69 protein-coding genes and 1 pseudogene (1 of these 70 cut by a window edge) are annotated in these 52,486 nt (G+C 70.1%); 56 read left to right on the top strand and 14 right to left on the bottom strand.

Going from position 1 to position 52,486, the window contains the following annotated elements; genetic code table 11:
- The 3 genes in view from ACFU3E_RS17095 to ACFU3E_RS17085 are tightly spaced (at most 24 nt apart) and all read left to right on the top strand, a layout consistent with a single transcriptional unit that may run on beyond the window.
- A protein-coding gene (locus ACFU3E_RS17095; RefSeq protein ID WP_384158025.1) for a hypothetical protein crosses the window boundary here: on the top strand, positions 1-113 show its 3' portion. Its footprint begins 43 nt before the window's first position; only the last 113 of its 156 coding nucleotides appear in the window; the start codon falls outside the window, past its left edge; the stop codon is at positions 111-113.
- Between the two features lie 24 nt (positions 114-137).
- Positions 138-803 carry a hypothetical protein gene (locus ACFU3E_RS17090; RefSeq protein ID WP_384158022.1) on the top strand — a complete coding sequence of 222 codons (666 nt, stop codon included), beginning with the start codon at positions 138-140 and terminating at the stop codon, positions 801-803.
- Positions 800-1,018 (top strand): hypothetical protein, encoded by a 219-nt coding sequence (locus ACFU3E_RS17085; RefSeq protein ID WP_384158019.1) that lies wholly within the window; start codon positions 800-802, stop codon positions 1,016-1,018. The genes ACFU3E_RS17090 and ACFU3E_RS17085 overlap by 4 nt, the downstream gene beginning before the upstream one ends.
- A 45-nt stretch (positions 1,019-1,063) precedes the next feature.
- Here ACFU3E_RS17085 and ACFU3E_RS17080 read toward each other — a convergent pair whose 3' ends face one another.
- Both ACFU3E_RS17080 and ACFU3E_RS17075 read right to left on the bottom strand, forming a co-directional pair.
- The gene (locus ACFU3E_RS17080) at positions 1,064-1,360 is read right to left on the bottom strand and encodes a hypothetical protein (RefSeq protein ID WP_384158016.1); all 297 of its coding nucleotides are present in this window, start codon (positions 1,358-1,360) and stop codon (positions 1,064-1,066) included.
- Positions 1,361-1,624: 264 nt separating this feature from the next.
- Positions 1,625-2,107 (bottom strand): GIY-YIG nuclease family protein, encoded by a 483-nt coding sequence (locus ACFU3E_RS17075; RefSeq protein ID WP_384158013.1) that lies wholly within the window; start codon positions 2,105-2,107, stop codon positions 1,625-1,627.
- Between the two features lie 173 nt (positions 2,108-2,280).
- Between ACFU3E_RS17075 and ACFU3E_RS17070 the strand changes: the two genes are divergently transcribed.
- From ACFU3E_RS17070 to ACFU3E_RS16835, 48 genes are all read left to right on the top strand, one after another.
- Positions 2,281-3,033, top strand: coding sequence for a GntR family transcriptional regulator (locus ACFU3E_RS17070; RefSeq protein WP_384158010.1), 753 nt, complete (start codon positions 2,281-2,283; stop codon positions 3,031-3,033).
- 170 nt (positions 3,034-3,203) lie between these two features.
- Positions 3,204-3,443 (top strand): helix-turn-helix transcriptional regulator, encoded by a 240-nt coding sequence (locus tag ACFU3E_RS17065; protein ID WP_384158007.1) that lies wholly within the window; start codon positions 3,204-3,206, stop codon positions 3,441-3,443.
- A complete protein-coding gene (locus ACFU3E_RS17060) occupies positions 3,443-3,736 on the top strand; it encodes a hypothetical protein (protein WP_384158004.1) in 294 nt (97 codons plus the stop codon). Before ACFU3E_RS17065 ends, ACFU3E_RS17060 begins: the two co-directional genes overlap by 1 nt.
- Positions 3,733-3,909 carry a hypothetical protein gene (locus tag ACFU3E_RS17055; RefSeq protein ID WP_384158001.1) on the top strand — a complete coding sequence of 59 codons (177 nt, stop codon included), beginning with the start codon at positions 3,733-3,735 and terminating at the stop codon, positions 3,907-3,909. Before ACFU3E_RS17060 ends, ACFU3E_RS17055 begins: the two co-directional genes overlap by 4 nt.
- A 210-nt stretch (positions 3,910-4,119) precedes the next feature.
- Positions 4,120-4,320, top strand: a complete 201-nt coding sequence (locus ACFU3E_RS17050; protein ID WP_384157998.1) for a hypothetical protein — start codon at positions 4,120-4,122, stop codon at positions 4,318-4,320.
- Between the two features lie 237 nt (positions 4,321-4,557).
- Positions 4,558-4,740 (top strand): hypothetical protein, encoded by a 183-nt coding sequence (locus ACFU3E_RS17045; protein WP_384157995.1) that lies wholly within the window; start codon positions 4,558-4,560, stop codon positions 4,738-4,740.
- Between the two features lie 47 nt (positions 4,741-4,787).
- The gene (locus tag ACFU3E_RS17040; protein ID WP_384157992.1) at positions 4,788-5,891 is read left to right on the top strand and encodes a hypothetical protein; all 1,104 of its coding nucleotides are present in this window, start codon (positions 4,788-4,790) and stop codon (positions 5,889-5,891) included.
- A gap of 192 nt (positions 5,892-6,083) precedes the next feature.
- The gene (locus ACFU3E_RS17035) at positions 6,084-6,317 is read left to right on the top strand and encodes a hypothetical protein (protein ID WP_384157989.1); all 234 of its coding nucleotides are present in this window, start codon (positions 6,084-6,086) and stop codon (positions 6,315-6,317) included.
- Positions 6,318-6,448: 131 nt separating this feature from the next.
- On the top strand, positions 6,449-6,916 hold the full coding sequence (locus ACFU3E_RS17030; protein WP_384157986.1) for a hypothetical protein: 468 nt from the start codon (positions 6,449-6,451) through the stop codon (positions 6,914-6,916).
- Position 6,917: 1 nt separating this feature from the next.
- Positions 6,918-7,736, top strand: a complete 819-nt coding sequence (locus tag ACFU3E_RS17025) for a hypothetical protein (RefSeq protein WP_384157983.1) — start codon at positions 6,918-6,920, stop codon at positions 7,734-7,736.
- Positions 7,737-7,813: 77 nt separating this feature from the next.
- Positions 7,814-9,835 carry a hypothetical protein gene (locus ACFU3E_RS17020; RefSeq protein ID WP_384157980.1) on the top strand — a complete coding sequence of 674 codons (2,022 nt, stop codon included), beginning with the start codon at positions 7,814-7,816 and terminating at the stop codon, positions 9,833-9,835.
- An 8-nt stretch (positions 9,836-9,843) separates the two neighbouring features.
- Positions 9,844-10,299 carry a hypothetical protein gene (locus ACFU3E_RS17015; RefSeq protein WP_384157977.1) on the top strand — a complete coding sequence of 152 codons (456 nt, stop codon included), beginning with the start codon at positions 9,844-9,846 and terminating at the stop codon, positions 10,297-10,299.
- 8 nt (positions 10,300-10,307) lie between these two features.
- Positions 10,308-10,577, top strand: coding sequence for a hypothetical protein (locus ACFU3E_RS17010; RefSeq protein WP_384157974.1), 270 nt, complete (start codon positions 10,308-10,310; stop codon positions 10,575-10,577).
- A gap of 83 nt (positions 10,578-10,660) precedes the next feature.
- Positions 10,661-10,918: a hypothetical protein gene (locus ACFU3E_RS17005; RefSeq protein ID WP_384157971.1), complete on the top strand. Its 258-nt coding sequence runs from the start codon at positions 10,661-10,663 to the stop codon at positions 10,916-10,918.
- A gap of 64 nt (positions 10,919-10,982) precedes the next feature.
- A complete protein-coding gene (locus ACFU3E_RS17000) occupies positions 10,983-11,894 on the top strand; it encodes a hypothetical protein (RefSeq protein WP_384157968.1) in 912 nt (303 codons plus the stop codon).
- A gap of 82 nt (positions 11,895-11,976) precedes the next feature.
- Positions 11,977-12,354: a hypothetical protein gene (locus ACFU3E_RS16995; RefSeq protein ID WP_384157965.1), complete on the top strand. Its 378-nt coding sequence runs from the start codon at positions 11,977-11,979 to the stop codon at positions 12,352-12,354.
- A 67-nt stretch (positions 12,355-12,421) separates the two neighbouring features.
- On the top strand, positions 12,422-12,775 hold the full coding sequence (locus tag ACFU3E_RS16990; protein ID WP_384157962.1) for an HNH endonuclease: 354 nt from the start codon (positions 12,422-12,424) through the stop codon (positions 12,773-12,775).
- A 335-nt stretch (positions 12,776-13,110) separates the two neighbouring features.
- Entirely contained in the window at positions 13,111-13,992 is an 882-nt protein-coding gene (locus ACFU3E_RS16985; RefSeq protein ID WP_384157959.1) for an HNH endonuclease, read from the top strand.
- Positions 13,953-14,423, top strand: a complete 471-nt coding sequence (locus ACFU3E_RS16980; protein WP_384157956.1) for a phage terminase small subunit P27 family — start codon at positions 13,953-13,955, stop codon at positions 14,421-14,423. Before ACFU3E_RS16985 ends, ACFU3E_RS16980 begins: the two co-directional genes overlap by 40 nt.
- 31 nt (positions 14,424-14,454) lie before the next feature.
- A complete protein-coding gene (locus ACFU3E_RS16975) occupies positions 14,455-16,107 on the top strand; it encodes a terminase large subunit (RefSeq protein ID WP_384157952.1) in 1,653 nt (550 codons plus the stop codon).
- Positions 16,108-16,126: 19 nt separating this feature from the next.
- On the top strand, positions 16,127-16,348 hold the full coding sequence (locus ACFU3E_RS16970; RefSeq protein WP_384157949.1) for a hypothetical protein: 222 nt from the start codon (positions 16,127-16,129) through the stop codon (positions 16,346-16,348).
- Positions 16,349-16,380: 32 nt separating this feature from the next.
- On the top strand, positions 16,381-18,282 hold the full coding sequence (locus tag ACFU3E_RS16965; protein WP_384157946.1) for a phage portal protein: 1,902 nt from the start codon (positions 16,381-16,383) through the stop codon (positions 18,280-18,282).
- Between the two features lie 2 nt (positions 18,283-18,284).
- The gene (locus ACFU3E_RS16960; RefSeq protein WP_384157943.1) at positions 18,285-19,124 is read left to right on the top strand and encodes an HK97 family phage prohead protease; all 840 of its coding nucleotides are present in this window, start codon (positions 18,285-18,287) and stop codon (positions 19,122-19,124) included.
- Between the two features lie 7 nt (positions 19,125-19,131).
- Positions 19,132-20,460: a phage major capsid protein gene (locus ACFU3E_RS16955; RefSeq protein WP_384157940.1), complete on the top strand. Its 1,329-nt coding sequence runs from the start codon at positions 19,132-19,134 to the stop codon at positions 20,458-20,460.
- Positions 20,461-20,884: 424 nt separating this feature from the next.
- Positions 20,885-21,247: an HNH endonuclease gene (locus tag ACFU3E_RS16950; protein ID WP_384157937.1), complete on the top strand. Its 363-nt coding sequence runs from the start codon at positions 20,885-20,887 to the stop codon at positions 21,245-21,247.
- 1 nt (position 21,248) lies between these two features.
- Positions 21,249-21,461, top strand: coding sequence for a hypothetical protein (locus ACFU3E_RS16945; RefSeq protein ID WP_384157934.1), 213 nt, complete (start codon positions 21,249-21,251; stop codon positions 21,459-21,461).
- Positions 21,462-21,577: 116 nt separating this feature from the next.
- Positions 21,578-21,808: a hypothetical protein gene (locus tag ACFU3E_RS16940; protein WP_384157932.1), complete on the top strand. Its 231-nt coding sequence runs from the start codon at positions 21,578-21,580 to the stop codon at positions 21,806-21,808.
- 28 nt (positions 21,809-21,836) lie between these two features.
- Entirely contained in the window at positions 21,837-22,349 is a 513-nt protein-coding gene (locus ACFU3E_RS16935; RefSeq protein ID WP_384157929.1) for a mobile element protein, read from the top strand.
- The gene (locus ACFU3E_RS16930; RefSeq protein WP_384157926.1) at positions 22,349-22,696 is read left to right on the top strand and encodes a hypothetical protein; all 348 of its coding nucleotides are present in this window, start codon (positions 22,349-22,351) and stop codon (positions 22,694-22,696) included. Before ACFU3E_RS16935 ends, ACFU3E_RS16930 begins: the two co-directional genes overlap by 1 nt.
- 9 nt (positions 22,697-22,705) lie before the next feature.
- Positions 22,706-22,990: a hypothetical protein gene (locus ACFU3E_RS16925; RefSeq protein ID WP_384157923.1), complete on the top strand. Its 285-nt coding sequence runs from the start codon at positions 22,706-22,708 to the stop codon at positions 22,988-22,990.
- On the top strand, positions 22,987-23,406 hold the full coding sequence (locus ACFU3E_RS16920; RefSeq protein ID WP_384157920.1) for a hypothetical protein: 420 nt from the start codon (positions 22,987-22,989) through the stop codon (positions 23,404-23,406). Before ACFU3E_RS16925 ends, ACFU3E_RS16920 begins: the two co-directional genes overlap by 4 nt.
- A gap of 53 nt (positions 23,407-23,459) precedes the next feature.
- A complete protein-coding gene (locus tag ACFU3E_RS16915) occupies positions 23,460-24,227 on the top strand; it encodes an Ig-like domain-containing protein (protein ID WP_384157917.1) in 768 nt (255 codons plus the stop codon).
- 79 nt (positions 24,228-24,306) lie between these two features.
- Complete coding sequence (locus ACFU3E_RS16910) at positions 24,307-24,645, top strand: hypothetical protein (protein WP_384157914.1); 339 nt, start codon at positions 24,307-24,309, stop codon at positions 24,643-24,645.
- A 5-nt stretch (positions 24,646-24,650) separates the two neighbouring features.
- Positions 24,651-24,995, top strand: a complete 345-nt coding sequence (locus ACFU3E_RS16905) for a hypothetical protein (protein WP_384157911.1) — start codon at positions 24,651-24,653, stop codon at positions 24,993-24,995.
- Between the two features lie 86 nt (positions 24,996-25,081).
- Positions 25,082-25,426: a hypothetical protein gene (locus ACFU3E_RS16900; protein ID WP_384157908.1), complete on the top strand. Its 345-nt coding sequence runs from the start codon at positions 25,082-25,084 to the stop codon at positions 25,424-25,426.
- 23 nt (positions 25,427-25,449) lie between these two features.
- Complete coding sequence (locus tag ACFU3E_RS16895; protein WP_384157905.1) at positions 25,450-29,790, top strand: phage tail tape measure protein; 4,341 nt, start codon at positions 25,450-25,452, stop codon at positions 29,788-29,790.
- A gap of 10 nt (positions 29,791-29,800) precedes the next feature.
- Positions 29,801-30,679, top strand: coding sequence for a hypothetical protein (locus ACFU3E_RS16890; protein ID WP_384157902.1), 879 nt, complete (start codon positions 29,801-29,803; stop codon positions 30,677-30,679).
- Entirely contained in the window at positions 30,679-31,839 is a 1,161-nt protein-coding gene (locus ACFU3E_RS16885) for a phage tail protein (protein WP_384157899.1), read from the top strand. Before ACFU3E_RS16890 ends, ACFU3E_RS16885 begins: the two co-directional genes overlap by 1 nt.
- Positions 31,836-32,762, top strand: a complete 927-nt coding sequence (locus ACFU3E_RS16880) for a hypothetical protein (protein WP_384157896.1) — start codon at positions 31,836-31,838, stop codon at positions 32,760-32,762. Before ACFU3E_RS16885 ends, ACFU3E_RS16880 begins: the two co-directional genes overlap by 4 nt.
- An 8-nt stretch (positions 32,763-32,770) precedes the next feature.
- Positions 32,771-33,400, top strand: coding sequence for a hypothetical protein (locus tag ACFU3E_RS16875; RefSeq protein WP_384157893.1), 630 nt, complete (start codon positions 32,771-32,773; stop codon positions 33,398-33,400).
- Positions 33,401-33,409: 9 nt separating this feature from the next.
- A complete protein-coding gene (locus ACFU3E_RS16870; RefSeq protein ID WP_384157890.1) occupies positions 33,410-35,944 on the top strand; it encodes a right-handed parallel beta-helix repeat-containing protein in 2,535 nt (844 codons plus the stop codon).
- 54 nt (positions 35,945-35,998) lie between these two features.
- Complete coding sequence (locus ACFU3E_RS16865; protein WP_384157887.1) at positions 35,999-36,988, top strand: hypothetical protein; 990 nt, start codon at positions 35,999-36,001, stop codon at positions 36,986-36,988.
- A 3-nt stretch (positions 36,989-36,991) separates the two neighbouring features.
- Positions 36,992-37,354 (top strand): hypothetical protein, encoded by a 363-nt coding sequence (locus tag ACFU3E_RS16860; protein WP_384157884.1) that lies wholly within the window; start codon positions 36,992-36,994, stop codon positions 37,352-37,354.
- Positions 37,354-37,794: a hypothetical protein gene (locus ACFU3E_RS16855; protein ID WP_384157881.1), complete on the top strand. Its 441-nt coding sequence runs from the start codon at positions 37,354-37,356 to the stop codon at positions 37,792-37,794. The genes ACFU3E_RS16860 and ACFU3E_RS16855 overlap by 1 nt, the downstream gene beginning before the upstream one ends.
- On the top strand, positions 37,791-38,153 hold the full coding sequence (locus ACFU3E_RS16850; protein WP_384157878.1) for a hypothetical protein: 363 nt from the start codon (positions 37,791-37,793) through the stop codon (positions 38,151-38,153). The genes ACFU3E_RS16855 and ACFU3E_RS16850 overlap by 4 nt, the downstream gene beginning before the upstream one ends.
- A gap of 434 nt (positions 38,154-38,587) precedes the next feature.
- Positions 38,588-39,163: a recombinase family protein gene (locus ACFU3E_RS16845; protein ID WP_384157875.1), complete on the top strand. Its 576-nt coding sequence runs from the start codon at positions 38,588-38,590 to the stop codon at positions 39,161-39,163.
- Positions 39,160-39,522, top strand: a complete 363-nt coding sequence (locus ACFU3E_RS16840; protein WP_384157872.1) for a hypothetical protein — start codon at positions 39,160-39,162, stop codon at positions 39,520-39,522. Before ACFU3E_RS16845 ends, ACFU3E_RS16840 begins: the two co-directional genes overlap by 4 nt.
- A gap of 401 nt (positions 39,523-39,923) precedes the next feature.
- Positions 39,924-40,310: a DUF6221 family protein gene (locus ACFU3E_RS16835; RefSeq protein WP_384157869.1), complete on the top strand. Its 387-nt coding sequence runs from the start codon at positions 39,924-39,926 to the stop codon at positions 40,308-40,310.
- Between the two features lie 19 nt (positions 40,311-40,329).
- Here the strand turns inward: ACFU3E_RS16835 and ACFU3E_RS16830 are convergent, their stop codons facing one another.
- From ACFU3E_RS16830 to ACFU3E_RS16820, 3 genes are read right to left on the bottom strand one after another with little or no spacing between them, the layout of a single operon-like run.
- Positions 40,330-40,524 carry a hypothetical protein gene (locus ACFU3E_RS16830; RefSeq protein WP_384157866.1) on the bottom strand — a complete coding sequence of 65 codons (195 nt, stop codon included), beginning with the start codon at positions 40,522-40,524 and terminating at the stop codon, positions 40,330-40,332.
- Positions 40,525-40,557: 33 nt separating this feature from the next.
- On the bottom strand, positions 40,558-40,737 hold the full coding sequence (locus ACFU3E_RS16825) for a hypothetical protein (protein WP_384157863.1): 180 nt from the start codon (positions 40,735-40,737) through the stop codon (positions 40,558-40,560).
- A gap of 33 nt (positions 40,738-40,770) precedes the next feature.
- The gene (locus ACFU3E_RS16820; RefSeq protein WP_333930952.1) at positions 40,771-41,016 is read right to left on the bottom strand and encodes a winged helix-turn-helix domain-containing protein; all 246 of its coding nucleotides are present in this window, start codon (positions 41,014-41,016) and stop codon (positions 40,771-40,773) included.
- Positions 41,017-41,179: 163 nt separating this feature from the next.
- Between ACFU3E_RS16820 and ACFU3E_RS16815 the strand changes: the two genes are divergently transcribed.
- Positions 41,180-41,404 carry a hypothetical protein gene (locus tag ACFU3E_RS16815; RefSeq protein ID WP_384157860.1) on the top strand — a complete coding sequence of 75 codons (225 nt, stop codon included), beginning with the start codon at positions 41,180-41,182 and terminating at the stop codon, positions 41,402-41,404.
- A gap of 247 nt (positions 41,405-41,651) precedes the next feature.
- On the opposite strand, the gene ACFU3E_RS16810 is transcribed toward ACFU3E_RS16815, so the two are convergent.
- From ACFU3E_RS16810 to ACFU3E_RS16785, 6 genes and pseudogenes are all read right to left on the bottom strand, one after another.
- Positions 41,652-42,053, bottom strand: coding sequence for a hypothetical protein (locus ACFU3E_RS16810; protein WP_384158269.1), 402 nt, complete (start codon positions 42,051-42,053; stop codon positions 41,652-41,654).
- A 75-nt stretch (positions 42,054-42,128) separates the two neighbouring features.
- Positions 42,129-42,272, bottom strand: a pseudogene (locus tag ACFU3E_RS16805) (GntR family transcriptional regulator); the annotation flags it as partial.
- Positions 42,273-42,916: 644 nt separating this feature from the next.
- Positions 42,917-43,606 carry an HAD family hydrolase gene (locus tag ACFU3E_RS16800; protein WP_384157858.1) on the bottom strand — a complete coding sequence of 230 codons (690 nt, stop codon included), beginning with the start codon at positions 43,604-43,606 and terminating at the stop codon, positions 42,917-42,919.
- A gap of 60 nt (positions 43,607-43,666) precedes the next feature.
- Positions 43,667-44,335, bottom strand: coding sequence for a phosphatase PAP2 family protein (locus tag ACFU3E_RS16795; protein ID WP_384157855.1), 669 nt, complete (start codon positions 44,333-44,335; stop codon positions 43,667-43,669).
- Between the two features lie 111 nt (positions 44,336-44,446).
- Entirely contained in the window at positions 44,447-45,382 is a 936-nt protein-coding gene (locus ACFU3E_RS16790; RefSeq protein ID WP_384157853.1) for a M56 family metallopeptidase, read from the bottom strand.
- A gap of 98 nt (positions 45,383-45,480) precedes the next feature.
- Positions 45,481-46,029 (bottom strand): DUF5134 domain-containing protein, encoded by a 549-nt coding sequence (locus ACFU3E_RS16785; protein WP_384157850.1) that lies wholly within the window; start codon positions 46,027-46,029, stop codon positions 45,481-45,483.
- 148 nt (positions 46,030-46,177) lie between these two features.
- Here ACFU3E_RS16785 and ACFU3E_RS16780 point away from each other — a divergent pair, with 148 nt between their 5' ends.
- Both ACFU3E_RS16780 and ACFU3E_RS16775 read left to right on the top strand, forming a co-directional pair.
- Positions 46,178-47,845 carry an FUSC family protein gene (locus tag ACFU3E_RS16780; RefSeq protein ID WP_384157847.1) on the top strand — a complete coding sequence of 556 codons (1,668 nt, stop codon included), beginning with the start codon at positions 46,178-46,180 and terminating at the stop codon, positions 47,843-47,845.
- Positions 47,846-48,306: 461 nt separating this feature from the next.
- Entirely contained in the window at positions 48,307-48,855 is a 549-nt protein-coding gene (locus ACFU3E_RS16775; protein ID WP_384158263.1) for a MarR family winged helix-turn-helix transcriptional regulator, read from the top strand.
- 38 nt (positions 48,856-48,893) lie between these two features.
- Here the strand turns inward: ACFU3E_RS16775 and ACFU3E_RS16770 are convergent, their stop codons facing one another.
- The gene (locus ACFU3E_RS16770; RefSeq protein WP_384157844.1) at positions 48,894-49,103 is read right to left on the bottom strand and encodes a hypothetical protein; all 210 of its coding nucleotides are present in this window, start codon (positions 49,101-49,103) and stop codon (positions 48,894-48,896) included.
- Between the two features lie 296 nt (positions 49,104-49,399).
- Positions 49,400-50,161 carry a VOC family protein gene (locus ACFU3E_RS16765; RefSeq protein WP_384157841.1) on the bottom strand — a complete coding sequence of 254 codons (762 nt, stop codon included), beginning with the start codon at positions 50,159-50,161 and terminating at the stop codon, positions 49,400-49,402.
- A gap of 186 nt (positions 50,162-50,347) precedes the next feature.
- On the opposite strand from ACFU3E_RS16765, the gene ACFU3E_RS16760 reads away from it, so the two are divergent.
- A complete protein-coding gene (locus ACFU3E_RS16760) occupies positions 50,348-51,283 on the top strand; it encodes a GNAT family N-acetyltransferase (RefSeq protein WP_384157839.1) in 936 nt (311 codons plus the stop codon).
- Here the strand turns inward: ACFU3E_RS16760 and ACFU3E_RS16755 are convergent.
- Positions 51,265-51,657, bottom strand: a complete 393-nt coding sequence (locus ACFU3E_RS16755) for a VOC family protein (protein ID WP_384157836.1) — start codon at positions 51,655-51,657, stop codon at positions 51,265-51,267. The two genes, ACFU3E_RS16760 and ACFU3E_RS16755, sit on opposite strands and share 19 nt — an antisense overlap.
- Positions 51,658-51,836: 179 nt before the next feature.
- Between ACFU3E_RS16755 and ACFU3E_RS16750 the strand changes: the two genes are divergently transcribed.
- On the top strand, positions 51,837-52,385 hold the full coding sequence (locus ACFU3E_RS16750; RefSeq protein WP_384157833.1) for a GNAT family N-acetyltransferase: 549 nt from the start codon (positions 51,837-51,839) through the stop codon (positions 52,383-52,385).
- The last annotated feature ends 101 nt before the right edge of the window (positions 52,386-52,486 follow it).

Below are 52,486 nucleotides of genomic sequence, written 5' to 3'. Positions count from 1 at the left end.
GAGGCATCACCTACGGCCTCACCAGCGACGGCCAACTCGCCGCGATCGTCGGCGCCATCGCTGCCGTCCTCACCTGGCTCGGCATCGCCAGCCTGATCCTCGCCGACGACTGACCCACCCGCACGACAGGAGCCGCCATGACCGCCGTCTGCATCCTCTCGACCTGCCTCCGCTCCCTCCGCGACTGGGAGCTGGAAGCCGCGATGGTCATCTGCCAGCCCGACCTCAACCGCATGCGCGCACAGCTGACCGCGATCCCCGCCGCGCTCATCGTCCTCCGCGAAGGCAGCATGCAGCGGGAACGCACCGGGGAGACCGGGCGGACCGGCACCAGGGAGGCGCCCCTGCCCGGGAGGCTGGACACGCTGAACCTCGTCGGGCCGGCGTCCACCGGGGACGTGCACGACCCCTACGGCGACCAGGTCGGCGGCAGGCCCCTCGTCGGAGTCCTCGGTGACTGGACCAGGCTGGTGCTGGAGGAGCGCCCCGGCATCCCTCAGCCCCGAGCCTGGAACGAGACCAGCCTCTCCCGGTTCCTCATTGGGCAGCTCGGGTGGATCAGCCAGCAGGAATTCGCCGGGGAGGTGGCGGCGGAACTCTGGGATGTGACCATGGCCATCCGCCGTATCGCCAGCGTCGAGGTGCGGACGCGAGCCATCTCGAGGCCCTGCCCCCGGGAGTCGTGCGGGCTCCTCGCACTCCAGCAGACCGACTGGGATCGCTACGTGCGGTGCACGGCCTGCGGCGGATGCTGGACACCCGACGAACTCAACGCCGACGCCGAACGGCGGGCCGCGGCATGAGCGCCCGTCACGCCGCCGACAAGCTGCCCGTCTACAGCGGCAGCGACGGACGCGCCTACCTCGCCTGCGACGACGTCGTAGCCCTCATGCGCGCCATCGCCGAGAGCTGCCGCAACCTCGCCGACGACCCCGACTGTGACCTCCACGGCGCCGGAGCGGCCGTCGACATCGAAGCCGACGCACTCGCCTGCCGTGCCATCGAACGCACCACATGACGAAGGGCCCCGCATCCACCCGGATGCGGGGCCCTTCACGCATGCTCAGACGCGCGACACCTCGAGCGGCGCCGGCACCGGCGGGGCGTCGAGCCCGAACCTCTCCGCGAGGAGCATCCGCGCCGCCGTGTCCCGCTCGAACGCCGACCGGCCGGGCGGCATCGACAGCAACCGGGAGCCGTCACGGCGTTCCACCAGGGCGCCGAAGAACGTGGCGTCCGTGATGCTGCTGTCGACCAGCTCCACGTCGAAGGCGTTCAGCAGGTCGGCGAGCGGCGCGTCAAGCAGGTCGACGGGCGGGGTCTTCCGCTGGGTGGGCATGGCGCAGGTAGACTTCGACATGCGTAGTCCTTTCTTGACGGGACGGACTTGCGGGGCAGCGAGGTGATGACTCGCTGTTCGAACTGGCCGGGCGGGTGATGACCGCCCGGCCGTTCGCGTTCTTGACGCTAGCCAGGCTCGGCGAACGATGCTCCAGCACTCTGCAATTCGCGGAGTCTTAGGGCTCGCGAATCCCCAGGTTGAAGCAGTAGGCGCACTTGCTGGAATAGCGAATGACGTGACCGACAGCACACTTCTTCGGCGTGTCGAGATGCAGCGACGAGATCAGGCGGCAGCCGCGCTGTTGTGGTGGACGTTGTAGCGAGGCTGCTCGGCGCGAATGGCTATCGCCTCGGCCGCGACGGCGTGGTTTCGAGTGGGGAACCACTCGACAGACCGGGCGGCCACCTCCGTCCACCAGGGTTTGTCCTTCGCGTGATCTTTGTAGCGCCGCTCCAGGTTGTCCGTTATGCCGACGTAAAGCAGGACGTCGGCGTCGTCCCGGAGGCGGTAGAGCGCGGTCGGCACGGGCGTCTGCGGTTCGCCCCACTCGACGGAGCGCACCAGAGTGGTGCCTCCGTCGCACTCGAAGTCCCAGTCGCCGTAGGTGATACCCGGGCCCCCGTTGGGGCAACTGCCAGCGTCGCCCAAGTGATGGAACACGGAGAGGAACTTGGGATAGAGCTCGTCCAAGAAGAGTGGAAGGCCCTCGGGCTGCCGCGTGGTGTAGAGGCGGTGGAGCACGGTGCTTTCCGTGGACTTGGGCATGCGACCTCCGTGCCCTGGGGTCTTAACCCAGAGTGTTGGTGCGTGTTCGGTGACGCATTCACCGTGCCGTAGCTCCTTCGAAGGAGTCAAGCGGTTGTGCAGAATTCGCCCAGCTCGCAGGTGCTCTAGAGCAACGACTAGCATCTTCGAAGAAGTCGTTCTGAGGAGGACCATTGGCACCACGCAAGGGGGAGCCGGGGCGGTTCCTTTACAGGGAGCTCGCCGCCGAGTTCCGTGCCCAGATCCAGTCGGGCGCGCTGGCCCCTGGCGCGCTGCTGCCCAGCGAGGCCAACCTCATGGAGGGGCGCGGATTCGCCCGATCGACCGTCCGGCAGGCCTTCGACCTCCTGAAGGCGGAAGGCCTTGCCGCCAGTAAGCAGGGCAAGGGTGTCTACGTCCTCGACCCGAAGAAGCTCGTGCGGAACGCCCAGAAGCGGTTGTCGCGAGAGGTGTGGGAGGCCGGCCGCTCGATCTGGAGCGTCGACCTTGAGGGCCGAGAGCCCGAAGTCGAGGTCGAGGTCACCTCCGACGAGGTGGCCCCCGACAGTGTCGCCGCAGTCCTGGGCGCCGACCGGGTATGTCGCCGCCGCCGGGTGTTTTCCCTGGATGGGCGCCCCCTGCAGCTCGCCACGTCCTACCTCCCGGCTGACCTTGCCGCCGAGGCTGGTGTCGACCAGGAGAACACGGGCCCGGGCGGCTCGTATGCGCGGCTGACGGAAGTCGGTCGGCGGCCCGTCGAGGCGACCGAGCGCCTTCGTGCGCGGATCGCGATGCCCGACGAAGCCGAAGCTCTCCAGCTTGGTGCTGGCGCATCGGTGATCCTCATCGAGCGCATCGTTCGGGACGAGGACGGCCGGGCGCTGGAGGTCAACGAGATGACGCTGGATGCCGCCAAGTACATCGTGGAGTACGACTTCCCCCTCTGAGCTGCTTGTCTTCCAGCCCCCGCAGGTGATGCCTGCGGGGGCTTTTTCGTGCGCTCACGACACTGCGAACTCAGTTCACTCGGCGAGCTTGACGACTCCTTCGAAGGAGTGTCATGGTTGCCCATGTCGGAACTCCTTCGAAGGAGTCGCCTAACGCCGTAGGAGTGCGCATGCAGACCGAGACCCCCAGCACCAGAGGAGCGGACCGGCTCCTGAACGCCAAGCAGGTCGCCGAGCGCCTGCAGGTGCACGTCGCCACCGTCTACCGCCTGGCCGAGAGCGGCCGACTCAAGGCCCTGCGCCTCGGCTCCGGCCAGCAGCGTCGGCGGGGCTTCCGCTGCTGGGCGTCGTCCGTCGACGCGTACCTCGGCGAATCCGAGATCACCCCGACCGCCACGGAGGTGGCCTGATGACCAGCACAACCATCACCCCGGCGCCCGAGCGCGCCGAGCACACGGGCTTCACCGCCCCGCTCCCTCCGGCTGCCGCCGCTGCGCTGGCACACGCCGAGGAGACCCTGGCCGACATGCTGGCCTCCAGCTACGCGTCGACCGCGCAGACCTACCGCGGCCTGTCCGAGTCGACGGACTGGATGGCGCCCGGCGAGTTCGACCGGCTGGCGGACGTGCAGGACGAGCTGGCCATGCGCCGCACCCGTCTCGCCGACGCCGGCCGCCTGGACCTGATCGAGGGTGCGGCGTGAGCGCCCGCGAGATCCTCGCCGAGTCCCCGGCCTCGCATCCGCGCGGCAGCTGGCCGGCGGAGGAGAAGGCCGCCGAGTTCCGCCCCCAGGGCCAGCCCGCGACGGTCGTGATGGATCTGTCGTCGGACCGGTTCCTCGTCGTCGCCCCCGCTGAGGGCGGTGGAGGCCGGTGAGCCAGTGCGACCGCTGCGGCGGCTGGTTCGGCCTCTCTTGGACTTGCAGCGCGTGCCAGGCGCTCGCCAGCTACCTGGCCGACCGCCTGCGGAACGCGACCCGCTAACCCCCTGACCGCCGCGCTGGCGGGGATGACGTTCCCCCGCGGCCTCCGTCAGCGCGGCTTCCCAACCCCTTCCTACCCACCTGACCAGTGAGGATCCACAGTCATGCCCACGCTCACCTTGATCACGTCCGCGCCGTCGTCGGATGCGGCGTACCGCACCGATCTGATCCGCCGCTACCTGGCCGCCGGTGACGAGTTCACCGAGCTGGCGCTGCTCGCCGAGGCGGCCCGCTACGACAAGGCCAACCCGGGCGAGTCCCTGGTCGACGAGCTGTACGGGGCCGCCCTCGGGGACGTCGCGTGATGGCGGGCCTTCTGCTGGCGATCGTCGTCGTCGGGATCGCGTTCATCTGGACAGGCCGCGCCCGCAAGGCGGCGCTGCAGGCGAAGGCTGGGGTCGCTGCTCGCCCGTGCCACGCCTGTGCCCCGTGCCAGCGCGCCTGTCAGCGGCACCCCTGATCCGCCGGGCTGGGTCCATCCCCCTGCCGCGCCCGGCACCCAATCCCACCCATTCAAGATCCATTGATCCGAGAGGACACCCATGTCTGACGCGATGAAGAACCAGGCCGAGAAGAACCGTGAAGCGGCGAAGGGGCTGCGCAGGCGCGGCAAGGACGCCGCTGCGAAGGAGCTGGAGGACCGGGCCACCGAGCTGGAGTCGGGGCGGGTCACGGACGTCACCGAGGGCGTGATCGGCCTCTTCCGCTGGGCCCGCGGCAGCTGACCAGCCGCCAGGCCCATCCCCTACTCGACCCCTTGCAAGGAGGGATCATGAGTTTCACGAGTCGAATGAAGTCCGCGGGTCGCCGTCTGGACGTGTTCGCGGTGATCGAGAAGCTGCTCACTCTGGCCGCCCTGGTGCTGGTCGCTGTGACCGTTGGCGGGCAGCTGGGCCAGATTCTCGGCCTGCACGGCACGGTCGGCCTGATCGCCGGCTGGTCGATCGCCGTCGTGTACGACGCGCTGTGGATCGGCGCGCTGCGCATGTCGGAGGTGGCGATCCGGCAGCGGTCCACGGTCGGTATCGCCGTGATGCTGGGCCTGTCGGTTGTCGCGGTGGGCACGTCGACGGCGACGCTGCTGATCCTCGGGCACGCCCAGGTGTTCGCGTTCGTGCCGGTGGCGGCTGCTCTGTTCATGGGGCTGCGGCTGTTCGCCGGGAACGTCCTGGCGGATGCCGAGACCGCGGCCGTCATTGCCGAGCAGTCGGCGGCGGACCGCAACGCCCGGGCCCTGGCCGCGGCCGACGCCCGGCATCTGCGGTCGGAGGCCACCACGGACGTCCTCACCGAGACCGCCGGCCACCTCGGGGAGATGCAGCGGCAGAGCGCCCGGGCCGACGTTCTCACCCGCGCCCAGGCCGAGATCAACAAGGCCCGGTCGGAGGCCGAGAAGCGACTGCAGAAGTCGGAGAAGGATCACGGCGTGGCGGCCCTCGCGTTCACCGAGCGGGACCTGGCGCTGACCGTGTCACGCCCCGCCGTCACGGCCGGGCCCGTCACGACCGTGACAGACCGTGGTGTCACGGGTGTCACGCAGGCCAAGGCGGAAATCGAGGCCGTGACACCGCCCCCCGTGACCGTGAGCGAAACGGACACCGTCGAGGGCGTCGCGCAGGCTCCCGTCGAGGGCGCCATGACGCTGCAGGACCTCGCCGACATCGCCGGCGTCGACCTGCCCGTCCCGGGTGTGACGCTCACCGACGAGCAGCTCGAAGTCGTCCTGCGCTGGCTGCGCTACGCCATGGAGCCGCCCCGCTCCTACCGGCAGGCGCAGAAGGAGTTCCGCCGTCACCGCTTCATCGGCGGGGAGCACCGGGTGCGCCGCATCTGGGGCGAGATCGAAACCCGCGAGGCCAGCACCCCCGTCGCCTGACGCCAGTCCGGCATAGCCAGTGAGGCCCAGCACCCCGCGGTTCTGGTCCTTGCTGAGACTGCCGGAAGCAGTCGAACCAGCAAAATCCCAGGTCAACCCCGGTGAGTAACCCGGTGAGCGGCGCATTCGCAGACCCGGCAAGCAGACCCGGACCACCGCAGAAGATCCCGACCGAGCGAAGGAGGCAATCCGATGGCGACCGCCGACCGCCCGTCCCGCAAGGCCCTGCGACAGGCACGGTCCGCCCAGTTCCTGGGAGACCGCCGAAAGCAGGCCGAGACGAAGGGACCGTCCGCGGTCCTGGCGGTCGCTATCGATCAGCTCCGGTCGGCGATCTCCCAACTGCCCGACGCCTGGCAGGCCGACGCCGCCGAGAAGGCGACCCAGACGCTCGACCAGCTCCGCCAGACCCTCACCGAAAGCTAACGGTCCGTAATGGCTCAACGGATGGCTCAAGCCGTCCCGGGCCGATCCAACGGACCCCAACGCGCCCGCTCGCGTGCACGCGCACGCGAGGAAACCACTAACTCACCGTAACCGCAAGGGGGTACCCCGAAATGTCCGCCATCGACGCAGGGATCTCCGCCGCAACCGGCGGAACCTGCCTGGGAGCGGCCGGCGTGCTGTACGTCGCCGACCGACTCCCGTGGATCAACCGGCTCGCCGCGAAGATCAAGAGTCCGCAGATTCAGACCCTGCTCGTCCTCACCGCGTCCATCGGCCTCGTCTCCACCCCGGCCGGGCAGCTCATCAACCAGGCCACCACCGCCGTGGACGGCTTCGTCGACGGCCTGGCGGGGGAGTGGACCGGCTTCGGCATCATGTTCGCCGTCGCCATGGCCGCCCTCATCTGGCTCGTCAGCGACTTCATGAGCGGCGTACAGACCCGAACCCTGATCCTCGCCGCGCTCGTCCCGCCGCTGACCGTGATGATCCCCGGCACGCTCGGCGACATCGCCGCCTCAGCGCTCGGCTTCATCGCCACCCAGGTCGGATCCCTCGTCATGTGGCTGATGGGGGGCTGACGTGCTCGGTCTCATCCTGCTGCTGGCCATCGCCTATGCCTGCGCCTGCGGCATCGAGAACGCCATCGGCGAAGTGTCGAAGAAGCACAAGAAGCGGATCAAGAAGGTGTCGGCAAAGAAGGGTCGCCGCACCGGAGCCAAGCTCGCCGCCTGGGCCGCCACCGGCGCCACCGCAGCCGGCCCGTTCTGCAAGGGCTTCGTGCGCGGATGGAAGCGCGAGTGGCCCAAGGCGAAGAAGCGGGCCGCCGAGAAGCTACGCCGCGCCGAACCCGCCCCCGTCGAGGAGACCAGGCCGGAGCCCGTACCGGCCGCCCCGGCCCCCGAACTCCCCACCCAGCCCGAGGCCGGCCCCACCGGCAGCGGCTTCAAGCCCGTCCTGATCAAGAACGACAACCGACCCGACACCACCACAGGAGAACCCATGGCCCTCGCCAACATCCCCGAGATCACCGGCGTCAACACCCTGAAGGACGCCGTCGCCAGGACCGCCGCCGAAGCCACCACCACCTCCGAAGAGGCCGGATCGATCGCCCAGCGGGCCGCCTCCGAGATGGCCGCCATCGAAGCCATGATCGAGCAGGCATCCGGCCTTGAGTTCGGCGACGACGGCGGCACCCTCGCCGAGCTGGCCTCCCTGCGCGACATGTGCGCCACGGCGCTCGTCGCCGCCCAGGAACTGCAGAAGGCCATGGCCGACAAGGCCGCCCTCGCCGCTCAGTCCTCCAAGAACATCCACACCCGCCACGGCGGCATCCAGGAGTCCGTGGCCGCCACCGGCGGGCGCATGGCCTCCAAGCAGGCCTACACCGCCGACGTCTGACCCGCCCCGCGGTCCCGGCCGCCACGCCGGGGCCGCCCCACCTCTGAGACTTCCAACCCGCAGGAGTAGCAGCCGCCATGCCGAAGACCATCACCGTCGAGAAGCTCCCCGCCGACGAGCAGACCCGCCCGGCGGCCGGCACGCGCGGCTCCTCCCGTAAGAGCAACAAGGCCGCCCGGCGCGCGCTGCGTGTCGCCTACCGCACCCGCCGCGGCATGGCCCCCCTCTACGCCACTGCCCTGCAGGCCGCCGCCGGCAGCGCCCTCTCGATGCCCGACGACGGATGGAAGACCGCGCTCGCCGCCACCGCGGCTGGAGCCGTCACCACCGTCGCCTGGGGCCGCTGGGACGCCCGCCTCGGCAAGAAGCGCCTCCGCAAGCGACTCCCGCGCCGCGCCGACTTCCTTGCCGCCGCATCCGCTGTCACCACCGGCGGCGGCCTCGTCACCGCCATGGCCGCCACCGGTGGACTCCAGCCCGGCGACAGCGCCTACCCGGCGCTCGTCATCGCCTGGGGACTCGGCCACGGCATCTACTGGTGGCGCCGCGGCAAGAAGACCGCAGCACCCGCGCCCGCGCTCAGCCAGCAGCTGCAGGACTGGCAGGACAACGTCGCCTGCACAGACGGCCCCCTCCCCGGCTCCCGCCTCGTTGACGTCGTCACCACCGACTACGGCTGGACCGCCGTCCTCGTTCTGAAGAACGGCACCTGGCGGAAGGCCGTCACCGCCACCGGAGACATTGCCGGCGCCCTCGACCTGCCCGAAGAGATGGTGCAGATCGAGAAAGCCGCCGGGCAGTCCGCCCGCCGCGCCATCATCGCCGTCTTCAACCGCAACCCCCTCCAGGACGGAACCACCCACCCCGGCCCGCAGATCCTCAACAAGACCACCGGGCAGGCCGAAGTCGGCATCTTCTACGACGGCAAGCCCGCCCGATACGCCTTCTGGAAGCCGTCCGGCCCCGTCCACAGCGTCGTCTACGGCGCCACCGACGGCGGCAAGAGTCGATTCCTCGACATGCTCCTCGGCACCGAACGCCACAACGGCATCGTGTCGTGGGTGTGCGACCCGCAGGGCGGTCAGTCCCTGCCCCGCTGGCGGGAAGCCGTCGACTGGTACGAGGACACCGCCCAGGGCGGCCTCGCCATGCTGTACGACGTCCGCAACGTCATGTACGAGCGGTCCGCCCGCTACTCCCTCATGGAGTGGACCGACCACAAGGGCCGAGTCCTGCGCGGCCGGGACCACTTCGTTGTGGACGACCCCGACCCGCTGATCTCCGTCACCATCGACGAAGCCCACCGCGTCCTCGCCCTCCCGGGCGCCGTCGCACTCGTCCTGGAGATCGTGCTGATGGCCCGCAAGTGCGGCATCAAGCTCCGACTCGTCTTCCAGGGCCCCAAGGCCAACATGTTCGGCGCCGGCCCCGAGTCCACCGATATTCGCGAGCAGCTCCAGTCCGGCAACACCGTCATGTTCCGCACCGCCTCCGCGCTCACCGACTCCATCGGCCTGCCCGGCTGGGAAGTCAACCCCAGCCAGCTGCCCATGTACTGGCCCGACGGCACGTCCACCGCCGGTCTCGGCTTCATCAAGGGCCCCGACAACCGGCAAGCCCAGTTCCGGGCGCACTTCGACCGCGACCCCGCCCACTGGGCCACCACGGGAGAGACACCCACCGTCGAGAAGTCGGCCGGCAACGTCTGCAGCAAGGCCTACAGCGAGCGCCTCGATCGGCTCGCCGCCCGCCTGCGCGGCGAAACCCCGGTCCTGCCCGACGACGCGTTCACCACGGCCGCCGACGCGACGCAACTCGTCCCGTCCAGCGACCCCATCGCCCAGGCCGCAGCCGCCATCGAAGCCGAAGCACCCGCCGGCACCGACGAGCGCGTCGCGGCGTTCCTCGCCGAACGCGGGCGGCCCGTCGGTCGCGTGACCATCGCGCAGGAGACCGGACTCACGATCAGCGCCGTCAAGAACGCCCTCACCCGCCTCAAGAACAAGGGCCTCGCCGTCGCCGTCGACCGCGGCATCTGGGCCCACCCCGACCATGCCGAAGCCCCCGCCGAACCCACCGACATCGCCGAAGCCGCCTAGGAGCCCCCGTGAACGAGCCCCTCATCCCCGCCAGCGAGGAGGTCAACGCGAAGGAGCGCGCGGACCGCCTCATCGCCACCGCATTCCGCGACGACACCCCGCTGCCCCCGTTCGGTCCGACGCCGCCCGTCGCCCAGCCCGGCATTCCCCCGCAGAGCAAGGCGGCCGTCGACTACGCCGTGCGCGTCCTGTCCACCGGAGTCTCCACCGCGCTCTGCAGCGGAGGCGTCGCCCTCGTCATGGCGGCATCCCAGGTCGCCGACCCCGTCGTGTGCGGCATCGTCTTCGGCGCCCCCATCGGTCTGGCCGTCCCTATCGCCGCCCTCAGTGCCTTCGTCAAGCGCACCAAGCAGGTTGCACCCGCTCCGACCGTCAACAACTACAGCGGGACCGTCTACCAGGACCAGCGCAACGTCCACAGCAGCACCCGCGGCGTGTGGGCCAAGACCACCAACCAGCAGTAGGAGGAGACATGTCGACACCCGTCTGGTGGCCGCAGATCGTGCGGGCGGCTGATCGTCGCCGTCATGTGACCGGCCTGCTCCTCGCCCACGCCACCCCAAGCGTCGACGGCGGCGTGCTGCGGCTGCAGTTCGACGACCCGGGCATGGCTCGGGCATGGGAGGACAGCGGGGCACAGGTGGCGCTCGAAGCCGCACTCCGGCAGTACGGAATCGACGTGCAGGTGGACGTGGCCATACCGCAACCCGCGCTCATGGACAAGATCCGGGCCACGCTGTAACGTCGATCGCGGCAGATACACCCTGCCCAAAAACCACTTAGGCCCCCGCTATGCGGGGGCCTTTGCCGTGGACGGAGGGCCCCGTGTTCATCAACCCGCCGCTCCACGAGATCGACCCCGCCGACCTGATGACCGCACGCGAAGCCGCCGTATGGCTGCAGATCAAGCCCGGCACCATCCGCGTCTGGGAACACCGCGGCAAGCTCGAAGCCGTCGACGCCGGCGACAACGGGCCCAAGCTCTACCACCGCTTGGCTCTCGCCCACGCCGAGAAAGAAGCCTGGGACAACGGAGCCAACCGGCCGCTGCGCGGCGGACGCAAGACCACCCGAGCCGCCTGATCGTCCCGCCGTTCGAGCCGGTCCCGCGGACGGCGGGGCCCCTTAAACGTCCGGGAGGTTTCCAGTGGCACTGCCTCCCGGACTCAGTACCGTCACGGTCACCGGCACCTACAAGCACCCCGACGGCACCCCGTACTCCGGCCGGATCATCTTCCGACCCGAGCCGGACACCCTCACTTCCGCGGTGCACGACACGCTGATCGTGGGCGGCGCCGAGGTGGTCCTCGACAACAACGGCGCGTTCAGCATCAGCCTGCTGGCGACGGACGACCCCGATGTGACGCCGAGCGGCTGGACGTACCGGGTGACCGAGCGCTGGTACGACGCGCCGGGCCGCTCCTACCCACTGTCCCTCCCGGCCGCCACGCCGGCCGTAGACCTGGCCGATGTGGCGCCGACCGCACCCGCCGAGGGCGAGTACGTCGTCGTCACCGGGCCCGCCGGACCGGCCGGACCCCAGGGGCCGAAGGGCGATCCGGGGGACCCGGCGACGAACCTCGTGCAGTCCGTGAACGGCGAGCAAGGCGCGGTGTCGCTCAGCGCCGCCGACGTCGACGCCGACCCGGCCGGGACCGCCGCGGCTGCCGTGTCCGTGCATGTGGCGGCCACCGACCCGCACGGCGACCGGGCCTACGCCACGGCGACGTTCGCCACGATCGTCACCGTCCAAGCCATCGACGGATTCGTGGGCGACCTGCTCACCCGCGTCCAGAACATCGAGACCGGCGAAGCATTCCTGGCTGGCGCGAACTTCACCGCTCCCGTCCTCGTGCACAACTCCCGCGTTGAGGTGCGCGACGGCAGCGGCACCCCACTCCACCGCCTCGACGGGGCGACCAACCAGGCAGGCTTCTTCGGCGCGGCCCCGGTCAGCCGACCGACGGTGACTGGCTCGTGGTCGGACGGCACTGCGGCCCAATCTCTTGCCGCGGCGCTCGCCGACCTCGGCCTGATCGACGATCAGACCACGGCCTGATCCGAATTCAGCGACACCCCTGACACGCGGCAGCACAGCAGCCACCATGGGCTGTTCAGAACCGCGATCAAAGGGGGCCGCCGTGTTCGGCAGCAAGAAGACCGACGAGGAGAAGGCTGCAGCCAAGCGCATGCGGCAGATCACCGCCACAGCAGCCTCGGCAGGCCTCACCGTTATGGGGGGACAGTTCAGGGCCCCCAACCAGGATCCTGTGCCTGTTGAGGGCGCACGTATCACCATTGAGCGTGAGGAAGAGGCCGGGAAGCGTGTCACGGCCACGCGCGTACTACTCACTGGGCTGTTCGCCCTGGCGTTGAAGAAGGACATGAACCAGCTGTTCATCACCATCGAGAACGGCGACAAGGTCATGCTCTGCCCCGTGCCCGCACGCAAGGAAGCCCAGGCCCGCATCCTCGCCACCATGGTCAACGGGGAAGCGACAGGCGTCGACAAGCAGTAGCCCACGATCCCCAGCCCTGGCCGACTTCACCCTCGGGCCAGGGCTGGCCCATGCTCGGGAGGTCGGCATGCCCGTTGCTCCTCCCTCCCGATGCGCTGACCCTGAGTGCCAAGAGCTGACCACTGAGGGGCGCTGCGAGGCGCACAGGCGAAAGGCGTGGGCCAACAGGTCCAAGGCTTGGGGCTCGGGCAGCACACGCAAGTGGCGTGAGGCGCGCAAGCGGCAGTTGGACCACGAGCCGGACTGTCGGCGATGCGGGGCGAAGGCCACCCAGGTCGACCACATCCTGCCCCTGTCCGAGGGCGGCTCGAAGTGGGACCCGGCGAACTGGCAGAGCCTCTGCGGGGACTGTCACGACGTCAAGAGCGCCGAGGATCAGCGTCGGCGGACACGAATCGAGGGCTCTAGGCTCACGTCGTAGGGCTGTGACCTGCGGTTTTGTCGATTTCGAGGTCTCGGAGCTGCTAAAATCAGCCTCTGACCTGCACTTTTGGCGTCTGTGAGGGTAGAATTGCTCGCGCAGGCGATGATTTTCCGAGTGATCAACGGCCAGGATCCTTCCCCAGTCTGAGGGGGTAGGGGAGTCGAAATCACGGCGGAAGATCGTCTGGACAGCGCCGCGGTCAATCCGGAAGGCGCGCATTCAAGCTGCAGACCCCCCTTCGTCACATTGCGTCACCAGTCAACTAGAGACGCCTGCGGTTGATCACCGCAGGGAGGAAGCCCCGATGACCTCCCAGGTATCGGGGCTTCCGTATGCCTGGGGGAGGCGAGATGGCATCGCACACCAAGGCTGAAGCCGAACTGGCTGAGCTCCTTTCCGCCGCCGAACACTACGAGAAGCACACGGCGCCGGGCCATGATTGCTCGGGTGGCAACTGCTTCTTCATCGCCCTTGCTCCCATACTCGGATTCAGGAGCGGTACCTGCGAAGAATGCGGTTACGAGTTCTGGGCCGAGCCGCGCGGCAGATTGCCGAGGCGGTGCCCGGCGCACAGCGATGGCTACAAGCGCTGCTCGTCATGCGGCAAGCGGTGCCGTCCGAGGCAGGGCAATGACCGGTGCGCCGCCTGCTTGACGGATGCGTGCGGGGAATGCGGTTCAGCCATCAGGTGGCCGCAGAAGTCCTTCTGCTCCGAGGAGTGCAAGTTGGCGAGTAGGCGCCGCACCCTCATCCAATGCAAGGGGTGCGGCGTTGACATCCGGGACCCAGCTGGGGCGCAGTCCTACTGCACAGTCGCCTGCAGGCGGCGCACCTATCGACGCTTGAAGCCCGACGTCGCCAATGGGCCGCGTAAGCCCCGGCCGTGGGATGAGAAGAGGAAAGCCAGTTCCAAGCGTCGCAGGGCGCAGATCTACACAACGCAGGTAGATGAGATCGAGCCGGGCAAGGTCTTCGATCGGGACGGGTGGACGTGCTACCTCTGTGGCGAGGACGTCGATCGATTGCTCCGCTACCCGGATCCGATGAGCGCAAGCCTGGATCACGTTGTGGCTCTAAGTCGAGGCGGCACCCATACCTGGGACAACGTGGCCTGCTCGCACCTGAGATGCAACTTGCAGAAGGGTGATCGACCGCTGCCGGAGGGAGCTGCGAGATGCCTTCACCGAAGCGGAAGCCTGCAGGCCTCAAGCTGATTGAAGGCGTTCGTCCTGGCCGGGACTCGGGAGGCCGGAAGGTCGCTGAGGCGCCGGCCTTCAGGCGCGTTCCGCCTGAGCCGCCGGAGTGGCTGCCGGAGGAGGCGCGCGCCGAGTGGGAGCGCGTGGTCCCGGAGCTCGCGCGGCTGGACCTGTTGAAGCCGGTGGACCGGTCTGCCCTGACCGCGTACTGCCTGTGCTGGGACCGACTGGTGCAGGCGCAGCGGCAGATGCAGGAAGACGGCTCGGTCCTTGCCAGGAACAGCCAAGGACAGGTGCGGCATCCCGCCGTGGCGGTGATCGAGGCGGCGTCGAAGGAGCTGCGGGCGTGGGCGGGTGAGTTCGGACTGACGCCGTCGGCCGAGGGCAAGGTGGGCCGGCAGGAGGCGGACGATGGGGACGAAGCGAACCCGTTCGCCGGATCCGGCTGAGCTGGGCATCAGCCCCGAGGTCGCCTGGTACATGAAGCAGCGGGGTATTCCGCTGCCGGACTGCCGGCCGAAGGTGCAGACGCCGAGCCCGCGGGAGGCGCCGGGCGCGATGTTCGACCCGGAGCGGGTGGACCGGGTGCTGACTGCGTTCCATCTGCTGCGGCACACGCAGGGCAAGTGGGCGGGCAAACCACTGGATCCGGACCCGTGGCAGGTGGCCTACATCATCGCCCCGGTGTTCGGCTACGTCCGCTGGGACGACGAGGCCGAGGGCTACGTGCGGATCGTCCGCAAGCTCTATGTGGATGTGCCGCGCCGTAACGGCAAGACGACACTGTCGGGCGGCATCGCGGTGTATCTGATGGCGGCGGACGGCGAGCCGGGCGCGCAGGTGTATGCGGCGGCCACGTCAGAGAAGCAGGCCCGCTACACGTTCGACCCGATCAAGACGATCGCCGAGCGGGCGCCCGCGCTGAAGGGTAACGTCAAGGCCTTCACCAAGAAGATCACGCACCCGGCGTCCGGCTCGTACTTCACGGTCGTCTCGTCGGTGGCGGAGGCGCTGCACGGCGCGAACGTGCACGGCGGGATCATCGACGAGCTGCATGTGCACAAGTCGCCGGACTTGGTGGAGACGATCGAGACGGGCACCGGTTCGCGTCGGCAGCCGCTCGTCGTCATCATCACCACCGCGGACGAGGGTAAGCAGGAGTCGATCTATGACCGTCGCCGCCAGTATGTGGAGCAGCTGGCACGCGGGGCGCTGCACGACCCGGACACCTACGGCGTGGTGTGGGGCGCGGACGAGGGTGATGATCCGTTCTCGGTGGAGACGCAGCGGAAGGCGAACCCTGGCTACGGGGTGAGTCCGTCCGCGGCGTACCTGAAGGGCGCGGCGGCCGAGGCGCAGCAGAGCCCGGCCGACCTGGCGAAGTACCTGCGCCTGCACTTGGGGATCCGCACCAAGCAGAGCACCCGGTTCCTGCGCCTGGAGGACTGGGACAAGAACGCTGGCCTGGTGGACGAGGCAGTGTTCAAGGGGCGGGAGGCGTATGGCGGCCTGGACTTGGCGAGCACGTCCGACCTGTGCGCGCTGTGCTGGCTGTTCCCCGACGACCGGACGGGCACCCTGGATGCGGTGTTCCGGTTCTGGACTCCTGAGGGCAATCTCAGGTCGCTGGACAAGCGGACGGCTGGGGCGGCTTCCCGTTGGGTGCGTGAGGGCTTCCTGGTGGCGACGCCGGGGAACGTCGCGGACTACGACTTCATCAAGGAGCAGATCCGCCGGGACCGCGACTTCTTCAAGGTCAAGTCGATCGGCTATGACCCGTGGAACGCGAGCCAGCTGACGAACGACCTGGTGTCCGAGCGGGCGCCGATGGTGAAGGTCAGGCAGGGTTTCGCAACCATGTCGCCGGTCCTGAAGGAGATCCAGCGGCTCACGCTGCAGGGCACGCCTGAGGCGCCGGCTCTGCGGCACGGCGGGCATCCGGTGGCCCGCTGGTGTGTCGACAATCTGGCGGTCGCGATGGACCCGGCGGGCAACGTGAAGCCGGATAAGGCCAACAGCGGCGACAAGATCGATGCGGTGTCGGCGCTGGCTACGGCCATGGCTGAGGTCGTGGCCCGGCCACCGCGGCGGAAGTCCCGCTATGCGGACGAGGACGAAATCATGGTCGTGTAGCGGCCGGGGGAGGTCGCTGATGTTCGCGTGGCGCCGTACAGCGGTTCGCAAGCGGGTCGTCGTGAACCTGGCGGACAAGGCTTTCAGCGGGATCCTCTGGGCGAGGCGTGGCCCGCTGCTGGTGCTGCGCGATGTCGAACTGCTGGAGGCCGGGCGCGCCCCGCAGCCGGTGGACGGCGAGGTCGTCATCGAGCGGGCGAAGGTCGAGTTCACTCAGGTGCTCGCCAGCGGGGGTGGCTGATGGCGTTCGTAGTCTCCTCCGGCGAGCTCGCGGTGACCGGGGCCGGGGTGACGCCCGGGTATGCGGCGATGCCGCTGCCTGCGGCGCCCTGGGAGTACGAGACGATCTGGCGTACCCAGCCGCAGGTGCGGACGGTCATCGGCTTTCTGGCCCGGAACATCGCCCAGCTCGGCATCCATACGTTCCGTCGGCTCAGTGACACGGACCGGCAACGGCTGACGGATCACCCGCTGCCGCGGCTGCTGGCGGAGCCGATGCCGGGGATGACGCAGTACCGGTTCGTCGAGCGGATCGTCTCCGATGTCGCCCTGTACGACGACTGGTTCGGGATCAAGCTGAGGCTGAACGGGCAGCTGCGGATCCTGCCGGTGCCTCCGTCTCTGATCCGCCCTTACGGCGGGAACTGGATCAGGCCCGAGTACTACGAGACGGCGGGCGGCCGGGACTTCGCGGTGGATGAGGTCATCCATATCCACGGGTACGCGCCCGACAACCTGACGGTCGGTTCGTCGCCGATCGAGTCGTTGCGCGAGTTGCTGCTGGAGTCGTCGGAGGCGGCCAAGCAGCGGGCGCAGATGTGGAAGGGCGGCGCCCGTCTGACGGGCGTCATCGTCCGGCCGGACACCGCGCCGGACTGGGACGCCAAGGACAAGGCGCGCTTCCGGGAGATGTGGCGGACGTTCTCCTCTGGCGGCGGCGCCGAGGGCGGCACGCCGATCCTTGAAGACGGCATGGACTACAAGACGGTCGGCTTCAACCCGGAGCAGGCCCAGTACATCGAGGCCCGCAAGCTGACCCGCGAGGAGTGCGCCGCCGCGTACTTCATCCCGCCGCCGCTGATCGGGATCCTCGACCACGCCACGTACAGCAACATCAAAGAGCAGCACGCGCACCTGTACCAGGACACGCTCGGGCCGTGGATGGTGATGCTGCAGCAGGAGATCGCCGCTCAGATTCTGCCGGACCTGCCCGGCAGCAACGCGGACGTGTACTGCGAGTTCAACATCGATTCGAAGCTGCGGGGCTCGTTCGAGGAGCAGGCGGTCGCGGCGTCGACGGCGACGGGCCGCCCGTGGATGACGGTGAACGAGACCCGGGCCCGGAACAACCTGCCGTCCATCGAGGGCGGGGATTCGCTGATCACGCCGATGAACGTCACCGAGGGTGGGCTGGCGTCGCCCCGGGATACGGCTCCGGAGCCGGAGGCGCTCCCAAAAGGGCGTGGCCTGGCGCTGGTCAAGAGCGGCAGGCCGTCTGAGCTCGGCACCGTGCAGGGCCAGCGGGACGCTTTCACTGAGGCGCTGGTGAAGTTCACCGAGCGTGCCGCGTCCCGTCTGCTGACTGCCGCTGGCGCGAAGGCTGACGGCATGCCGGACCTGATTTCCCTGTGGGCTGCCGGCTCAGCTACCCGGGTCGCCCAATTGGAGGCGCTCCTCGCGGATCACGGCTATCAGCTGGCGCAGCTCGGCGCGTGGGAAGTCCTCGAGGTCCACAACCCCGAGGCGGAAAACTGGTCGGCCGAGGTGATGCTCGCCTGGATTCTGGCCGCCGCCCAGACGTATGCGGCGCAGCACGAGGAGGCCGGCCTGAAGGCGGTCACCCGCGTGCAGGAAGAGGGCGGCGAAGGCTGGCGTGAGGCTCTCCAGGGTGCGGCAGCGACGTGGGCGTCGGCGGCGGTCACTCGCGCGGCGACCGCCGCGACCGAGCTGCGCAGCTTCGGGGGCCATGACGCGGCGTCGGCGTCAGGTCTCGTCAGGAAGGTCTGGCGGACCGGTGGCCGCAATCCGCGGCCTTCACACAAGGCGCAGGACGGTGAGGTCGTCGCGCTCGACGACGTGTTCTCGAACGGTCTGCGCTGGCCGGGTGACGGGTCGGGCCGGACTGAAGAGCTCGTGAACTGCAACTGCACTCTCGACTACGCGAGGGGAGACTGATCGTGCAGACGAAGGATGCCCCCGCGCGGGTGAAGGCCGCAGGGGAAGAGGACGGCCTAGGGGCGGGCGAGTTCACCGCCCTCGTCTCCGTCTTCGGCAATGAAGACTCGGTCGGGGATGTGGTCATGCCGGGTGCCTTTGCCGATGACCTGGCCCGCTGGAAGCAGTCCGGTAACCCGATTCCGGTCATCTGGTCCCACGACTGGGGTGATCCGTTCTCCCACATCGGCTCGGTCACCGAGGCGAAAGAGACGACGGCTGGACTAGTCGTGACAGGGCAACTCGACCTGAGCAATCCCAAGGCCGAGCAGGTCTTCCGGCTGCTCAAGAATGGCCGCGTCACTCAGTTCAGTTTCGCCTACGACATCCTCGACGGAGGTTGGGGCGAGCGGGACGGCGGCGAGGTGTACGAACTTCGCAAGCTCAAGATCCACGAGGTTGGCCCTTGCCTTGTTGGGGCGAACCAGGAGACCGAGCTCCTCGCCGTGAAGGCGGCGCGTGTGGCTTCCGGTGCGAAGGCCGGCCGGGTCCTGTCCCAGAAGAACTTCGAGTCCCTCCTCGCCGCACACACGGCGATCGGAGAGGTGCTCGACGCGGCCACGCCCGAGAAGGCGACGGCTGCACCCAGCAAGAACGGTGCCCCCGGCCAGCCGGGTCCCGAGAAGGCCGACGGCGAACAGCCCTCCGCCACGCCCGAGGACACCCCGCCCGCCAAGACGGACACCGGAGAGAAGGACATCGACAGCAGCATCGAGGAAGAGGCCGCCGCCAAGGCCGCCGCCTCTGCCCGTCTGCGCACCGAGCTGCAGCTGAAGGAGCTGGAGCTCTCGCTCACGGAATGAGGATCACATGCCCAGCAAGATCGATGAGCTCAAGGAGCTCATGAAGCACCACCTCCTCGAGGCCCGAGAGATCACGAAGAAGGCCGAGGAGGACGGCGACCGCGACTTCACTCCCGAAGAGGCCGGCCAACTGCGCGAGCACATGGCGAAGGCCACTGAAGCGAAGAGCGAGATCGAGCGTCTCCGCGGCAACGACGAGCTGAAGAAGACGCTCGCCGACCTCGGCGACGACATCGCCCTGAACGCCAAGACCGAGCAGGACGGCACCCGGCGCACCGCGTCCGGCTTCCACCTGCCCGAGCGCGGCAAGTCGCTGGGCGAGCAGTTCACCGAGTCCGCCGAGTACAAGGGGCTGCTGGCGCAGGCCCGCGGCGGCACCTTCGGCGCCAAGCAGCGCGTGCAGTCGGAGATGTTCGGGGTGAAGTCGCTCGTGACGGGCGGCTCGGACACCTCCGCGGGCGCGTTCGTGCAGAACGACTGGCGCGGTCTGCAGGTCGGTCTCGACGTCTTCCAGCGCCCGCTGCGCATGCGGGACGTTGTCACCAACGGCAACACCACCTCCGACACGGTCGAGTACGTGCGCGTCACCTCCGTGACGAACAACGCGGCCCCCGTCGCCGAGGCCACCAGCTCGGCGGCCCCGACCGCGCCCGGCGGGGCGGGAGCCCTCGTCAACGCCACCGGCGGCGGCTATAAGCCGGAGTCCGGGCTGGCCCTCGCGAAGGTCACCACCGCGGTCAAGACGATCGCGCACTGGATGCCCGTCACCAAGCGGGCCCTGTCCGACGCCGCGCAGATCCGCACCCTCATCGACGCGTTCCTCCGCTACGGCCTGGAGGAGGAGCTCGAGGACCAGATGGTCCAGGGCGACGGCACCGGCGAGAACTTCGAGGGGCTGTCGAACGTCAGCGGCATCCAGTCGCAGGCGTGGGACGCCGATGCGCTGACCACCACCCGCAAGGCCAAGACCAAGGTCCGCACGGTGGGCCGGTCGGTCGCCAACGCCTACCTGCTCAACCCCACCGACCTCGAGACCCTGGACCTGCTGCAGGACAACGAGGCCCGCTACTACTTCGGCGGCCCGGCCGGCACCGGCGGCGCGGGCACCCTGTGGGGGCTGCCGGTCATCGAGACTGAGGCGGTTCCGGCGGGCACCGGCTACGTCGGCGACTTCCGCAAGGCCATCCTGTGGGACCGCGAGCAGGCCACCATCCAGATGACCGACAGTCACCTGGACTTCTTCGTCCGGAACCTCGTCGCAATCCTGGCGGAGATGCGCGCAGCCTTCGGGGTGCTCCAGCCCAATGCATTTGTTGAGATCGACCTCACGGCCTGATCTGAACAAATAGCTCTACCGGTGCAAGCCATCCCGATAGAGTGCAGAGAACAAAATCTGCACCTCGGAGGTCGAGATGGCTCGCACTGGCAGGCCGAAGGTCGAGCGCCTTGTCGTGGCCTGCGCTGGCTGCAACAAACAGATGGAGCGTCGCGCTTCAGACCTGGCTCGCCTGAAGACTGGCCGGGCGTTCTGCTCGACCGAGTGCAGGAACAGCGCGGGGTCGAAGCCGCGCCGGGGTGCGACTGTCGCTTGCGCCGAGTGCGGCGCCGAGATCTACCACCCCCTGGGGCGGCAACAGAAGTTCTGCAGCAAGCAGTGTCACGACCAGGGGCAGCGTGCAGACAGAGTGACGACGGTGTGCGCCGCGTGCGGAGATCAGTTCAGTCATCGCCGATCCTCCCTGCGTAAGTACTGCTCCAAGGTGTGTGACGCGAACGGCCGAATGGTTCGTGTACTTGATCGAGAGCACAACGGCCGACCGGCTCGAATCAACGCGGCCGGCTACGTCATGGTCTGGGAGCCGGATCACCCAGCGTGCTACGACGGGTGGCTCCTCGAGCACAGGCTTGTCGCAGAGCGAACCCTGGGTCGGCGCCTCGAAACGGCCGACGAGGTGCACCACATCAATCGCGACAAGGCTGATAACCGTCCCGAGAACCTCGCGGTTCTCTCCGGACCCGACCACTCGTACATCACCGCGCTGGACAACTGGCGGGACCTCAGGGAGCTGAAGCACCAGCTGGCCAGGTACCGCGAGTTGTACGGCGAGCTACCGGAGGAATGACATGGCATACCTCAACCCGGCAGCGGGCGCGGCCCGCGAGGGCAAGCAGGCGGCAGCGGTCGCCGATGCGGCAGCCGCCACGTCGGTCGTCGCCGCCGGAGCCACCCCGACGAAGGCCGAGTACGACGCGCTGCGCGCGGACTACCTGGCGCTGCGCACCAAGGTGAACGGCCTGCTCGCAGCACTGCGCACCGCTGGACTGCTCGCGCCGTGAGCCTGTTCGTCCGGCAGACGGCTGGAGGGCGGTGCCCGTGCGGCGCTGAGCATGCGACGTGCGGCCCGCCCTCCGACGTCACGGCACTCGACATCCCCATCCAGGAGGTGGCCGCTGTGGGCGGTCCGCTGAAGAAGTACCGGTTCACCACCGGCACCGGACACGAGACGATCCTCAAGCTGAGCACAGCCGACGCCGAGCTGCGCGGCCTGAGCGACGATGATCTCGTCGGCGCCGAGCCGGCGGACGGGCAGAAGGCTGCGGTGGCTCCGAACAAGGCCCGCGCCACGTCGTCCAACAAGGCTCGCTCGCCGCGGGGCAAGGGCGGCGAGGGCGGTGGCGACTGAGTTCCTGGCCGATCCCGATGAACTGTCCGTGTGGCTGGGCAAGCCGCCCAACGACCCGAAGCTGCTGGCTGCGCTGAGGGCCGCAACCCGCCGCTTCCGAGGGGCAGTCGGCCACGACGTGGACCTCGTCGTCGATGACGAGGTGACGCTGGACGGCAACGGCCGCGAGTCGCTGTTGCTGCCGGTGTGGCCGACGACCGCAGTGACGTCGGTTGCACTGGACGGCGAGACTCTCGTCGAGGGCACCGACTACTCGTGGTCGGAAGCCGGCCTGCTGCGCCGCCTCGGCGGCCGGTGCTGGCCCGACCGGTTGCGCTGCCTGGACGTGAAGTACAGCCACGGCTGGAACCCGATCCCGGAAGACGTCCAGGAAGTCGTCATCGACCAGGCCCGCACGATGTACAACGTCGTGCCAGGCGTGCAGTCCCGGGCGGTCGGCGGGCAGTCTGTCGCCTTCGGTGTGACTGCTGCGGTCGGTGTCTCGGACCAGTGGTCGAAGGCCGTTGCTCGGCACAAGGTTCGCACGGGGAGCGATGCCTGATGATGTTCAATCAGAGCGCGGTGCGGGTCCGGGCCAGCACCAAGACGGACCGGGGCGGCAACACCGTCCCGGACTGGTCGCCTGGTGCGGTGAACCGGCTGACGGTGACGGACCTGAACATCCAGCCCAACACTCAGGCCGAGACCGACGACGAGCAGCGCAACGCTGTCGTCACCGGCTACCGCGTGCAGTCGGCCGAGGGCACCAGCCCCGACATCAAGGCCACCGACCGCATCGACTGGCGCGGCCAGATCTACGAGGTGGACGGCGAGGTCGCGGCCTGGCCCGAGCTGTCCACCGACGCCGTCCACCACATCGAGTTCGTGATGGTGCGCGCCACCGGATAGGAGGCTGCCGTGCTGGAAAAGTTCGAGCTCGACACTCGCGGGGTGCGTGAGGTGCTCCGCAGCGACGGCGTCCGGCAGATGGTTGACGGGGCGGCCGAGGATATTCGCGCCCGTGTGCGGGCGAAGCTGCCCCCGGGCACACCGGTGCAGATCCGCGCCTACACCACCGACCGTGGCGCGGCCAGCGTGACCATCGCGCACGCGCGCGGCATGGGCTGGCAGGCTCGCGACGGCGTGTTCACCCGCTCGGTGTCCGAGGCCGGGATCGAGTTCAAGGCGTGGGGCGGGCAGTGAAGCGACTGCTCGTCTTCAAGGACTCCCAAGCCGCGGGTGCGGGGGTGCTGCGAACGGCTCTGGCTGGGCGGCCGGAGCCGTTCGCAGCCGACGTGACGGTCGGCACCCGAGTGCCGTCCAGTCGCTCACCGGAGGAACAGTTCCGGTACGTGCTGGTCCGCAAGGACGGCGATGCTCCGCACTCCTCCATGGCGATGTCGCGGGTGCTGCTGCGCGTCACGGCGTGGCACGAGGACGCCGACCAAGCCCACGACCTGGCGATGCTCTGTCAGGGTCTGCTCGTCTGCCACGACGGCAGCGTGCTGTCCGCGGTCCGCCCCAACGGAGGCCCGCTGCCCGGTACCGATCCCGACTCGGGGGTCGACCTGTCGACCTTCACCGTGCGCGTCAACGTGCGCGCGGACGTCCTCGAATAACTCCATAAGCCGAACCGCGACTCCACCCCCTGTACCGAGATGAGGAGGACGCCGTGGCCGGCGACCCGCTGAAGGCAAATCTGTGGACGGACGCGGACGTCTACATCTCCACCAACCTGTCCGCGACCCTGCCCGCGAACGCGGGCACCCCGTTCGGTGTCGACTGGGATCTGGTCGGTCTCCTCGACGGCGACGAGGGTTTCCCGGAGTCCCGCGACGAGGACACCGACGACAAGTTCGCCTGGGGCGGCATCCTCGTCCGCACGTCCCGCAACCACTTCAAGCTGACCAAGAGCTTCACGGCGCTGGAGGACAACGCCACCACGTACAGCCTGCTGTGGCCGGGCTCGTCGGCGACTCAGATCGTCGTGCCCCGCCCAGCGAAGGTGCTGGTCGCGTTCGAGACCCGCGAGGGCGACAAGGTCCGCCGCCTCATCTCGGCGAACTACGCCGAGGTGTCCCTCGACGGCGACCACGGCGAGAACGAAGCGGACCTCGAGTCCATGACGTTCGCCGCCACCATCTACCCCACCGGCGGCGGTGTGCTGTTCACCCGGCAGACCACACCAACCCTGGCCAGCCTGTCGGTGACCCCGTCGACGCTGACCCTGGCGGACGGTGAGATCGGCGCGCTGACAGCGACCGCCACCTACGACGACGCCTCCACCACCGACGTCACCGCCCAGGCGAACTGGGCGTCTTCAGCCCCGGCCGACGCGACGGTGAGCGCCGGCTTCGTGACGGCCGTGGACCCGGGATCGGCGACGATCACCGCCACCTACGAGGGGCAGTCCGACACCTGCGCCGTCACCGTCACCTGATGAGCCGCCGGGGACGCGGAGGTTCGTCGCGGTTCGGCCGCGTCCCCGGTGCATACACCGAACCGCGAGGAGTCACACCATGAAGGTCCAGTTCACCGAACCCGAGATCCGGGCGAAGGCCATCGAGCTCGGGCTCATCAAGGGCAGCGACGAGCTGCCGCGCAGCATGCGCAGCCGGCTCATCGCTGTCCTCATCCAGGAGGCGGCCCCCCGCTTCCGCACCGAAGCCGCCCCGGTCGCCGAGACGGTACGCGTCCAGCCGGGCGGGTCCGTGGACATCGACGGCAAGCCGTTCCCGTGGATGGTCCAGGCCGACCGCATCGAAGTGGCCCTGGAGCCAGACGGCTCCGGGCTGGTCAGGCTCACCCTGCCCGCCCGCAACATCCAGATCACCCAGCCCGCAGACGAGAGCGAGTAACCGCGATGAGCACCACCCGAACCGCGAGCAAGCCGGCCGACAACGAGCCGTTCGACTTCAACCTCGACGCCGTCCAGGCCGAGGTCGACCTGACCCCGTGGCGAGTCCACTGGAACTCCCGCCGCTGGGAGTTCCAGCACTCCGAGGCCCTCGACGTGTGGGAGCTGATGGAGGGGGCGGAGCGCGGTGAGATCGGCGCCACCGTCGGCATCTTCAAGCTGGCCCTCGGCGAGGAGCAGTACACCGAGTTCCGCAAGGTGAAGATGCCGCAGTTTAAGATGAAGGCCCTGTTCGAGGGCTACAAGAAGCACTGCGGCCTGGGGGAATCGCAGGCCTCGTCCGACTCCTGAGGGAGCACGGCGAGGCGGTCCAAGCCGACCTGCGGGACCACTACGGCATCCGCCTGTCCGACCTGTTCCGGCGCGACACCTACGGTGTGCCGCTGCTGACGTGGCGCGAGCTCCGCGGGTACATCCGCCAGCTTCCCCCTGACGCGCGCACCCGCCTAGCGCTCGGCGACGAAGACGGCGTCTGGGGCCTGCAAGAGCACCTGACCGCCGTGGTCATTGACGAGTTGCGCACCGCCAACTGGCAGCGCAGCAACGAGGGCCGCAAGCGCAGCGAGCAGTCACCGAGGCCCAAGCCGTTCCCGCGGCCCGGCGTCGGCGGCAAGAAGCCGCAGCGTGACAAAGCCGGACCGGCCCGCCAGGAGGCAAGGCAGCGGGCCATGCGCCGGGCGGCCGAACGTAAACGCGCCCTGGCCGCGGGCGAGATCACCTGACAACCGCATACCGAGGGGGTGCCATGGCGAACGTCGGCTACGCCACGCTCCAGATCATCCCCTCGGTACGCGGCATCGGGAACGAGATCCGAAGCCAGCTCATCGGCCCCGCCGAGGACGCGGGCGAGCAGGCCGGGCAGGCGGCCGGCGGCAGCCTGAAGGAGAAGCTCCTCATCGGCGCCGCCGCAGCAGGCGCAGCCGCCGGAGCCCTTCTCGTCGCGGGCATCACTGAGGCCATCGACCAGGCGAACATCACCTCACGGCTGCAGGCCCAGCTCGGCGCCACCACCAAGGACGGCGCCCGCTACGGGAAGATCGCCGGGGAGCTGTACGCCAAGGGCATCACCGAGACCGTCGAAGAGGGCGCAGAGGTCATCCGGTCCGTCATCAACGCCGGACTCGTCCCCCCGGACGCCACGAAAAAGCAGCTCAAGGCGATCAGTTCGCAGATGGCGGACGTGGCCAGCACCTTCGGCACCGACATGTCGATGCAGACGCAGGCCGTCTCGGCGATGATGAAGAACCGCCTCGCCCCGGACGCCAAGAGCGCCCTGGACGTCATCACCGTCGGCATGCAGAAGCTCGGGCCGAACGCCGATGACCTCCTGGAGACGTTCCAGGAGTACAGCGTCCAGATGCGCAAGCTCGGCATCGACAGCGAAGAAGCGCTCGGCCTGTTCCGGCAGGGCATCAAGGGCGGCGCCCGCGACACCGACATCATCGCCGACGCGTTCAAAGAATTCTCCATCCTCGCGGTCAACATGAGCGACACCTCGCGCGACGCCTACAAGGCCCTCAGCCTGGACGCCGAGAAGATGGAGAAGCAGATCGGTAAGGGCGGCGACTCCGCGCAGCGGGGCCTGCAAACCGTCCTGGACAAGCTGCGATCGATGAAGGATCCCGTCGCCCGCGAGGCGGCGGCTGTCGGCCTCTTCGGTACCCAGGCCGAGGATTTGGGTGCCGCCTTGTTCAAGTTGGACCCCGGCAAGGCCACGTCCGTGATGGGGGACGTGAAGGGCGCGGCAGCCGACCTCGGCAAGACGCTGCACTCGGGCCCGGGTCACGAGATCGAGGTCTTCACTCGGTCGCTGAAGCAGAACTTCGTCAACGTGATCGGCGGGCAGGTGCTGCCGCTGGTCTCCTCTGTCGCTCGCGGCTTCAACGCGTACCTGCTGCCGCCGCTGAAGGGCGTCAGCTCGGTCGTCATAGGGGTTCTCGTTCCAGCGCTGCGGGGTCTGTGGTCGGCGGGCGTGGCCGTGGTGGGATGGCTGCGGGAAATGGGTACGTGGCTGATCCCGGTCGGGATCGCCGTCGGCGGCCTGACCGCTGCCATCCTCGCTCAGCAGATCGCTACGGCCGCGGTGACGGCCGTGTTCGCCATCTACCGCGGCGCGATCCTCGCCTGGACTGTGGTGCAGCGCGGGGCGACCATCGCCCAGGCTGCGTTCAACGCAGTGATGAACGCCAACCCGGTGATGCTGGTGATCACGGCGATCGTCGCTCTGGGTGCCGCGCTGTACATCGCCTACCAGCGCTCAGAGACGTTCCGCAGCATCGTGCAGGCCGCTTGGGCAGGTATCCAGGCGGCGGCCATGTTCGCCTGGAATTCCGTACTCAAGCCTGCGTTCGCTGGGCTGATGGTCGGGCTGCGGGCGCTCGGCGCCGCCTTCTCGTGGCTCTGGTCCTCCGTGATCAAGCCCGTGTTTTCGTTCATCGATACGGCCGCGCGGATCCTGCTCACGGTGATCACGATCGTCGTGTTCGGGCCGATCTACCTCGCGGTCAAGCTGCTCGGCGCCATCTTCTCCTGGCTCTGGACGAACGCGATCAAACCTGTGGTCGGCTGGATCCGCGCCGGGCTGGCCGTGCTTTGGGCCGGAGCGAAGGTGAGCTTCGGCCTCTTCATGGCTGGAGTGCGCGCCCTCGGCGCGGTCTTCTCCTGGCTCTGGCGCAACGCGGTGAAGCCAGCCCTGGGGTTCATCGTCTCCGGGGCGAAGTCGGCCTGGTCCGGAGCGAAGATCGTCTTCGGGTATCTGACGGCTGGGCTGCGCACCGTCGGCGGCGTGTTCACCTGGCTCTGGCGCCGGGCCGTGGCCCCGGCGCTGGCCGGGGTGCGCTCCGTTCTGACCACCGTCTGGGAGTCCGGGATCCGCCCGGTCTTCGACCGACTGCGTGCTGGGACGTCCCGGGTCGCCGCTGCCTTCGAGACTGCCCGCAAGGGGATCAAGCTGGCCTGGGATAAGGTCTCCGACATAGCGCGTAAACCGGTCGTTTTCGTCGTAAACACCGTGTACGGCAAGCTGCGTGGCGTCTGGAACACCGTAGCCGGAGCCTTCGGCGCACCGAAGCTGCCCGCGTACAAGTTCGCCACCGGCGGCGTGCTGCCCGGCTACACGCCAGGTCGGGACGTGCACTTGGCGGCCCTGTCCGGCGGCGAGGCCGTGATGCGTCCGGAGTGGACCCGCGCGGTTGGCCCCGGCTACGTCAACTTCATGAACGCGGCTGCACGATCCGGCGGTGTCGCCGGTGTGCAGCGTGCCCTTGGCCTGCCCGCATTCGCGGACGGCGGCATCTTCGGTTGGGTGAAGTCCGCTGCATCGAAGGGCGTCGACCTGGCGAAGTCGGGCGTGGACTGGCTGAAGGACGGCATCAAGGCGTCCGCGCTCTCGGGGATCAACGGCATCGTCAAGCCGCTGATCAACAAGATTGCCGGATCGGCGTCCCTGTACCGGGAGATGATCACCCGCGTCCCGAAGAAGATGATCAGCACGATCCTCGACTTCTCCGGCGCCGCCGACAAGAAGCTCGAAGCCGCGGGCATCGGAGGCAGGGGCTTCAAGTCCGCGCTCAACTTCGCCCGCTCCCAGGCGGGCAAGCCCTACATCTGGGGCGGCGTCGGGCCCAAGGGCTACGACTGCTCGGGCTTCATGAGCGCCATCGAGAACATCATCCGCGGCATGAAGCCCTACTCCCGCCGCTGGGCCACCGGCGCCTTCTCAGGCGCGATCGCCCCGTCCGGGTGGGTGCGCGGCGCCCGATCCCCGTTCATGGTGGGCATCACGAACGCGGGCGTCGGCCACACCGCGGGCACGCTGAACGGGACTAATGTGGAGTCGCGCGGCGGCGACGGCGTGGTCGTGGGCGCCCGAGCCCGCGGCTACCGGGACAGTCTCTTCACCGACTGGTACGGCCTCAAGGGCTACTCCAAGGGCACCCGCGGCGCCACCCCCGGCTGGGCCTGGGTGGGCGAACTCGGTCCCGAGCTCGTGCGTTTCGGCGGCGGCGAGGAGGTCCTCAACCACCGCGATTCGCTGCGGTTCGCCTCCACCATGGGGTCCCTACCCGGATACGCCAAGGGCACCAGCAGTGCCAAGCTCCGGGCCGCGGCTCGCAAGCAGGTCCCCGGCGACCTCACCGCGGTGACCAAAGCCCTCACCGGCTCGGCGGCCGACATCAAGAAGGCCTTCGGCGAACTCGTGAAGGATCTGAAGGCCGCTGGCGGGGCGGGCAAGACGCTTGCCGCGTCCAGCAGCAAGGCGTCCGCGAAGCTGCAGGCCTTGGCCAAGCAGCGCGACTCCGTCGACGCCCGACTGGAGGCGGCGCGGTCCGCGGCAACCGACCAGGCGAAGACCGCGGCGGACTTCATCGGCCTGTCCAACGAGTCGAGCGCGGCCTCGGTCGCCGACCTCATCATGGGCATGCAGCAGCGGCAGTCCACGGTCAAGGCCTTCCAGGGCACGATCGCCGGGCTGTCCAAGCGGGGCCTGAATCAGGATCTGATCAGTCAGCTGGTAGCGATGGGCCCGGACAGCACGCTGGCCACCCTCGTGGCCAGCGCGAACAAGGACCAGCTGGCGCAGCTCAACAAGCTCGCCAAGTCGGGTGCGGCACTGTCGACCAGCTACGGCCGCACCATGGCCGACGCCATGTTCGACGCCGGCAAGAACGCGTCGAAGGGCTTCCTCACCGGCTTGGTCTCGCAGGAGAAGGAGCTCCAGGCGGCAATGAACAAGCTGGCGGGCGGCCTGGTATCCAGCATCAAGAAGAAGCTGAAGATCAAGTCGCCGTCGCGGGTCACCCAGTGGCTCGGCGAGATGACCGGTGCGGGCGTAGGGGTCGGCCTGGACAACACGGCCAGCACGGTTGCTGCGGCTGCCGCCCGCGTGGCGGACGCCGCCGTACCCGCGGTGGAGCCGGCCGCATCAGCCGGGCAAGGGCTGACCGCTTCCGGTGGCGCACTGCCCCGCAAGATTCGGCTCGTCGTCCGCGACCGCGAGTTCGACGCCTACCTGGAAGAGGTCGCAGACGGTCGCGTCGACGTGGCGATGACCACCCTGCGCCGCACCGTGAAGGCCCGAGGATAGGAGGCGCCGCATGCCCATGATCGTGGACCCGTCGGCGCCTCACATCACCCCACCCACTCCTGTCGTCTCCCCGGACGGCTGGTTCAAGGCGTCCATCGATACCCTGTACGCCGGGGTGATGCTGGCCGTCGACTACACGGCCAGCACCCCCTACTCCGACGCGGCCGAGGTCCGCAAGGTGCGCATCATGCGCACCGACCCGGGTAAGCCGGCCGTGCCGGTGCGCTCCGCCGACACCGCGTGGGCCATCGAGGGCGTCGGCGCCGCCTACGACCACGAGGCGCCGCTCGGCGTCGCCGTCGTCTACACCGCAACGGCGATCCTCGCGGACGGCAGCGACGGCCCCGTCTCGTCCCTCGCTGTGACCGTCCCCGAGCCCGACGTGCCGGCCGACGTGTGGATCAAGTCGGTCGACGATCCCGGCCTGTCCGCCAGGGTCACCGTCACGTCCTGGCCGCAGCTGCAATGGGAGTCCCGCATCGACACCGCCGATGTGGCCGGCTCGCCCTACGCCGCGACCGCGCAGGACGTGTACGCCTCCGCCGGATCCGACATCAGCATCGACGCCACGGGCGACCAGATCGAAGCCCTCAGGACCCTACTGACCACGCCCGGCGTGCGGCTCATCCAGACCCGATCCGCCAACCGCCGCCCGGACCAGTTCGTGCTGTTCGCCACCCCAGCCGAGAGCGTGGACACCACCCCGGACGCGACGCGCACCTTCACGGCCGCGGTCCGTGAGGTGGCCCGCCCCGGCACCGCCGGCCAGCCGCTTCGACTCCCCGGCTGGTCCTACGACCACCTGGCCGCCCAGTACGCCAGCTACAACGCCGTGGAGTCCACCTTCGGCAGCTACCTGGCACTGGCCACGAACGGCGTCTTCACGTGATGCCGATCGCGGCGGCAGTGCTCGCCGCGCTGCCGGAGGCGATCGGCCGGCCCTACTATGCCGAGTGGTCCAACGACGGCGGCACCACCTGGCAGCGCTGCGGCCTCGTCGCAGGCTCGGCGTCCATCACCGCCGACCGCACCGCAGAGACCCGCTACACGGCGTCCGCCGACGTCGTGGGGGTGAGCGAAGGCCGGGACGGCGTCAACTCGATCGCCACCAACGTGCGGCTGCGGCAGGGCATACAGCTGCCGCGCCAGGACCCGATCTGGTTCCCGGCCGGCCGGTACACGGTCACCCGCACCCGCAGGAACCGCTCCGGTTCCATCACGCTGGAGCTCGACGGCCTCGAGGACGACCTGCGCTCCGCGTCCCTCCCTGTTGCCCGCACCGTCGGGCCCGGACAGGCGAAAGACCTCGTCGAGGAACTGGTGGCCGAGGCGCTGCCGGGCGTGCCGGTGGCGTGGCGGTTCGGAGTCGACGCCGGCACTCAGGTGCCGCAGATCGTCGCCACTGACGACCGGTGGGCCATCCTGTCGTCCGGCACCGACTCGACCGGTACGAACACGGGCATCGCCGCCGCGCTGGCGGGGGAGCTGTGGGTGGACGCCCGGGGCGTCGTCACCGTCGGCCCCGTGCCCACCCTGGACGATCCGGTGGTGTGGCGCATCAGCCGCGGCCTCGGCGGCGCGCTGGTGGAGCCGCAGTCAGAGCAGGCCCGCGACGGGCTCGCCAACCTGTGGGTGGTCTCCGGGGACGGCGGCGACGGCTCGCCGGCCATCGGCCCGGCCTTCGCCTGGGACGACGACCCGAACAGCATCACCTACGCCGGGCCCGACCCCGTGGGCGATCCGCTCGCGCCGCAGCGTCTAGGGCTGAACGGTGTGCGGCTGCGCGTGCAGAAGTACGCCTCACCGCTCATCACGTCTTACGGCCAGGCCCTCGAGGTCGCCCAGGCGAAGCTCGCCGACTCGCTCGGCGTGCAGGCCAGCCTGTCGTTCACCTCGGTGTGCAATCCCGCGTTGGAGCCCAGCGACCTCGTCGAGGTCGAGACCGCACCGGGCGTATGGGAGCGGCACATCATCGACTCCCTGTCGTACACGCTCGGCGCCGCCTCCATGTCCTGCAAGACCCGCACCAGCACGAGGAGGGTGACGTGACCGCATCCGTCGACCAGCTGGCCGACCTCCTCACTCAAGGCGGCAAGACCGGCGGCGATGTCATCTCTGCACAGGTCGCCGACGTCACCGAGTCCGGCCGCGTCAACCTCCAGCTCGGCGACGGAAGTCTGCTGCTGGAGGTCGCATGCCCGACCTCCTATCGGGACCGGGCCGCGGGGGACTGGGTCGCGGTACGTATGTCGTCGGTGCCGGTGGTGCTGTGGCGGCTCGGCGAGGATCCGGCCGACACCGAGCAGGACCGCATCGAGACCATCGCCGAACAGGCGGCCCGGGACGTGCAGGTGGTCCGCGCCGCCACCTACGGCACCGGAGCCCCGGCCGGTAGCGGCTGGCAGGCCGCCTCTGCGGTCTACGTGCGCAAGGTGGACGGGCGCTTGGAGGTCTACTTCCAGGTTCCTTCCGACGCCGACCCATCCCCGGGCACTCCGGTGGTTCCGTCGCCGAAGCCCGTCACGGTCAGCCCCAGCGACTCCGGTACCTGGCGGGGCGGGCGGCCTGACGAGTACGCGTCCGCGCCCACGCAGGGCGACTGGACCGGCCGCGGCAACCGGCGCGGCGGCTGGTTCTACGGGTCCGCCATCCAGAACGCCTGCGTAGGCAAGACCGTGTCGAAGATGACCGTCGCGTTCGCCCGCAAGTCGGGTGCCGGCGTCAACGCCAAGCGGCCCCTGCACCTCTACCTACACAACCACTCCTCGCCCCCCTCGGGCCAGCTCAACCTCGGCGACGGCCCCGAGGAGCTGCTGCGCCTCTCGGCCGGAGCGAAGGGCAGCGCGACCCTGCCCGCGTCCTGGCGCTCCGCTCTGGCGTCCGGCGCCGCCAAGGGCCTGGCCATCTACGCCACCGGCAGCAGCGACTACATGGCCGTCACCGGCGGCAAGATCACCATCACGTTCTCGTAGGAGGCCCCGTGGCGACCATCGGCTACGCCGAACTCCCCATCCCCGGCGGAGGCGACGGCCCTACCGTCCCCGGCCATCTCGCCGAACTCGCCGAGGCCATCGACCCGCACCTGTGGCAGCACGTCACCGACCTCGCTGACCGCAACACCCGGCTGTCCGCCGCACCCGTATGGACCGTGGCTGTCGCCGCAAACGGCATGACCTGGGTGAAGACGTCCACGGACAACGTGTGGGCGACGATCTGGGAGCCGCTGCAGGACTGGCAGCCGCTCACCCTCGCCTCCGGGTACGAGGCCGGACAGACCACGCCCGAGGGCCGCGTCTTCAACGGACAGGCCCACCTGCGCGGCACGATCCAGCGCACCGACGGGCAACTGATCTCCGCGAATGGGGTGAAATTGGCGACCGTCCCCACCGCGATGATCCCCGACCAAATCGCACGGTATGCCGCACCCGCCTCCATGACCGGCGACGCGATGACCGGCACCTGCCGCGCCGAAGTCTTCAGCCCTGACCAGGACGCCAACAGTCTCGGCGGACGTGGCTCCGTCATCATCTGGTCCCAGGACGGCCAGCAAGACAGCGGTACACCCGGCCTGATGTGGGTGGACATCTCCGGCTACTACTGGCTCGACTGAGAGGACGGCATGCCCCTCTACACCTTCGGCGGCACCCCTGCAGACGTCCTCACCGACACAGCCGGCAACGTCGTCACCAACTACCCGCTGCTCGTGAAGGTCGCGGGCACCGGCGCCACCGTCAGCGCTCTCTTCGAAGTGGACGGAACCACCCCGATCAGCGAGCTCCGCAGCAACGGGCCGTCGTCTCCGCAGCCCGGAGCGATCCGCGCCTTCAAGGCCCAGGACGTCACCGAGATCGACTACGAGTACCTCGATGCCGGTGGCCAGCCCGTCCGCTGGTACCAGGCAGCCCGCGAGGTCGCAGCCGGGGCCCTGGATGCGGCACAGGCGGCACAGGCGGAAGCGTCTACCAAGCTGGACGTTGAGACGCCCGACCCGCAAAGCGTGGACGGGCCGGTCACCTTCAACTCCCCGATCAGCGCACCGAACCTGAACGACCAGTCGGCTGTCCAGTGGTTCAGCGTCACGGATGCTGTGGGGGACGGCACCACCGACGACCGGGCCGTCATCCAGGCGCAGCTGGACGCCGCTCGCGATGCCGGCGGCGGTATCGTCTACATCCCGCCCGGGCGCACTTACGGCATCAGCACGTTCCTGGTCGTCTACGCCGACACCACGATCTGGGCCTACGGCGCGACCTTGAAGGCCGTCGGCAACACCGGCCTGCTCAGGAACTTCCTGTCCACGGACCTGTTCGCCGGGTACACCGGCCGCTCCCGCATCCAGATCCTGGGCGGCACCTGGGACGGCAACGCCGCCGACGCAGGCGTCGGCACGGTGACCGCCACCACGAACGTCATCAGCTTTGCTCACTGCCAGGACATCACCGTCCGGGACGCCACCATCACCAACGTGTCCTCGGCGCACGGCCTGGAGTTCAACTCCACCGCCCGCGGCCGGGCCATCAACTGCCAGTTCCTCGGCTTCAAGGACAACACCGGCGGCTCCCGTGCCTACTCCGAGGCCGTCCAGATCGACATGGCCGTCTCCGGCTCGGTTGGCATCGGCGACTTCGACGAGACCCCGTCGCAGGACATCCTGATCGAGGGCTGCTACGTCGGGCCGTCCAGCCGGCTGGGCAGCTTCGGCCGCGGGGTCGGCTCGCACATGCTGCGCTCCGGCGTCTACTACTACGGCATCCGGATCATCGGCAACCGCATCGAGGACGTGAACCAGCAGGGCATCTACGGCTTCGGCTGGCGCCGCGCGGTCATCTCCGGCAACGTCGTCTCCGGCTCTGGCCTGTCGGGCATCCAGCTGTCCCGCCCCGACCCCGCCGGGGCGGGGCCGTCTGAAGGCTTCACCGTCAACGGCCGCAACATCGCCATCACCGGCAACACCGTGGAACGGGCCAAGGACGCGTCCGGCATCCGCGTCTACGGCTCCTCCGGCGGCACCTACGACCAGGTCGTCATCGCCGGGAACTCCGTGCTCGGGCTCAGCACGGACGCCTCCAACGGCATCCACGTCGAGTTCTGCAGCCGACCGAACATCAGCGGCAACACGATCGCTGGCACCCAGTCCACCGGCATCGTCGTCTTCGACTCCGACGGCGCGACCGTCGGTTCCAACACGATCCGCAACACCGGTTCCAACGGCGTCAACGTGACCAACTGTGCCGGGGCTCAGGTCGTCGGCAACACCGTCGACACCACCAGCACCAACCACGGCATCTTCGTCTCCAACTCCAGCGCCGTGGCAGTGCAGGCCAACCGGATCAACGCCGCCGCATCCGCCGGCATCCGCCTGTCCACCAGCGCTACCGGCTGCCTCGTCGTCGGCAACCAGGTCCGCAAGGGCAGCGGAACCACGACCAGCGGCGTCTCGCTGGACTCCTCCGCCACCAGCGCTGTCGTGCTCGACAACGACCTGTCCGGCAACTCCTGGTCGGCGAGCACGGCCCTGGCGGTGTCCACCGCCGCGCCCGTGACGGGCCCGGGCGGCATGACCGCTCTACCGGCATCCAACGTCGTCGACAGCGACCTCACACCGCTCCCCGCGCTCGAGGCCGCCATATCCCCGGCCGGCCGGTACGAGACCACGTCCAGGCTGCGCCTGGGCACGGCCTCTACTCCGGTCTCGGGCGCCCTGTACCTGGTGCCGATCTGGCTGCCCAAGGGCCTGGTCGTCTCCAGCATCACGTTCGTGTCGGGCGGCACGGCCGCAGTGTCCCCGACCAACCAATGGTTCACCCTCCACAATTCCAGCAGGGTGGCCCTGGCGCGCACGGCGGACAACACGACGACGGCCTGGGCGGCGAACGCCGCCAAGACGCTGAACGTCGCCCAGACCACTGCCGGGTCGGCCTCGTCGTACACCACGACCTACAACGGCCTGCACTACCTGGGCTTCATGGTCGCGGCCGGCACCATGCCGAACATCGTGGGTGAAGGATCGTTGCCCGCCGCGGTGGCGAACGCCGCCCCGGGCTTCGGCTCGACGAACAGCGGCCAGACCACCCCGCCCACCGTGACCGGTGGGGCCTTCACGGCGGCTGCCTTCTCAGGCACCGGGATCCTCGCCTACGGCTACGTCATCTGACACCACCGCGCCCCGACCTCGGGGCCTTCGCTATGAACAGAAGAGAGGCCGCCCGTGGCGCGCACCGGCCCACAGAAGATTCCCGGCGCCTCGCAGTCCTACTTCTACGGCTCCGGCCGCTACTCCGGCTCGGACATGGAAGTGAACTGCGGCGTCGTCCACACCACCGAGGGCATGAGCCTGCCGTCGTACAGCGATGGCGCGATGGCCCCGACGGTGACCGGCGTCCCCGACATCAAGGCCAAGCGGATCCGCTGGTACCAGCACTACGACGTCGACGAGTCCGCCCGCGCGCTCGCCAACAAGCTCGGCGGCGTCGAAACGAACACGGCGAACGCCTTCCAGATCGAACTCGTCGGCACCTGCGACGACACCAACAAGACGGCCTGGTCGGGGAAGCGCGCCGGTATCGACTACCTGCACTGGCCCACCGCCCCCGACTGGGCGCTCGCCGAGGTGGCGTGGCTGGTGCGCTGGCTGCACGACTACCACGCCGTGCCCCTCACCTACGTGAGCAACTGGCTCGCCTACGGCAAGGACTCCCGACGGCCCGGCGTCACACCCGCCTCCTACGGGGCGAGCCCAGCCCGCATGTCCATGAGCGCCTGGCGGAGCTTCAAGGGCTGGTGCGGTCACCAACACGTGCCCGAGAACGACCACGGCGACCCGGGCTCCATGAACTTCGCCCGCGTCATCCAGCTCGCCAAGGGCGAGCCCACCACCGAGGAGGATCCCTTGGCCGGCATGACCAAACAGGACATCTACGACGCCGTCTGGAAGATCGACCAGGTCGCCGCACCCGACACGGCCCCGGACCGGGCCACGAACAAGAGCTGGCAGCCGCAGTCCTACCTGAAGGACATCGGCAACCGGGTGCGCTCCCTCACCGTCACCGTGGCCGCCCAGTCCGCCGCGATCCACGCGCTCGCCGCGAAGGTCGGCAGCGGAGTCGACACCAACACCGTCGTCGCGGCCGTCGAGAAGGCCATCGCCGACGCCGTCATCAAGGTCGACATCGACGTCACCCAGAACCAGGAGACCTGACCCATGAAGATCTTCGGCCGCGAGCCTGCTCTCATCATCGCCGCCGTCTCGGCGGGCCTGAGCCTGCTGGTGACCTTCCAGTTCGGGCTGTCCGCCGAGCAGGCGGGTGCGATCGTCGCCGTCATCTCCGCCGTGTTCGCCGCGGCTACGGCTGCCGTCACCCGGCCCATCGCGCCGTCGGCGTTCACCGGTCTCGTCGCCGCGGTCGCCGCACTGCTGGCCGCCTACGGTCTGGAGCTCGGGCCCGAGAAGATCGGCGCCCTCAACGCGGTCGTCCTCGCGGTGCTGGGCCTGCTGACCCGCGGCCAGGTCGCCCCGGCCAGCCCGAGCGCGCCGGGCACGGCCGAACCGCCCCGGACGGTCTGATGTCGTGCCGTGCGGCCCGGCGACTGCACAAAGCCCTGGGCCGCCGCGGCGCCTTCCTCGCAATCCTCGGCGTCGGCAAAACCTGCTGGGGCATCTCGTTCCTCGTCGACCCGCCCAGCAACCTAGGACTGGAGCTGCTCACCGACCTATGCTCCCTGCGGCACTGGGCCTGGCTGTGGATCATCTGCGGCCTGATCACCCTGTTCTCGGCGTTCCTGCGTGTCGGCCGGGACTGGTTCGGGTTCCTCGCTGCACTACTTCCCCCCACCGTGTGGGCCACCGCCTACACCGTCGCTGTCATCACCGGCGACTACTCCCGCGGCGGGTTCGTCGCAGTCTGGTACCTGACGAGTCACGTCGGGGTGATTCTGTGGGCGAGCGCGGTTCCCGAGCATTCGGTCCCCCCGCCCGTGCGCGCCCGGAGAGGCAAGGCCGCATGAACGTGGGCGAATGGGCAGCCATCATCGGAGCCGCCGGCAGCGTCCTCGGAGGGGGCGGATGGTTCGTCGCCCGCGCCACCGTCCGGGCCGCGCAGGCCACGGCCCGCGCCAACGAGGCTGTCGCCGCGATCCAGGCCGCGCCGCAGGCGCGCGCGCAGGAGTTCGCCGTGCTGGAAGCGACGGTGAAGCGGGTGGATGAGGAGAACGGCTCGCTGCGAGGGCGGATGTCCCGGCTGGAGTCGATGCTGCGGGCGTTCGCGTGGACGACGGACCGGTGGGCCCGGCAGATGCACCGCGCGGGGATCGAGCCCGAGCCGGCGCATCCCCTGGTCGACGAGTACAACCGAACTGGAGTGTGAGATGCCTGCTCCGCTTCCTCTCCGGCCGCGCCGCGACGACACTGCCGCCGGTATGGGCTCGCTGGTGCGCCTCGGCCGTGAGGAGCCGCCGCCCATCCCGGAGCCAGCCATCAACCCGTTCCTCGAGCCGGACTGGCCACCGCTCGACGATGAGCCCGCGTGACAGACGCCCCCACCGCTTCGGCGGTGGGGGCGTTCTGCTGTGTCCGGGGGCGGAGTCGAGCCGCCCTGCCTTCGATAACATGCCATATCGCGGGCCCCGCTCCTCGTTGGAGCGGGGCCCTTTGCTGTGCCCGAGCCCTCGGAGCGGCTGTCGAGAAACGACCGTCTGTCGTCAGAGGGCCCGTCAACTACGTTCCTGCAGTACGAGAATGACGCAAACCCGTGTCCTTAACTATGTCGCGCAAAGGGCTCATGGTCGATACACTTGGGTCATGAGAATCGGATACGGGCGGGTCTCCACCCGCGATCAGAACCCGGACGCGCAGGAGGACGCGCTCACCGCCGCCGGATGCGACCCCGTCTTCGTCGACAAGGCGTCCGGCAAGCTCGCCTCACGGCCCGAACTCGGCAAGGCCCTCATCGCGGCACGCGAGGGCGACGAGTTCGTCATCACCAAGCTCGACCGGCTCGGCCGCTCCCTGAAGAACCTGATCGAGCTGTCCGAGCAGCTGGAGAAGAAGGGCGTCAATCTCGTCGTGCTCAGTCAGGGCATCGACACCAGCACCCCGGCGGGCCGAATGTTCTTTCAGATCCTGGGGGCCATCGCCGAGTTCGAGCGCGCCCTCATCGTCGAGCGCACCCGCGACGGGCTGGAAGCCGCCCGCGCCCGTGGCCGTGTCGGCGGCAGGAAGCAGGCGCTCAAGCCTCGCCAGGTCGCCCTTGCGCAGGAGATGTACGACGAGCTCGGCGAGGACGGCAAGCGCAAGCACACCGTGCAGGACATCGCCGACGAACTCGGCGTCGCCCGCACCACCATCTACCGATACCTGGAAAGGAAGAACCCATGAGCATCAACGGACTCGGCGACGTGAAGGTAGGCGACCGGCTGATCCTCTCCAGTAGCAACCGCTACCGGGGTGATGAGCCAGTCACCGTCTCGCGGATCGGCCGAAAGTACTTGTACGTGACCCGGCAGGACGGCCGGGAGGTCCCCAACCGATACCTCCGAGGCACCGGTTATCTCGACAGCAGCTACAGCGTGAGCGAGCGCCTCTATACCCAGGACCAGTACGACGAGACGAAGCGGCGCGCCAGCCTGCTCGAGCAGCTGCGGCAGGCTGGCATCGACCTGCGCCACGAGATCCGGTCCGAGGTCACCACTGACCAGCTCCGTGCGCTGCTCGCCGTCATGCAGCCCGCGGTCTAACAGCCCGCACAAGAACGGCGCCCCGCCCAAGGTAAGTGGGCGGGGCGCCGCTGCGTCAGCATAAGGGAGTACCCACGCGAACGCCCCCGCAGCAGCCGGCTGCGGGGGCGCCTTGCTGTCCCGGGGCCTAGCCCCAGGCGGTGTCGTCGTCCATGATGCCTCCCCAGATCGGTGCGGCCACGGTACGCGGAACCCGGCCGTCCTGTCAGGAGGTCGTGCCACACTGGCCGCACGCCCCGCCGGGCCCCCCGTCTCGGCGGGGTTTTCGCGTGGGCCCCGGCGTTGTCAGTGGCCCCTCGTAGCATGGTCTGATCGTTGTCCACGCTTTCTGCGTGTGCGACTACTCGAATGGCGCCCCGCGGTGGTCACGCACCGGCGGGGCGTCGCGGTAAGGAGGGGCCATGGACGACCTGGTGCAGTTCCTGCGCGACCGGCTGGACGAGGACAAGGCTGCGGCGCGCAGGGCGGGCGATAGCTTCCGGCAGGTCGGGGAGACCGGTGTCATCGTCGCCACCGAAGGCGACCGCGCAGAAGAGTGCGCCTCCGCTAACTGGGCTGGCATCGCCGAGCACATCGTCCGCCACGACCCGGCCCGCGTCCTCGCCGAGGTAGAAGCCAAGCGCCTAGCGCTCGACCACTACACGGAGCTTCAACGGCTCGCCAAGGGAGGCGTGGCCATCTACCGGACCGCGGCCGGTGCAGTCGGTGTGCAGATCCAGATCATGGCCATGGCGTATACGCGTCACCCTGCATACAACGAAGCATGGCGGCCTGAGCACCTAGGCTGAAGTCGCTGCTGAGCGGGCCTTAGCCCTCCGCGTGCCTGACGGCCTTCTTCACGGCCATCTCCACCGTGTACCTGCTGAGGCCCGCCGCCTGGGCGTGCGCGGTCACAGCGGCCTGTGCGGCGTCGGCGGTGGCGACGGTGAGCCGCCCGGCCTGGATCTCCTCCCAGGCGGCGCGCTCGGCGGCTATCAGATCGTCAGGTAGTTCGATGGTCACGCGCGGATCCTATGCCGGGCGGTCACGGCGCCTTCACGCTGCGGTCGTCATCTCCCCGCGCACGGCCGCCACCCACTCGTCCCGCAGCTGCTCATAGCGTTCCCGCGTCGGCCCCCACAACCACGTGCCCGTCTCCGCCATCAGCGCGCGGATCTCCTCGTTCACGGCCTCGGCAGACCGCGGCGAGCCCGAAGGCAGGGGAGTGGAGGACATGCCGAGATCGTAGCTGTGGCCTGTGACAGCGGGCTACGACTTCGGGGGCTGGGGCAGTTCCGTGACGAACGTGCCCACGCCGGGGTGCATCGCCGCCAGGCCGGCCTCCCGCAACTTCTGCAGCACTTTCCGGGCCGTCATCTGCGAGATCTCGAACTCGGCGCACACGTCAACCACTGACGGCAGCCGTCCGCCGGGTGGGTAGGTGCCGTCGGCGATCCGCTCCTCCATCACCGTGTACACCTGCCGCCACCTCGGGATATCCGGCTGCCAGTCCATGATCCGGACGCTAGGACCGCTCACCCCACCAAGCGAGACGAGTGCGCCTATCGGCCCTATCGCACCTATCGCGCCAGTCGAGGCGGTACCGTGAAATTGCAGGACCCCCGCGACCGCTGGCCGGCGGCCCGGGGGCGTGGCCGACGCTGACAGGAGCGCAGGCATGGACGAGGGTAGAGACCCCACACCCCCAGCCGGAAGCGGGCCCGCGGTAGCGGCCGGTGTTCGGCTCAGCGCGGTGCAGGAGGCTTACAGCCGCTACACCGAGCACGCCACCAAGTGCTGGGGATGCCGCGCCATCGACGAGCGCTGCGATACGGGGGAGCGGCTGCACCGTGCCTACCGGAAGGTCGATGAGAAGGCGCGCCAGCAGTTGATGGGTGAATAACCGGGGCGACTGGCCGGTACTGACACGTGCGCATCCAGCCACCGTCGAACCCTGCTGAGGCTTACCTCATCGCCGGTGACCTGCAGCAACGCAGGAACGTTTGGCCAACACCTGACCAGCGGTTACTGAAGCACACCAGTTATCAACAGAAAGTCGAAGAAAGTGCATGAGGCACCTTCCGCCAGGGCCGAAACTCGGCTTTACTCCTGAGTCCAGGCGCCCCACACGCCCGGTCCGCAAGCGCTCACTACCGCGCGGGCGACAACCGAATCAGCCAACGATCCATCGGCAGGATCAGGTCAGCAGTCTCCAGGGGGCGGCCAGCATGGTCGAAGCGAGTGCGCACCACACGGAACGCCGTCGCGTCGACGAGCAGGCCCAGCGCATGCGCCTGCCCCTCGTCGAGCTCCACGCACCCCAGCTCCGCCGAGTACGACGCGTGAGGCCGGCGCTGGCCGCGCCACCACGACGACACCAGCATCGCCGACCTGCCGCCCGGATCCAGACACTCGACCGTCTCGTGCCGAAGCGTCGCGCCTTCGTGGACGCCAAGCCGCTCCGCCAGCTCCACCGAGGCGGGGCGCGGCCGGGTGTCGGTGGTCTCGCTGGAGAAAGGCCAGGGCGCGTCCGCGTCCGTGAGAGTGCGCATAGCAGGAGGATGCGCCACATAGACCGCCTTGCGCTCCTCACCCTCAAGGACGCCGGTACGGCGCAGCAGAACGTAAGCGAGTCGCACAGTCTGAGGGTGTACGCCGAGTTCGGCAGCTAGCTCGGCTCTTGAAGGCAGCGGATCGCCCGGCCGCCATTCCCCGGCGGCGATGCGGCGACGGATGCCAGCAGCGATACGCCGATGGCGCGCTTCTGGCATCGAGACCCCTGCCGACGATCATGACGAGAGGTCTGAAGCTAGGGCCCTTGCCGGGTACTGGATATATCCAGCTGGGCAACCTAAGCCCTCTCCGGCCGTTGAGTAACTCAACAGAGGTTTCAGTGCCCGCAGCATTCAGGTTGCTGCGGCTGTTGGAAGGCCCACCAACCTTGAGGAGGCCTTGGCCGCCGCAAGGCGTTCCGCCGTGCGCTAGATTCGAACGCGCGTTCCCACTTTCGGGTGAACAGGGTAATGACCTGCACCTTTTCGGGGACGCGAACGGTGGGAGGGCAGACGTGTCGGTGAGCCACCAAAGGGCGCCCCTCCCTTGCGGTCGCCGACGCGAGCGTGCCCCCGACCTTCGGGGCGGGGGCACGCGCTCGCCCTCCCTGGGGGTGGCATGGGAGACGAATGGGAGATGACCTGTCACGCCGAACACGAGCCAACACCCAATGAACCCCAGCGAGCGCTAGACCGATCCCGCAACTTCAGGAGAGCTTCTAGATCGTCGCAGGTCAACGAACACCCAACAAAGACACCCGGGCGACGCGGGGGATCGTCCGAGGCGGGCGTGCAGCCCGATCCTGTGGTGGCCTCGGGCTACTTTCTGCGGCCGGGCCCCTCTTCGAGGAGGGCCCGACTCCTCAAGTAACCAGATCGAGGACCGGCCGCAGCCCGTCCGGCCGGTCGGACGCGGGCAGGTGGTCCACGAAGTGCACCCCGCATCCCAGAGCGGAGGCGCCGCCGTCCGCCCGGCGGTCGTCGCCGACCATGAGGGTCCTGCGTGGATCGGCGCCGAGCGCCTCGCAGGCGGTGGCGAACAGCCGCGGGTCGGGCTTCTGGATGCCGTGCTCGAACGACAGCACGTACGTGTCGACGTAGGGATCCAGGCCGTGCGCGCGGAATACCGGCCGCAGGTCCCAGCCGATGTTGCTGACCACCCCGACGGGAATGCCCCGCTCCCGCAACGCGCGCAGCACCTCGACGGCGTCCGGGTACGGGGCCCAGGCGTCCGGGGCCATGTGCCGGTCGTACAGCGCGTCGTGCAGCGCCGGGTCGGGCAGCGGGACCTGCCGGGCGAGGCCGGTGTAGGCGGCCCGGTGCAGGGCCGCACTCCGGTCCCGGATGAGCCAGGCGTCGGCCAGTTCCTCCGGCACCCGCGCGGGATCGCCGCCGCCGGGCAGCGCCCCGACCGCCTCCAGCGCCAGTGCCGCGGTTCTCAACTCGGCCTCCGTGAGCCGGACACCGGCCCCGGCCAGGGCACCGCGCAGCCACGAGTCGGTGGACTCGACACGGAAGAGCGTTCCGGAGAAGTCGAAGAGCACGGCCATCATGCGGCGATCCTACGAAGCCGCGTCACGACGCGGGGGAAGATCGGTGAGACATCTTTGGGTTCAGGGCTGCCGGCGCCGGTGCACCCACACCGCCAGGGCCACCACCGTCGTGCCCAGCAGCCAGCCGCCCACCACGTCCGACGGCCAGTGGACGCCGAGCCAGATCCGCGTCAGCCCGACCCCGACCACGGAGACGACGGCCACGGTCAGGGCCGCGCGCCACACGGCCCGGCCGACGCCGTGCCGGTGCAGGAGCCACAGCAGCAGGCCGCACACCACCGTGGCGGTCATGGCGTGACCCGAAGGGAACGCCGAGTAGTGGGCCGAGTCGACGGGGTCGGGCCACACGGGGCGGGGACGGTCCACCGCGGCCTTGGCACCCTGCTGCAGAAGTGTGCCCAGTGCGACGGTCAGCGCCAGCCACACCGCCGTCCAGCGCGCCGCCCACCGCACCACCAGCCACACGACGACGGCCGCGCAGAGCAGTCGCATCGTCCACGGATCCCACACCCAGTCGGTCAGGATGCGGCAGACCTGGGTGACACCGCTCTCGTCGACCGCCCAGCGGTGGGCGGTGGCGGCGATATCCCCGTCCGCGGTGATCAACGGGCTCCATCTCGCCGCGACGAGAGTCAGCAGCAGAGCCGAGCACAGGGCCAGGACGCCGGCGAGACCGGCGGTGGTGCGGTGCTCCGCACGGGGCGGGGAGTCGACGGACGAGGTGTGCATACAGCGATCCTCGCCGAACCGGGGGGTCCGGATCCAGTACGGGGACGATCTTCCGCCACCGGGGCGACGCGCTTCGGCCGCGTGACACCGAAGGGGGCCCGGACGCCCCGGTCACCCCAGTGCCCGCAGCCCCGGAACGAACGCCACCACGACCGGCACCACGGGCACCAGCGCGGCCGCCGCCGTCAGCCGCAGGCGCCGGGCCGCCGTCAGCCGGTCCGGCGGAGTGAGCAACCGGTGCACCCTCGCCGGGACATGGGCCTGCGGTGTCGGACAGGGACCGAACACGCCGCGGTGCTCGTTCAGTTCGACCAGGGCCAGGGCCGTGGTCAGACGGCCGAAGCGGCGCGATGCCGTGTCGTCGGCGGCGAGTTCGACCAGACGGTGCATCTCGTCGCGGAACGCGGCGAACACCGGAACCTGCGGGAAGCCCCCCGCCAGGGCCGAGGAGCAGTTCAGCAGCCAGTCGTGCCGGGCCCGGGCATGCCCCTGCTCGTGGGCGAGCACCGCGTCCAGCTGCCGGCCCTTCAGCCGCAGCAACGCGGCCGTGGTGACGACCAGTTGCGGGGGAGTGCCGGGCTGCCACCAGGCGTCGGGCCGCTCGCTCTCCAGGACGACGAGCCGGCCCGAGACGGCCACCTCGCCCGGCAGCAGCGGAGCCCGGACCAGCAGATCGGCCCGTCGGCGGCGTCGCCCGGCGCGGGCCCGGCCGATCTCGCGGAGCAGCATCGCCGCGCTCCACAGCCCGCCGCCGGCCAGCGCTACCGCGGTGGTCGCCGCCCAGAGGCCCGCCGTACCGAGGGCGTAGGCCTCGACGACCGCGCGCGGGGCCGTCGCGAAGAGGTGCCCCCCGACCGCGTGCCAGGCCGCGGCCGCGCTGAGCGTCATCGACAGCGCGCAGCACACGAGGACGGCCGCCACCACGCACTGCCACACCCACAGTGCCACCACCGGCTCACGGTCCGGCCAGTCCGCCCGGGCGAGCAGCCGGGGGGCGACGACGGCGGTCAACGCGCCGAGCAGCAGCAGCACGGCGGTGAGCATCATGAGGGCAGCCTATGAGCGCGGCTCCGCCCAGGGGTACGACTTGTGCCGTCGAAGTGACGCAGGCAACGAACCCGTCGGGGCTGCCGGGCCGGTCCCGCTCACAGCGTCAGCAGCATCGCCACCATCGCGATCCCCATGGACAGCCGGCAGGCCCGCGCCAGTTCCGGCCGGTCACCCCATCCGGCGGGACCGCCGCCCCCCGCCACGGCGGCGACCGGCACCAGGCGGACGCCGGTCAGCAGCACGTACCCCGCGAAGTAGAGCAGCAGCGCCCCGGTCAGGAGCGGCACTCCGGAGCCGCCCCGGCCGTGCGCGTGCGCGGGGGAGCCGGCCATCACGACGGACATGTAGACCATCGCAGCGGCACCCACCAGGTGGTGGAGATGGTGCGCGCCGGACCGCGCCGCCCACAGCGCGTGCACGCCCGCCGCCCCGAACACCGCCGCGTAGACGGGCCACGCCCATGAGGGCGGCGTGAACGCCGCAGCCGGCACGGCCATCGCGGCCATCCCGAAACCCATGAGCGCCTCGCCGCCCGCGGTGCCGCGCTGCTCCTCGGCGCCGCTGCGCATCCGTGCCAGGCAATAGGCGCCGGTCACCGCGCAGAGCACCACCAGCAGCCAGCCGGACGAAGCCGGTCCGTGCACGCGCACCTCCCCGTTCGACGTCGGTCATTCGATGCCCGGGCCATGCGGCGCGCACGCGAGCGCAAGGGTGTACACGGGGAGCATTCGCCGGAGCACGCCAGGTGAGGGATGATGTTTTACAAGTAAAACACCTGTTAATCTTGTGGCCATGAGCTGTGCGACCGCCACCCCCGCAACCCCACCCGCCCGGCGTCTGCCACTGGCGGGGGTGCTGCGCCTCGGCAGGCCCTCGGAGATCTGGTTCAAGCCCGCGCTGAGCGTGGTCGCGGCGATCGCTCCGCCCGCACTCACCTTGTCCGCGCTCGGCCGGCTCGACCTCGTGATGTACGCGATGGCCGGGTCCCTGTGCGCGCTGTACGCACACGACCGTCCGTACGCCGCCCGGGCCGGGGTCCTGGGGCGGGTGGTGCTGGGCATGCTCGGCGGACTCGCCGTGGCCCTGGTCGCGGCCTCCCTCACCGGCAGTGCCGTCGTCCTGGTCACCGTCGGTGCGCTGCTGGCCGCCGCCCAGAAGATGCTGTGCGACGCCACCCGGGTCGGCCCGCCGGGCAACGTCGTCCTGACCTTCGTCAGCTCCGCCTCCCTGTTCGCACCCCAGACCCTCGCCCAGGTGCCCGGCCACCTGGCCCTGGCCGCCGCGACAGGCGCGTGGGCCTGGCTGGTCTGCATGGCGCCCGCGCTCGTCCGGCCGCACGGGCCGGAGCGCCGGGCCACCGCCGCCGCCCTGAAGGCCGCCGCCCTGTACGCCGACACCGAGGGCGCGGGGGAGGGGAGCCACGCTCGAGCGCGTACCGCGGGCTACGCCGCGGTGCAGGCCGCCTGGCAGTCGCTGCTGTCCACCAGCGCCCCCTCCCGGACCCGGCGGGCCCTCGAACGGCTCGTCGTCCGCGCCGAGGTCGCCCTCGCAGCGCCGACGGAGGCGGACGCGGGGCGGCTGCGCGCCTGGGCGGGATCGCTGCGCGGCACCGGTCCCGTCCCGGAGGCCGGACTGCCGGACGCGGACGCCGGCGAACTGCTCGGCGTGGCCGCGGCCCGGCCTCTCCGGTCGCGACTCGGCCCCCTGACCCCGCTCGCCGTGCGGACCGCGCTCGGCTGCGCGCTCGCCGGCTACGCCTCCCTCGCCCTGGGGATCGGCCGCCCCTACTGGGCGCTGGTCACCGCCGCGTCGCTCTACCAGGCCAACGTCGCGCTGACCTGGAGCCGGGCCGTCCAGCGGGTCGTGGGCAACGTCGTCGGAGTCCTCGTCTTCCTGGCCGTGGTGCCGCTCGCACACCTGGGCCCGGCGGCGCTCGTGCTGTGCTGCCTCGCGTTCAGTTTCGGCACGGAGGTACTGATCAGCCGCAACTACTGGCTCGGCAGCGTCTGTGTGACGCCCATGGCCCTGCTCATCACGGAGTTCGCCGGACACCAGGAGGCCGGGACGCTGATGACGGAGCGGGTCGTGGACACCGTCGTCGGTGCGCTGGTCGGGTTCGTCGCCGCCGTGGCCGTCACCAACCGGCGTGCGGGCGACCGCGTCGAACGGGCGCTGGCCGCCGCCGACCGGGCCCGCGAGCACGCCGCCCGGCTGCTGGCCGAGCCGGCCCCCGGGACCGCGGCCCTGCAATCCGCCCGCCGCGGCCTCGCCGTCGCCCTGGCCGACCTGCGCGCCACGGCCGACGCCGCCGCCGGTGAATGGTGGCAGCGTGCCCTGCCCCAGGAGCGGGTCGTCCTCGCCGAGCAGTCCGGACACCGTACGCTCGCCGCGACGGCCCGACGCCAGGGCCTGCTCCCGGACCGGGGCCCCGCCACAGAAACGGAGGACGCACGGCCATGACGCCGACCGAAGGACCATCGCCCACGGGGAGCGACGCGGGACAGGACCCGCAGCCGGGGGCCGAGGCAGAGCCGGTGGCTCAGGAACGGGCGGCCGGCGACGGCGCAACACCCGAAGAGGATCTCCCCGACGGTACTCGGGCAGCCGGAGACGCCTCGTCCGGCCCACGGGCGGACAGCGCGGCGCGGGCGGCCGAAGGGAGTTCGGCCCAGGAGGACCGCCTGTCCGGAGGGGTGCCCGCCGGTGGTGCTCATGCGGCCGGAGGGGATCGGGACGACCGGCGGACGGTCGGCTCGGCCCGGGCGGCCGGAGGGGGTTCGGCTGAGGGGGCCCGTGTGTCCGGAGAGACGCTCGCCGAGGGTGCCCCGGCTGCCGTGGGCGATGGTGCCGAGGGGCGGGCGGTCGACGCGGGGGCGACGGCCGCCAGGGGTCCGGCCCGGGGCCCGGCGGCCGGAGCGGACCTGGGCGGTGGTGCCCCCGTCGAAGCCGACCCGGGCGGTGGTCGCCGGGGTGACACCGTCGCCGCTGTCGTTCAGCAATGGCGGGCCGCGCATCCCGGACTCGACACCGGGCCGATGGAGATCATCGGGCGGATCAACCGCTGTGCCGCTCTGCTGCAGCAGGCCGAGGACGCTCCCTTGCGCCGGGCGGGGCTCAGCCGGCCCGAGTTCGATCTGCTGGGTGCGCTGCGTCGTACCGGGCACGAACTGACGCCCGGGGAGCTGGCCCGGGAGACCTTCTCCTCGGGGGCCGCCGTCACCAAACGCCTGAAGCAGCTGACCGAGCGCGGCCTGGTCGAACGGCGCGGGGACTCCCGTGACCGCCGGGTCGTCCACCTCCGCCTCACCGGCGCCGGACGCGACCTCGTCGACGGCGTCCTGCCCGTCCAGCTCGCCTACGAGACCGCCGTACTCTCCGGCCTGGACGGCCCTGAACAGGGCGAACTCGCGGCCCTGCTGGGGGAGTTGCTCAGCCAGCTGGAGGGGCGGCTCGGCGTTCTGCGGGCCTGACCGGCCACGGGGCAGAGCACCTCGTGCGCCGTGCGACGCTACGTGAAGCGGCGGTCGTCGGCCGCCGCCCGGCGGTCGCCGTGGATGTTCCCGGTGATGACCGGCTCGCGGAGGGCGTGGTGCGGGCAGCCGAGCGGCACCGCGCTCACCTCGTCGTGCCGGGGGAGGGCGTCCGCGTCGGGGCGGACGTCGACACTGCCCGGACGGCCGGCGAGCCGCCTCCCCCTGCTCGCCGCGATGATCGGCACCCCGTTGCCCGGCCGGGCCGGCGGCCGGGCCGGGCGCCACCCGGGCCGGGCTCCGGCCGCCCTGCTCGGCGACCCCGGGCACGGCGCCGTTCATCGCCTCCGCACGCGGATCCGCGCCCCCGCCGGTGGGTGCCCCGCCGCCCGTCCCGCCCGTGCGGTACCCGCCGGTGAACTCCCCGGCCGCGAGCGGCGCCCCCGCCGGCACGGCCAGGTGGAACGCCCAGGCGTACGCAGGACACCAGGAGCGGGAGCGCACTTCAGCGCAAGGCCCGCCATCGCCCTGCCACGCCGCCGTCTCAGCCCTCGTCGCCCGCCCGGTAGACGCCGAACATCGCCCCCTGCGGGTCCCGCAGCACCGCGATGCGCGGCCCGTCGGGCACGGAGGTGGGCACCATCAGGACCGTGCCGTGCTGCTGGACGACGGCGGTCGTGTCGTCCACGTCGGCCACGGCGAAGTACGGCAGCCAGTGCGGCGGTACCTCGGGCGGGAACTTCTCGTCCATCGTCACCATGCCGCCGAAGTCCGCGCCGCCGATGCCCCACTGGGTGTAGCGGTCCGACGGGGCGACCGTCCAGCCGAACACCCGCGTGTAGAAGGACACGGCCCCCTCCGGATCCCGCGTCATCAGCTCCACCCAGCCCAGCGAACCGGGCGCGTTGATCAGCCCGGCACCCGGGAAGGACCCCGCCTGCCACAGCTGGAACACGGCACCGCCCGGATCGGCGGCCACCGCGAAACGGCCCATGTCGAACACGTCCGTCGGGCCGAACAGCAGCGTCCCGCCCGCCTCGGTCACCGCATGGGCGGTGGCGTCCGCGTCGGTCACCGCGAACGCCACGTTCCACGCCACCGGCTGCGACGGCTGGTACAGCGGGGCGAGCGCGGCCACGGCCGCGTCCTCGAGGTGCGCGACGGTGTAGCCGCCGGCCTCCTGACGCGGGTCCGTTTCGGGCCGCCAGCCGAACAGCCGCGTGTAGAACCGCCGGGCCGCGTCCAGGTCGCTGGTCCCCAGCTCGGCCCAGCAGGGACCGCCGGTCACCGGTGCGTCGAGCTTCATGGCGTTCCTTCCGCGAGCGGCGGGGGCGGGCCCCCGGGGGTCCCCCTCCAGAACGCTAAGCCGCTCCCCGGGCTCCCTGCCATCCGGGGAAACCCACTGGTGTGCCGCCGCGGCGCCGACGTACCCTCACCCCGTACCGCACCGCGTGGCGGCCTCCCGCTCCTTCACCCTGCCCGGAGGTACCCCATGCCCGCGCCCGAGGTGCGCCCCTTCCGCCGCACCGATCGCGACCAGCTGACCGACCTGGTCAACATGCACGTCGCGGCGGTCGTCCCCGGCGTCTCCGTCTCCGTGAACACCGTCCTCGGCGAACTGGAGCGGCAGCCCGGCGAGTTCATCACGGACCCGTGGGTGGCCGAGCGGACGACGCTCGTCGCCGAACAGCGCGAGTACGTCGTCGCCGCGGCCCACCTGCTGCGGTACCGCGCGGATGCCGAGGTCGGTGAGGACTACCGGGACGCCGCCGAGATCAACTGGTTCGTGCACCGCCCGGCAGCGCCACTCTGGCCGGACGCCGACCGTGCCGCGGACCTGCTGATGCGGGCGTGCCTCGCGCAACTCGCCCGCTGGAACGCCCGTGTCCGGTACGCCGACGGGGCCCTGCCCGCCCCGCTCGTCCATGGCCTGCCCCGCAACTGGCCGCACATCCGGGCCCTCTACGAACGCGCGGGGTTCCAGCACGCCGGGGACACCGAGACCATCCTGATCGCCCGGGTGGCCGACCTGCCGGCCCACGAGCCCCGTCCGGGTGTCACGGCCGAGCGCACGCTGGGGGAGTGCGGCACCCGCTTCACGGCCCGGTCCGAGGGGAGGGCCCTCGGATTCGTAGAGATCGACACGGCCCTGGCACGCCCGGAGCGCCACGCCCGCGCAGCCGGCCTCGCCGACATCGGCAACCTGCACATCGACCCCGCGCAGCACGGCACCGGCCTGGAGCACTGGCTGCTCGCCCAGGCCGCCGACTGGCTCCGTCTGTGCGGGGTGGACCGGCTCGTCGCCTACGAACAGGCCGCCGACAGTGCCGCGCTCGCCCTCCTGACCGGTGCGGGCTTTCGCGAACTCACCCGCACCGACCGGGGGTGGGAGCACCGCCCCGGCCGAGCTCAGATGCCCGGCCGGTAGCGCATCGGGTGGTCCGCCGGTACCTCCACCAGCACGATCGGCGTCCCGTCCGGATCAGCGATCCACATCTCGACCAGCCCCCAGGGTTCCTTCACCGGCGGCCGCACGATGTCCACGCCCTTCGCCCGCAGCTCCTCCTGCGCCGCCGCCACGTCGTCGACCTGCAGCCACAGCCGTACGGCGGGCGTCGGGGGTGTCTCGGACCGGCCCGAGACCTCGAGGAAGCCGCCCCCCGCGAAGAAGACCGTGCCGCGCTCCGCTCCCGTGCCGAACTCGCGGTAGACGGCGAGGCCCAGCTGCTCACCGTAGAAGGCACGGGACCGCTCGGGGTCGGTGGGGCGGAGCAGGATCCGGCTGCTGAGTACATGCACCATGCAGCCGAGCCTAGTGGGCTTCTGAGGGGTCTCCGCGGCGTCGCGACGCCCGGCACGCACTCTCGCCACGCACCGAACGGCGCTCCTTCTTCCACGGAGATCCATCAGAAGCACCCCCGTGGTGGCGCTACGCTCGTCCCTGCCCGAGCCGCGCCAGCAACACCGGAGACGTTTCGCCCATGGAGACCGCCCCCACCTCACTGACCTTCCGCGACGCCACGGACGCCGACGTGGACGAGCTGGTCGCGCTGATCGAGTCGGCGTACCGGGGCGACGACAGCCGGGCCGGGTGGACCACCGAGGCGGACATCCTCGGAGGGCGGCGGACCGACCCGGAGGGTGTGCTGGAGGTCATCAAGTCGCCCGGCAGCCGGCTTCTGACGGTGGAGCGGGACGGCAGGATCATCGCCTGCTGCCAGCTGGAGCACCAGGGCGAGCACGCCTACTTCGGGATGTTCGCCGTCAGCCCCCGGCTCCAGGGCGCGGGCCTCGGCAAGGTGATCATCGCGGAGGCGGAGCGGCAGGCCCGCGCGACCTGGGGCGTGCGGGAGATGCAGATGACCGTGATCTCCGTGCGCGACGACCTCATCGCCTGGTACGAGCGGCGCGGCTACCGCCGTACGGGACGGACGACCCCGTTCCCGTACGGCGACGAGCGCTTCGGTGTTCCGCAGCGCGCCGACCTGGAGTTCGAGCTGCTGGTCAAGGAGCTCGCCCAGCGCGGCTAGGGCCTGTCGTTCGGATCAGGTCGCAGGGAAGCGACGGTGCTTCTCGACGCCGGTGAGCGGGGTCTGGTGCGTGTCTCTGCAAGGCGGAGGAGGGCGTCGAC

The organism is Streptomyces sp. NPDC057424 (assembly GCF_042803315.1).
GTDB lineage: Bacteria > Actinomycetota > Actinomycetes > Streptomycetales > Streptomycetaceae > Streptomyces.
Note: the sequence above shows the minus strand (reverse complement) of the source record. Positions and strands in the feature narration are given on the sequence as shown.

Excerpts from the sequence above, each read along its gene's own strand:
- ACFU3E_RS17065 (WP_384158007.1), top strand. The coding sequence starts at position 3,204 with ATGCAGACCGAGACCCCCAGCACCAGAGGAGCGGACCGGCTCCTGAAC.
- ACFU3E_RS17060 (WP_384158004.1), top strand. The coding sequence starts at position 3,443 with ATGACCAGCACAACCATCACCCCGGCGCCCGAGCGCGCCGAGCACACG.
- ACFU3E_RS16760 (WP_384157839.1), top strand. The coding sequence starts at position 50,348 with ATGCCCGCGCCCGAGGTGCGCCCCTTCCGCCGCACCGATCGCGACCAG.
- ACFU3E_RS16980 (WP_384157956.1), top strand. The coding sequence starts at position 13,953 with ATGCCTTCACCGAAGCGGAAGCCTGCAGGCCTCAAGCTGATTGAAGGC.
- ACFU3E_RS17030 (WP_384157986.1), top strand. The coding sequence starts at position 6,449 with ATGTCCGCCATCGACGCAGGGATCTCCGCCGCAACCGGCGGAACCTGC.
- ACFU3E_RS16840 (WP_384157872.1), top strand. The coding sequence starts at position 39,160 with ATGAGCATCAACGGACTCGGCGACGTGAAGGTAGGCGACCGGCTGATC.
- ACFU3E_RS17045 (WP_384157995.1), top strand. The coding sequence starts at position 4,558 with ATGTCTGACGCGATGAAGAACCAGGCCGAGAAGAACCGTGAAGCGGCG.
- ACFU3E_RS16755 (WP_384157836.1), bottom strand. The coding sequence starts at position 51,657 with ATGGTGCATGTACTCAGCAGCCGGATCCTGCTCCGCCCCACCGACCCC.
- ACFU3E_RS16815 (WP_384157860.1), top strand. The coding sequence starts at position 41,180 with ATGGACGAGGGTAGAGACCCCACACCCCCAGCCGGAAGCGGGCCCGCG.
- ACFU3E_RS16790 (WP_384157853.1), bottom strand. The coding sequence starts at position 45,382 with ATGATGCTCACCGCCGTGCTGCTGCTGCTCGGCGCGTTGACCGCCGTC.
- ACFU3E_RS16800 (WP_384157858.1), bottom strand. The coding sequence starts at position 43,606 with ATGATGGCCGTGCTCTTCGACTTCTCCGGAACGCTCTTCCGTGTCGAG.
- ACFU3E_RS17080 (WP_384158016.1), bottom strand. The coding sequence starts at position 1,360 with ATGTCGAAGTCTACCTGCGCCATGCCCACCCAGCGGAAGACCCCGCCC.
- ACFU3E_RS16905 (WP_384157911.1), top strand. The coding sequence starts at position 24,651 with ATGAGCACCACCCGAACCGCGAGCAAGCCGGCCGACAACGAGCCGTTC.
- ACFU3E_RS16765 (WP_384157841.1), bottom strand. The coding sequence starts at position 50,161 with ATGAAGCTCGACGCACCGGTGACCGGCGGTCCCTGCTGGGCCGAGCTG.
- ACFU3E_RS16955 (WP_384157940.1), top strand. The coding sequence starts at position 19,132 with ATGCCCAGCAAGATCGATGAGCTCAAGGAGCTCATGAAGCACCACCTC.
- ACFU3E_RS16885 (WP_384157899.1), top strand. The coding sequence starts at position 30,679 with ATGCCGATCGCGGCGGCAGTGCTCGCCGCGCTGCCGGAGGCGATCGGC.
- ACFU3E_RS16985 (WP_384157959.1), top strand. The coding sequence starts at position 13,111 with ATGCCTGGGGGAGGCGAGATGGCATCGCACACCAAGGCTGAAGCCGAA.
- ACFU3E_RS16845 (WP_384157875.1), top strand. The coding sequence starts at position 38,588 with ATGAGAATCGGATACGGGCGGGTCTCCACCCGCGATCAGAACCCGGAC.
- ACFU3E_RS16835 (WP_384157869.1), top strand. The coding sequence starts at position 39,924 with ATGGACGACCTGGTGCAGTTCCTGCGCGACCGGCTGGACGAGGACAAG.
- ACFU3E_RS16810 (WP_384158269.1), bottom strand. The coding sequence starts at position 42,053 with ATGCGCACTCTCACGGACGCGGACGCGCCCTGGCCTTTCTCCAGCGAG.
- ACFU3E_RS17035 (WP_384157989.1), top strand. The coding sequence starts at position 6,084 with ATGGCGACCGCCGACCGCCCGTCCCGCAAGGCCCTGCGACAGGCACGG.
- ACFU3E_RS17040 (WP_384157992.1), top strand. The coding sequence starts at position 4,788 with ATGAGTTTCACGAGTCGAATGAAGTCCGCGGGTCGCCGTCTGGACGTG.
- ACFU3E_RS17075 (WP_384158013.1), bottom strand. The coding sequence starts at position 2,107 with ATGCCCAAGTCCACGGAAAGCACCGTGCTCCACCGCCTCTACACCACG.
- ACFU3E_RS16750 (WP_384157833.1), top strand. The coding sequence starts at position 51,837 with ATGGAGACCGCCCCCACCTCACTGACCTTCCGCGACGCCACGGACGCC.
- ACFU3E_RS16970 (WP_384157949.1), top strand. The coding sequence starts at position 16,127 with ATGTTCGCGTGGCGCCGTACAGCGGTTCGCAAGCGGGTCGTCGTGAAC.
- ACFU3E_RS17010 (WP_384157974.1), top strand. The coding sequence starts at position 10,308 with ATGTCGACACCCGTCTGGTGGCCGCAGATCGTGCGGGCGGCTGATCGT.
- ACFU3E_RS17020 (WP_384157980.1), top strand. The coding sequence starts at position 7,814 with ATGCCGAAGACCATCACCGTCGAGAAGCTCCCCGCCGACGAGCAGACC.
- ACFU3E_RS16895 (WP_384157905.1), top strand. The coding sequence starts at position 25,450 with ATGGCGAACGTCGGCTACGCCACGCTCCAGATCATCCCCTCGGTACGC.
- ACFU3E_RS16910 (WP_384157914.1), top strand. The coding sequence starts at position 24,307 with ATGAAGGTCCAGTTCACCGAACCCGAGATCCGGGCGAAGGCCATCGAG.
- ACFU3E_RS17085 (WP_384158019.1), top strand. The coding sequence starts at position 800 with ATGAGCGCCCGTCACGCCGCCGACAAGCTGCCCGTCTACAGCGGCAGC.
- ACFU3E_RS16780 (WP_384157847.1), top strand. The coding sequence starts at position 46,178 with ATGAGCTGTGCGACCGCCACCCCCGCAACCCCACCCGCCCGGCGTCTG.
- ACFU3E_RS16855 (WP_384157881.1), top strand. The coding sequence starts at position 37,354 with ATGTCGTGCCGTGCGGCCCGGCGACTGCACAAAGCCCTGGGCCGCCGC.
- ACFU3E_RS16795 (WP_384157855.1), bottom strand. The coding sequence starts at position 44,335 with ATGCACACCTCGTCCGTCGACTCCCCGCCCCGTGCGGAGCACCGCACC.
- ACFU3E_RS16825 (WP_384157863.1), bottom strand. The coding sequence starts at position 40,737 with ATGTCCTCCACTCCCCTGCCTTCGGGCTCGCCGCGGTCTGCCGAGGCC.
- ACFU3E_RS17090 (WP_384158022.1), top strand. The coding sequence starts at position 138 with ATGACCGCCGTCTGCATCCTCTCGACCTGCCTCCGCTCCCTCCGCGAC.
- ACFU3E_RS16870 (WP_384157890.1), top strand. The coding sequence starts at position 33,410 with ATGCCCCTCTACACCTTCGGCGGCACCCCTGCAGACGTCCTCACCGAC.
- ACFU3E_RS16945 (WP_384157934.1), top strand. The coding sequence starts at position 21,249 with ATGGCATACCTCAACCCGGCAGCGGGCGCGGCCCGCGAGGGCAAGCAG.
- ACFU3E_RS16990 (WP_384157962.1), top strand. The coding sequence starts at position 12,422 with ATGCCCGTTGCTCCTCCCTCCCGATGCGCTGACCCTGAGTGCCAAGAG.
- ACFU3E_RS16820 (WP_333930952.1), bottom strand. The coding sequence starts at position 41,016 with ATGGACTGGCAGCCGGATATCCCGAGGTGGCGGCAGGTGTACACGGTG.
- ACFU3E_RS16930 (WP_384157926.1), top strand. The coding sequence starts at position 22,349 with ATGATGTTCAATCAGAGCGCGGTGCGGGTCCGGGCCAGCACCAAGACG.
- ACFU3E_RS16850 (WP_384157878.1), top strand. The coding sequence starts at position 37,791 with ATGAACGTGGGCGAATGGGCAGCCATCATCGGAGCCGCCGGCAGCGTC.
- ACFU3E_RS16890 (WP_384157902.1), top strand. The coding sequence starts at position 29,801 with ATGCCCATGATCGTGGACCCGTCGGCGCCTCACATCACCCCACCCACT.
- ACFU3E_RS16860 (WP_384157884.1), top strand. The coding sequence starts at position 36,992 with ATGAAGATCTTCGGCCGCGAGCCTGCTCTCATCATCGCCGCCGTCTCG.
- ACFU3E_RS16975 (WP_384157952.1), top strand. The coding sequence starts at position 14,455 with ATGAAGCAGCGGGGTATTCCGCTGCCGGACTGCCGGCCGAAGGTGCAG.
- ACFU3E_RS17050 (WP_384157998.1), top strand. The coding sequence starts at position 4,120 with ATGCCCACGCTCACCTTGATCACGTCCGCGCCGTCGTCGGATGCGGCG.